The 56,665-nt window shown below is 38.0% G+C and carries 69 protein-coding genes and 4 pseudogenes; 41 read left to right on the top strand and 32 right to left on the bottom strand.

The genetic code is table 11. The features are described 5' to 3' along the window. Positions 1-116: 116 nt before the first annotated feature. From LU293_RS00360 to LU293_RS00350, 3 genes are all read left to right on the top strand, one after another. On the top strand, positions 117-809 hold the full coding sequence (locus tag LU293_RS00360) for an NAD-dependent epimerase/dehydratase family protein (protein WP_242747851.1): 693 nt from the start codon (positions 117-119) through the stop codon (positions 807-809). Between the two features lie 135 nt (positions 810-944). After that, on the top strand, positions 945-3,656 hold the full coding sequence (gene gyrA, locus LU293_RS00355) for a DNA gyrase subunit A (RefSeq protein ID WP_242747849.1): 2,712 nt from the start codon (positions 945-947) through the stop codon (positions 3,654-3,656). A gap of 45 nt (positions 3,657-3,701) precedes the next feature. Then, positions 3,702-4,349 carry a glutathione S-transferase gene (locus tag LU293_RS00350; protein ID WP_242747847.1) on the top strand — a complete coding sequence of 216 codons (648 nt, stop codon included), beginning with the start codon at positions 3,702-3,704 and terminating at the stop codon, positions 4,347-4,349. Here LU293_RS00350 and dnaG read toward each other — a convergent pair. Next, positions 4,346-6,409 carry a DNA primase gene (dnaG, locus tag LU293_RS00345; RefSeq protein ID WP_242747845.1) on the bottom strand — a complete coding sequence of 688 codons (2,064 nt, stop codon included), beginning with the start codon at positions 6,407-6,409 and terminating at the stop codon, positions 4,346-4,348. The two genes, LU293_RS00350 and dnaG, sit on opposite strands and share 4 nt — an antisense overlap. A 50-nt stretch (positions 6,410-6,459) precedes the next feature. Continuing rightward, entirely contained in the window at positions 6,460-7,518 is a 1,059-nt protein-coding gene (locus LU293_RS00340) for an outer membrane protein assembly factor BamD (RefSeq protein WP_242747843.1), read from the bottom strand. Between the two features lie 195 nt (positions 7,519-7,713). On the opposite strand from LU293_RS00340, the gene LU293_RS00335 reads away from it, so the two are divergent. From LU293_RS00335 to LU293_RS00305, 7 genes are all read left to right on the top strand, one after another. Beyond that, complete coding sequence (locus LU293_RS00335; RefSeq protein WP_242747841.1) at positions 7,714-8,736, top strand: RluA family pseudouridine synthase; 1,023 nt, start codon at positions 7,714-7,716, stop codon at positions 8,734-8,736. A 43-nt stretch (positions 8,737-8,779) separates the two neighbouring features. Further along, complete coding sequence (locus tag LU293_RS00330) at positions 8,780-9,595, top strand: purine nucleoside phosphorylase YfiH/LACC1 family protein (RefSeq protein ID WP_242747839.1); 816 nt, start codon at positions 8,780-8,782, stop codon at positions 9,593-9,595. A 37-nt stretch (positions 9,596-9,632) separates the two neighbouring features. After that, a complete protein-coding gene (ubiA, locus tag LU293_RS00325) occupies positions 9,633-10,544 on the top strand; it encodes a 4-hydroxybenzoate octaprenyltransferase (protein WP_242747838.1) in 912 nt (303 codons plus the stop codon). Between the two features lie 289 nt (positions 10,545-10,833). Further along, positions 10,834-11,448, top strand: a complete 615-nt coding sequence (gene sodA / locus LU293_RS00320) for a superoxide dismutase [Mn] (protein WP_242747835.1) — start codon at positions 10,834-10,836, stop codon at positions 11,446-11,448. Positions 11,449-11,606: 158 nt separating this feature from the next. After that, entirely contained in the window at positions 11,607-12,452 is an 846-nt protein-coding gene (prmC, locus tag LU293_RS00315; protein WP_242747833.1) for a peptide chain release factor N(5)-glutamine methyltransferase, read from the top strand. Next, positions 12,449-13,222 (top strand): HesA/MoeB/ThiF family protein, encoded by a 774-nt coding sequence (locus LU293_RS00310; protein ID WP_242747831.1) that lies wholly within the window; start codon positions 12,449-12,451, stop codon positions 13,220-13,222. Before prmC ends, LU293_RS00310 begins: the two co-directional genes overlap by 4 nt. A 13-nt stretch (positions 13,223-13,235) precedes the next feature. After that, the gene (locus LU293_RS00305) at positions 13,236-14,507 is read left to right on the top strand and encodes an ABC1 kinase family protein (RefSeq protein ID WP_242747829.1); all 1,272 of its coding nucleotides are present in this window, start codon (positions 13,236-13,238) and stop codon (positions 14,505-14,507) included. Between the two features lie 396 nt (positions 14,508-14,903). Here LU293_RS00305 and LU293_RS00300 read toward each other — a convergent pair whose 3' ends face one another. The 10 genes and pseudogenes from LU293_RS00300 to LU293_RS00255 all read right to left on the bottom strand — a co-directional run bounded on the left by LU293_RS00300 (position 14,904) and on the right by LU293_RS00255 (position 21,964). Beyond that, positions 14,904-15,782, bottom strand: coding sequence for a LysR family transcriptional regulator (locus tag LU293_RS00300; protein WP_242747827.1), 879 nt, complete (start codon positions 15,780-15,782; stop codon positions 14,904-14,906). Positions 15,783-15,942: 160 nt separating this feature from the next. Then, positions 15,943-16,035: pseudogene (locus tag LU293_RS00295) on the bottom strand (zinc ribbon domain-containing protein); the annotation flags it as partial. A 294-nt stretch (positions 16,036-16,329) separates the two neighbouring features. Continuing rightward, positions 16,330-16,995, bottom strand: coding sequence for a hypothetical protein (locus LU293_RS00290; RefSeq protein WP_242747825.1), 666 nt, complete (start codon positions 16,993-16,995; stop codon positions 16,330-16,332). A 98-nt stretch (positions 16,996-17,093) separates the two neighbouring features. After that, a pseudogene (locus tag LU293_RS00285) lies at positions 17,094-17,263 on the bottom strand (zinc ribbon domain-containing protein); the annotation flags it as partial. A gap of 61 nt (positions 17,264-17,324) precedes the next feature. Continuing rightward, positions 17,325-17,708 carry a hypothetical protein gene (locus LU293_RS00280; protein WP_242747823.1) on the bottom strand — a complete coding sequence of 128 codons (384 nt, stop codon included), beginning with the start codon at positions 17,706-17,708 and terminating at the stop codon, positions 17,325-17,327. 16 nt (positions 17,709-17,724) lie between these two features. Continuing rightward, entirely contained in the window at positions 17,725-18,027 is a 303-nt protein-coding gene (locus LU293_RS00275) for a hypothetical protein (protein WP_242747821.1), read from the bottom strand. Positions 18,028-18,146: 119 nt separating this feature from the next. Next, on the bottom strand, positions 18,147-19,106 hold the full coding sequence (locus tag LU293_RS00270) for a hypothetical protein (RefSeq protein ID WP_242747819.1): 960 nt from the start codon (positions 19,104-19,106) through the stop codon (positions 18,147-18,149). A 212-nt stretch (positions 19,107-19,318) separates the two neighbouring features. Then, positions 19,319-19,735 carry a hypothetical protein gene (locus tag LU293_RS00265; protein WP_242747817.1) on the bottom strand — a complete coding sequence of 139 codons (417 nt, stop codon included), beginning with the start codon at positions 19,733-19,735 and terminating at the stop codon, positions 19,319-19,321. A 292-nt stretch (positions 19,736-20,027) separates the two neighbouring features. Then, complete coding sequence (locus LU293_RS00260) at positions 20,028-21,257, bottom strand: replication initiation protein (protein WP_242747815.1); 1,230 nt, start codon at positions 21,255-21,257, stop codon at positions 20,028-20,030. Between the two features lie 377 nt (positions 21,258-21,634). Beyond that, the gene (locus LU293_RS00255; protein ID WP_242747814.1) at positions 21,635-21,964 is read right to left on the bottom strand and encodes a hypothetical protein; all 330 of its coding nucleotides are present in this window, start codon (positions 21,962-21,964) and stop codon (positions 21,635-21,637) included. A gap of 485 nt (positions 21,965-22,449) precedes the next feature. On the opposite strand from LU293_RS00255, the gene LU293_RS00250 reads away from it, so the two are divergent. The 8 genes from LU293_RS00250 to LU293_RS00215 all read left to right on the top strand — a co-directional run bounded on the left by LU293_RS00250 (position 22,450) and on the right by LU293_RS00215 (position 32,101). After that, a complete protein-coding gene (locus LU293_RS00250) occupies positions 22,450-25,014 on the top strand; it encodes a DNA polymerase family A protein (protein ID WP_242747812.1) in 2,565 nt (854 codons plus the stop codon). A gap of 32 nt (positions 25,015-25,046) precedes the next feature. Next, complete coding sequence (locus tag LU293_RS00245; RefSeq protein ID WP_242747810.1) at positions 25,047-26,732, top strand: hypothetical protein; 1,686 nt, start codon at positions 25,047-25,049, stop codon at positions 26,730-26,732. A 32-nt stretch (positions 26,733-26,764) separates the two neighbouring features. Beyond that, positions 26,765-27,451, top strand: coding sequence for a hypothetical protein (locus tag LU293_RS00240; RefSeq protein WP_242747808.1), 687 nt, complete (start codon positions 26,765-26,767; stop codon positions 27,449-27,451). Next, positions 27,448-27,993, top strand: coding sequence for a hypothetical protein (locus LU293_RS00235; protein ID WP_242747806.1), 546 nt, complete (start codon positions 27,448-27,450; stop codon positions 27,991-27,993). The genes LU293_RS00240 and LU293_RS00235 overlap by 4 nt, the downstream gene beginning before the upstream one ends. A gap of 210 nt (positions 27,994-28,203) precedes the next feature. Further along, complete coding sequence (locus LU293_RS00230) at positions 28,204-29,673, top strand: hypothetical protein (protein ID WP_242747804.1); 1,470 nt, start codon at positions 28,204-28,206, stop codon at positions 29,671-29,673. Positions 29,674-29,685: 12 nt separating this feature from the next. Then, positions 29,686-31,059, top strand: coding sequence for a lysozyme family protein (locus tag LU293_RS00225; RefSeq protein WP_242747802.1), 1,374 nt, complete (start codon positions 29,686-29,688; stop codon positions 31,057-31,059). Between the two features lie 36 nt (positions 31,060-31,095). After that, positions 31,096-31,650, top strand: coding sequence for a hypothetical protein (locus LU293_RS00220; RefSeq protein ID WP_242747800.1), 555 nt, complete (start codon positions 31,096-31,098; stop codon positions 31,648-31,650). 139 nt (positions 31,651-31,789) lie between these two features. Further along, positions 31,790-32,101: a hypothetical protein gene (locus tag LU293_RS00215; protein ID WP_242747798.1), complete on the top strand. Its 312-nt coding sequence runs from the start codon at positions 31,790-31,792 to the stop codon at positions 32,099-32,101. Here LU293_RS00215 and LU293_RS00210 read toward each other — a convergent pair. From LU293_RS00210 to LU293_RS00195, 4 genes are read right to left on the bottom strand one after another with little or no spacing between them, the layout of a single operon-like run. Further along, positions 32,041-32,478 (bottom strand): relaxase/mobilization nuclease domain-containing protein, encoded by a 438-nt coding sequence (locus tag LU293_RS00210; RefSeq protein WP_242747797.1) that lies wholly within the window; start codon positions 32,476-32,478, stop codon positions 32,041-32,043. The genes LU293_RS00215 and LU293_RS00210 overlap by 61 nt on opposite strands. Next, positions 32,468-32,716 carry a hypothetical protein gene (locus tag LU293_RS00205; RefSeq protein ID WP_242747795.1) on the bottom strand — a complete coding sequence of 83 codons (249 nt, stop codon included), beginning with the start codon at positions 32,714-32,716 and terminating at the stop codon, positions 32,468-32,470. The genes LU293_RS00210 and LU293_RS00205 overlap by 11 nt, the downstream gene beginning before the upstream one ends. Before the next feature lie 37 nt (positions 32,717-32,753). Continuing rightward, positions 32,754-33,599: a Fic family protein gene (locus LU293_RS00200; RefSeq protein ID WP_242747793.1), complete on the bottom strand. Its 846-nt coding sequence runs from the start codon at positions 33,597-33,599 to the stop codon at positions 32,754-32,756. Between the two features lie 2 nt (positions 33,600-33,601). Further along, on the bottom strand, positions 33,602-34,249 hold the full coding sequence (locus LU293_RS00195; RefSeq protein WP_242747791.1) for a recombinase family protein: 648 nt from the start codon (positions 34,247-34,249) through the stop codon (positions 33,602-33,604). A gap of 236 nt (positions 34,250-34,485) precedes the next feature. Between LU293_RS00195 and LU293_RS00190 the strand changes: the two genes are divergently transcribed. The 22 genes and pseudogenes from LU293_RS00190 to LU293_RS00090 all read left to right on the top strand — a co-directional run. Continuing rightward, a complete protein-coding gene (locus LU293_RS00190) occupies positions 34,486-34,827 on the top strand; it encodes a hypothetical protein (RefSeq protein ID WP_242747789.1) in 342 nt (113 codons plus the stop codon). A gap of 1,133 nt (positions 34,828-35,960) precedes the next feature. Further along, the gene (locus LU293_RS00185) at positions 35,961-36,332 is read left to right on the top strand and encodes a hypothetical protein (RefSeq protein WP_242747787.1); all 372 of its coding nucleotides are present in this window, start codon (positions 35,961-35,963) and stop codon (positions 36,330-36,332) included. A gap of 37 nt (positions 36,333-36,369) precedes the next feature. Next, positions 36,370-36,624 (top strand): hypothetical protein, encoded by a 255-nt coding sequence (locus LU293_RS00180; RefSeq protein WP_242747785.1) that lies wholly within the window; start codon positions 36,370-36,372, stop codon positions 36,622-36,624. Between the two features lie 130 nt (positions 36,625-36,754). Next, the gene (locus tag LU293_RS00175; RefSeq protein WP_242747783.1) at positions 36,755-37,177 is read left to right on the top strand and encodes an ImmA/IrrE family metallo-endopeptidase; all 423 of its coding nucleotides are present in this window, start codon (positions 36,755-36,757) and stop codon (positions 37,175-37,177) included. A 343-nt stretch (positions 37,178-37,520) separates the two neighbouring features. Next, a complete protein-coding gene (locus LU293_RS00170) occupies positions 37,521-37,916 on the top strand; it encodes a hypothetical protein (protein ID WP_242747781.1) in 396 nt (131 codons plus the stop codon). 188 nt (positions 37,917-38,104) lie between these two features. Further along, entirely contained in the window at positions 38,105-38,338 is a 234-nt protein-coding gene (locus LU293_RS00165; protein ID WP_242747779.1) for an antitoxin, read from the top strand. Then, the gene (locus LU293_RS00160; protein WP_242747777.1) at positions 38,335-38,727 is read left to right on the top strand and encodes a type II toxin-antitoxin system VapC family toxin; all 393 of its coding nucleotides are present in this window, start codon (positions 38,335-38,337) and stop codon (positions 38,725-38,727) included. Before LU293_RS00165 ends, LU293_RS00160 begins: the two co-directional genes overlap by 4 nt. Before the next feature lie 332 nt (positions 38,728-39,059). Continuing rightward, positions 39,060-39,239: a type II toxin-antitoxin system RelE/ParE family toxin gene (locus LU293_RS00155; RefSeq protein WP_242747775.1), complete on the top strand. Its 180-nt coding sequence runs from the start codon at positions 39,060-39,062 to the stop codon at positions 39,237-39,239. Between the two features lie 3 nt (positions 39,240-39,242). Beyond that, positions 39,243-39,377, top strand: coding sequence for a type II toxin-antitoxin system RelE/ParE family toxin (locus LU293_RS00150; protein WP_311195324.1), 135 nt, complete (start codon positions 39,243-39,245; stop codon positions 39,375-39,377). A gap of 5 nt (positions 39,378-39,382) precedes the next feature. Next, positions 39,383-39,646: a helix-turn-helix domain-containing protein gene (locus tag LU293_RS00145; protein ID WP_242747771.1), complete on the top strand. Its 264-nt coding sequence runs from the start codon at positions 39,383-39,385 to the stop codon at positions 39,644-39,646. A 47-nt stretch (positions 39,647-39,693) separates the two neighbouring features. After that, positions 39,694-39,990, top strand: a complete 297-nt coding sequence (locus LU293_RS00140; RefSeq protein ID WP_242747769.1) for a helix-turn-helix domain-containing protein — start codon at positions 39,694-39,696, stop codon at positions 39,988-39,990. 241 nt (positions 39,991-40,231) lie between these two features. Next, on the top strand, positions 40,232-40,468 hold the full coding sequence (locus LU293_RS00135) for a hypothetical protein (RefSeq protein ID WP_242747767.1): 237 nt from the start codon (positions 40,232-40,234) through the stop codon (positions 40,466-40,468). A 193-nt stretch (positions 40,469-40,661) separates the two neighbouring features. Then, complete coding sequence (locus LU293_RS00130) at positions 40,662-40,931, top strand: hypothetical protein (protein WP_242747765.1); 270 nt, start codon at positions 40,662-40,664, stop codon at positions 40,929-40,931. A 49-nt stretch (positions 40,932-40,980) separates the two neighbouring features. Then, on the top strand, positions 40,981-41,136 hold the full coding sequence (locus tag LU293_RS00125; RefSeq protein ID WP_242747763.1) for a hypothetical protein: 156 nt from the start codon (positions 40,981-40,983) through the stop codon (positions 41,134-41,136). 393 nt (positions 41,137-41,529) lie between these two features. After that, positions 41,530-41,748, top strand: coding sequence for an antitoxin (locus LU293_RS00120; protein ID WP_242747761.1), 219 nt, complete (start codon positions 41,530-41,532; stop codon positions 41,746-41,748). Further along, on the top strand, positions 41,742-42,140 hold the full coding sequence (locus LU293_RS00115) for a type II toxin-antitoxin system VapC family toxin (protein ID WP_256462112.1): 399 nt from the start codon (positions 41,742-41,744) through the stop codon (positions 42,138-42,140). Before LU293_RS00120 ends, LU293_RS00115 begins: the two co-directional genes overlap by 7 nt. 259 nt (positions 42,141-42,399) lie before the next feature. Next, positions 42,400-43,038: a hypothetical protein gene (locus LU293_RS00110; protein ID WP_242747757.1), complete on the top strand. Its 639-nt coding sequence runs from the start codon at positions 42,400-42,402 to the stop codon at positions 43,036-43,038. Beyond that, the gene (locus LU293_RS00105) at positions 43,004-43,354 is read left to right on the top strand and encodes a hypothetical protein (protein ID WP_242747755.1); all 351 of its coding nucleotides are present in this window, start codon (positions 43,004-43,006) and stop codon (positions 43,352-43,354) included. Before LU293_RS00110 ends, LU293_RS00105 begins: the two co-directional genes overlap by 35 nt. Before the next feature lie 56 nt (positions 43,355-43,410). Then, on the top strand, positions 43,411-43,635 hold the full coding sequence (locus LU293_RS00100; protein WP_242747752.1) for a hypothetical protein: 225 nt from the start codon (positions 43,411-43,413) through the stop codon (positions 43,633-43,635). Position 43,636: 1 nt separating this feature from the next. Continuing rightward, on the top strand, positions 43,637-43,789 hold the full coding sequence (locus LU293_RS00095) for a hypothetical protein (RefSeq protein WP_242747751.1): 153 nt from the start codon (positions 43,637-43,639) through the stop codon (positions 43,787-43,789). Positions 43,790-44,008: 219 nt separating this feature from the next. After that, positions 44,009-44,374 (top strand): GNAT family N-acetyltransferase, encoded by a 366-nt coding sequence (locus LU293_RS09885; protein WP_375540341.1) that lies wholly within the window; start codon positions 44,009-44,011, stop codon positions 44,372-44,374. Positions 44,375-44,628: 254 nt separating this feature from the next. Next, positions 44,629-44,730, top strand: a pseudogene (locus LU293_RS00090) (transposase); the annotation flags it as partial. Here the strand turns inward: LU293_RS00090 and LU293_RS00085 are convergent. The 9 genes from LU293_RS00085 to LU293_RS00045 form a co-directional block, all read right to left on the bottom strand. After that, complete coding sequence (locus LU293_RS00085; RefSeq protein ID WP_242747749.1) at positions 44,704-45,045, bottom strand: hypothetical protein; 342 nt, start codon at positions 45,043-45,045, stop codon at positions 44,704-44,706. The pseudogene LU293_RS00090 and the gene LU293_RS00085 sit on opposite strands and share 27 nt — an antisense overlap. Before the next feature lie 477 nt (positions 45,046-45,522). Further along, a complete protein-coding gene (locus LU293_RS00080) occupies positions 45,523-46,152 on the bottom strand; it encodes a hypothetical protein (RefSeq protein ID WP_242747747.1) in 630 nt (209 codons plus the stop codon). Between the two features lie 10 nt (positions 46,153-46,162). Next, positions 46,163-48,469: a hypothetical protein gene (locus LU293_RS00075; protein ID WP_242747745.1), complete on the bottom strand. Its 2,307-nt coding sequence runs from the start codon at positions 48,467-48,469 to the stop codon at positions 46,163-46,165. Positions 48,470-48,633: 164 nt separating this feature from the next. Beyond that, entirely contained in the window at positions 48,634-49,026 is a 393-nt protein-coding gene (locus tag LU293_RS00070; protein WP_242747743.1) for an immunity protein YezG family protein, read from the bottom strand. 19 nt (positions 49,027-49,045) lie between these two features. Further along, positions 49,046-49,369: a DNA/RNA non-specific endonuclease gene (locus LU293_RS00065; protein WP_242747741.1), complete on the bottom strand. Its 324-nt coding sequence runs from the start codon at positions 49,367-49,369 to the stop codon at positions 49,046-49,048. 434 nt (positions 49,370-49,803) lie between these two features. Then, positions 49,804-50,283 (bottom strand): hypothetical protein, encoded by a 480-nt coding sequence (locus tag LU293_RS00060; RefSeq protein ID WP_242747739.1) that lies wholly within the window; start codon positions 50,281-50,283, stop codon positions 49,804-49,806. Next, a complete protein-coding gene (locus LU293_RS00055) occupies positions 50,280-50,795 on the bottom strand; it encodes an ankyrin repeat domain-containing protein (RefSeq protein ID WP_242747737.1) in 516 nt (171 codons plus the stop codon). Before LU293_RS00055 ends, LU293_RS00060 begins: the two co-directional genes overlap by 4 nt. An 11-nt stretch (positions 50,796-50,806) precedes the next feature. After that, positions 50,807-51,001: a GH-E family nuclease gene (locus LU293_RS00050; protein WP_242747735.1), complete on the bottom strand. Its 195-nt coding sequence runs from the start codon at positions 50,999-51,001 to the stop codon at positions 50,807-50,809. A gap of 34 nt (positions 51,002-51,035) precedes the next feature. Next, positions 51,036-51,551 (bottom strand): hypothetical protein, encoded by a 516-nt coding sequence (locus tag LU293_RS00045; protein WP_242747734.1) that lies wholly within the window; start codon positions 51,549-51,551, stop codon positions 51,036-51,038. 65 nt (positions 51,552-51,616) lie between these two features. Between LU293_RS00045 and LU293_RS00040 the strand changes: the two genes are divergently transcribed. Then, on the top strand, positions 51,617-51,850 hold the full coding sequence (locus LU293_RS00040; protein WP_242747732.1) for a hypothetical protein: 234 nt from the start codon (positions 51,617-51,619) through the stop codon (positions 51,848-51,850). 408 nt (positions 51,851-52,258) lie between these two features. Here LU293_RS00040 and LU293_RS00035 read toward each other — a convergent pair whose 3' ends face one another. The 7 genes and pseudogenes from LU293_RS00035 to LU293_RS00005 all read right to left on the bottom strand — a co-directional run bounded on the left by LU293_RS00035 (position 52,259) and on the right by LU293_RS00005 (position 56,665). After that, positions 52,259-52,615: a hypothetical protein gene (locus tag LU293_RS00035; RefSeq protein ID WP_242747731.1), complete on the bottom strand. Its 357-nt coding sequence runs from the start codon at positions 52,613-52,615 to the stop codon at positions 52,259-52,261. A gap of 644 nt (positions 52,616-53,259) precedes the next feature. Further along, the gene (locus LU293_RS00030) at positions 53,260-53,454 is read right to left on the bottom strand and encodes a hypothetical protein (protein ID WP_242747729.1); all 195 of its coding nucleotides are present in this window, start codon (positions 53,452-53,454) and stop codon (positions 53,260-53,262) included. A gap of 250 nt (positions 53,455-53,704) precedes the next feature. After that, positions 53,705-53,977 carry a hypothetical protein gene (locus tag LU293_RS00025; protein ID WP_242747728.1) on the bottom strand — a complete coding sequence of 91 codons (273 nt, stop codon included), beginning with the start codon at positions 53,975-53,977 and terminating at the stop codon, positions 53,705-53,707. Further along, positions 53,955-54,161 carry a hypothetical protein gene (locus LU293_RS00020; RefSeq protein WP_242747726.1) on the bottom strand — a complete coding sequence of 69 codons (207 nt, stop codon included), beginning with the start codon at positions 54,159-54,161 and terminating at the stop codon, positions 53,955-53,957. Before LU293_RS00020 ends, LU293_RS00025 begins: the two co-directional genes overlap by 23 nt. Positions 54,162-54,272: 111 nt before the next feature. Beyond that, positions 54,273-54,592: pseudogene (locus LU293_RS09950) on the bottom strand (PM0498 family protein). Between the two features lie 541 nt (positions 54,593-55,133). Next, the gene (locus LU293_RS00010) at positions 55,134-55,766 is read right to left on the bottom strand and encodes a C39 family peptidase (protein WP_242747722.1); all 633 of its coding nucleotides are present in this window, start codon (positions 55,764-55,766) and stop codon (positions 55,134-55,136) included. Next, a complete protein-coding gene (locus tag LU293_RS00005; RefSeq protein WP_242747720.1) occupies positions 55,763-56,665 on the bottom strand; it encodes a transporter family protein in 903 nt (300 codons plus the stop codon). The genes LU293_RS00010 and LU293_RS00005 overlap by 4 nt, the downstream gene beginning before the upstream one ends.

Raw genomic sequence — 56,665 nt, 5'->3', positions numbered from 1 at the left:
GATGCGTTCTTGAGGATAGGCTATTTTACGCATTTTTAAGGTATTTGACAAGTAGGGCGTTAAATTTTTCTCTTAGGTATGCTAAAATAAGTCAGTTTTATTAATCAAGGGTGTTCATGAAGCGAAAAGCCATTGTTATCGGTGCGTCTGGGCGTGTAGGGCAGGCATTGGTGCATGAACTGTCGGCACTGTATGAGACGGTCATCGTTATCACACGCACTCAGCCGCGCTTGATGAGTGAAAATATGCACATCTATTCTGTGAAGGATTTTGGTGTGCTTGCTGATACTGTACAAGCCATAGCCATCGGCAACGATACCGATGCCTTTAGCTGCCTTGGATTAACCAAAGCTAATGCAGCAAGCTTAGATGAGTTTCGTCAAGTAAATGTGGGCTATAATGTCGCTTTTGCCAAAGCGTGCAAAGACAAAGGCGTGCAGCGGTTTTTTTATCTATCAAAAAAAGGGGCGGATAAATCCACACGTCATGATGATATCGCCATAAAATCTGTGGTGGAAAACGAGCTTAAACGACTTGGGTTTGACAATTTATACTTATTTCGTCTAAGTCAATTAACGCTTGATAAGATTGGTTTTTCTATCAAAAATATCAGCGATACATCAATTAATATAGTAAAAAACGTTTTACGTTTAGCTTTAAGGGTGCAACATCAACCACTCACACCACGCCATGTCGCTGTCGCCATTTCTTTAATCGCTTACCAAAGTCACACCCAAAAGCACAAAAAAGCAGTGCAGATTATCACACATGAGCGCATGGTGGCGATGACTGAGAATCTATCACAGTAGCTTAGACTGTTTTGGATTTTAGGTGTTTTATTGACGTTAATAGCTCTGTATTTTTAAGCTTTATTTCTCCAAAAATTTCACCATCTATGCTATAATATTTAACGTTTACACAACAAAAAATAAAAAGGATATCTCATGTCTACCACCGATAGCGTCACCCCCGTTGGTATTGTTGATGAGCTAAAGCAGTCCTATCTTGACTATGCTATGAGCGTAATCGTCTCTCGTGCCTTACCTGATGTGCGAGACGGTCTAAAGCCAGTACACCGCCGTGTCATGTATGCAATGTACGAGTTATCAAATGACTATAACAAACCTTACAAAAAGTCTGCTCGTGTTGTAGGCGATGTCATCGGTAAATACCACCCACATGGCGATACTGCGGTGTATGATGCGATTGTGCGTTTGGCACAGCCTTTTAGTATGCGTTATATGATGATCGATGGGCAGGGTAATTTTGGTTCGGTGGATGGTGATCCACCAGCTGCCATGCGTTATACCGAAGTGCGTATGCAAAAGCTTACTCATCAAATGCTTGGCGATCTTGATAAAGATACCGTAGATTGGGAAGATAACTATGATGGCTCAGAGCGTATGCCATCTGTATTACCTGCTCGTGTGCCTAATCTTTTGATTAATGGAGCGACAGGGATTGCGGTGGGTATGGCAACAAACATGGCACCGCATAACCTAACTGAAGTGGTGAATGCTTGTCTTGCTTATGCTGATAACCCACATCTAACGGGCGATGAGCTAATGGGCTATATCTTGGGACCTGATTTTCCAACAGGCGGTACGATTTATGGACGCAGTGGCATCATCGATGCTTATCGCACAGGAAAAGGACGACTGCACATCCGTGGTAAATACCACATTGAATCTATGGATGGAAATAATAAAGATCGTGAACGCATTGTATTTACTGAAATTCCCTATCAGGTCAATAAAGCCAAATTAATCGAGCAAATCGCTGCACTTGTAAACGATAAAAAGCTAGAAGGCATCAGTGCTATCCGTGATGAATCGGACAAAGAAGGAATGCGTGTCGTTATTGACCTTAAGCGTGGAGAAAACAGTGAGGTCATTGCTAATAATTTGTTCATTAACACGCCGCTTGAGTCTAGCTTTAGCATTAACATGGTTGCTCTTGATAATGGACAGCCACGCTTAATGACTCTAAGAGATCTTATCTCAACATTTATCCGACATCGCCAAGAAGTGGTAACTCGTCGTACTATTTTTGAGCTTAATAAAGCTAAAGCACGTGGACATCTGTTAGAGGGTCTAACGATTGCTCTTGCAAATATCGATGAGATTATCACCACCATTAAGCAGTCAGAGAACCGAGCGGTGGCTCGTGAGAATTTGCTTGGGCGAGTATGGCAGTCTGGCGGTGTGGTGGCAATGCTTGAGGCGGCAGGGGCTGTATCTATTCGTCCAGAAATTATTGAAGGCGAAGACCTAAATGCTCCGTTTGGTTTGATTGAAAATAACACCAAATACCGCCTATCTTTTGATCAAGTTAATGCCATCTTAGATATGCAGTTGCACCGCTTGACAGGACTTGAGCAAGACAAGCTATCTAAGGAATATCAAGAAATCTTAGCGGAAATTGTGCGTCTGCAATTAATCTTAAATGACTTTGATCGTCTGATGGCAGTCATTAAAGATGAACTTACCGAAATCCGAGATCAGTTTGGCGATGAACGTAAGACTGATATCGTAGACAGTCGCAGCGATTTTAGTCGTGAAGATCTCATTCCTGAGCAGACTGTCGTTTTGACAGTATCTGCCACAGGCTATGCCAAAACTCAGCCAATCAGTGAATACCATGCCCAAAAGCGTGGCGGTAAAGGTCGTAACGCCACAGCCATGAAAGCTGACGATGTTATCGAGCATTTGCTTGTCACCAGTACGCATGCCACCATCATGTGCTTTACCAATACAGGTCGTGTTTTTGGGCTGCGTGGCTTTGAGGTGCCAATCGCATCTCGTGGCTCTAAAGGCAGACCGCTTGTCAATCTGATTAACCTAGAGCATGATGAAAGTGTGACGGCAATCTTGCCAGTGGAGACTCTACAAGATGATGATAAGTTTGTATTTTTTGCGACGGCAAGCGGTACGGTAAAGCGTGTGGCATTAAGTCAGTTTGCGAACTTACGCTCAAATGGCTTAAAAGCAATCAATCTAGCAGAAGGTGATAGCCTTGTAGGTGTGGCAATTACTGATGGCTCCCAAGAAATCATGCTGTTTAGCAATGAAGGTAAGGCGATTCGCTTTAAAGAATCTGTCGTAAGAGCAATGGGACGTGTGTCTGCTGGTGTGCGTGGCATGAGAGTTAATCTACTGGCTAACACCCATCTTGAAGAAGACGATGTGACAGACGAAGTAGACGGCGATGATGAGGGTAGTACATTTGCAGTCAGTCGGGTGGTATCACTGGTGGTATGTACAGCCGACAGCGATAAGCAGATATTATGTGCTTGCGAGAATGGTTTTGGTAAACGTACGCCGATTAGTGAATTTACATTGCGTAGCAATCGTGGCTCACAAGGCAATATCGCCATTAAGACATCTGAACGTAATGGTCAGCTGGTTAAAGCGATTGCAGTTACCGATGAAGAAGATGTTATCTTAATCTCAGATAAAGGTACATTGGTGCGTACACCAGTTGCCCAAATTGCAAGCACAGGGCGTACTGCCCAAGGTGTGCGTCTGATTCGTATCGCTGATGATGAGGTGTTAGTCGGTGTGGCGTGCGTGGAGCATGAAGATGATGAGGAGACTGCCGATATCATCGATGAAAGTGGCGATAGCTTAGACACCACAGTCAGCGATGATACATAAACTCACTTAACCTAAGTGTATGCTTGGTTTTAATGGCGATAAATAATGATTACTTTACACCACTTAAATAACTCACGATCTTTTCGGATTCTTTGGTTGCTAGAAGAGTTAGGTTTACCATATACGTTGGTCAAGCATACTCGTACCAAGTCTTATCTTGCACCAAAAGCGATGCAAAAAACCCACTTTATGGGTAAAGCTCCCATTTTAACCGATGGTGAAAAGACGCTGATAGAATCTGGATTTATCATAGAATATTTACTTCGCCATTATGATAAAACTCACAAACTAAAACCTAGCGATGATCAGACGTGGGAGCAATTTTGCTTTTGGTTGCATTTTACCGAAGGGTCGCTTATGCCAAACCTTGTCATGCGACTTGTGTTTGATAAAATTACCACGCAATCGCCATTTTTTGTGCGTCCTATCACCAAGCAAATTCAGCAAAAAATAGAAAAGCTTTATCTAAACGATAATATCACAAATAGCCTATCACTGCTTGATCAGACCTTACAAAATCAAGACTATGTCTCAGGTGATGTGTTTAGTGCGGCAGATATCCAAGTGCATTTTGCCATCAGTGCCATGCAAAACTCAAGCAGCCTACCTATGCAGTCACAAAGCATCAAAGAATGGCAAGAACGCTGTGAAAGCCGAGAAGCCTATCAGCGAGCGGTCTTAAAAGATAGCTAAGTATCCAACAGTTTTGCAAGCTTAGATTTATTATGCTTATCCCAATGAATTACCGCTTGCAATCGGCGTTTATGAATTTCTGATAAAATGAGATTTTTGCTATTTTTGTGTTGTTTTTGCAAGGTTTCTTGCAGTGCTTGACTAAGAAGCTCTTGGAATAAAAATTGGATATTGACGCTTTGCTGACTGATTTGCTGATAAAAATCTTGCCACTGACTGGCGAGCATGTCTTGTAAAGATGGGTTTGGCAAGCTTGCAATAATAAAGTAAGCTCGATTCTTTGGGTCTGTATCGGTTAAATCAAACCCTGCCAAGTCCATGCTTTGACTTAGTGTTATCAACTCTTTAATGGTAGAAACAAACAAAGATAAGGCTTCATCGCCGATACTCTTCCAAGTCGGTAACTCTGGTAGATGTAGTTCCTGCTGTTCTAACTTATCAATAAAATCAGCATGTACATCGACTGCACCTGATTGCGTTAAAATATCGCTTAGTGGGTCTGTCAGTAAAATTTGTGGAGCGTATAATAAGCACAAATACAGCTGAATATTATGATTGACATTCGTGTCGTAGTTTGCTTGATCAAGCAGCTGCGTTTTTTGGAGATTTTTGCCGCTTAATTTTTGGTAAATGTCGTTATTAAGCCACCATCTAAAGCTAGAACCTTTGGGCAGTTTAGCAGCAAGCTCCTTAAGCTCTGCCATAGCGGCAGCTTTATTTTCAGGCAGCTTTAAATCATAACGACGTGCTAGGACACCAAAGACGTAATCTGATAGATTAGACGCATGAGCAATCTGCTCTACCATCGCAGCAGCACCATGTTGCTTAATAAAAGTGTCTGGATCATGCTGATTAGGCAGGGTGAGAAATTTTAACTGCTTGCCATCAGGCAGTACTGGAGCTGCTACTTCGAGTGTTCGCCAAGCTGCTCTTTGACCTGCGTTATCACCATCAAAACATAAGGTCAGCACGTCGTTATATTTAAGAAGCTGGGCGATTTGGCGTTCATTAGCTGCTGTACCCATCGGTGCGACCGCTCCATAAATTCCTGCTTGGTGCAATGCGATTACATCCATGTAGCCTTCGACCATCAAAAAATCATTTGCCTTGGCTTGGCGAGCTTCATAAAGCCCATATAAGATATGCTGTTTTTGAAAGACGGGTGACTCAGATGAATTGATGTATTTTGGCATGTCGTCACCCAATGAACGCCCCGCAAAGCCGACTACTCGTCCTTGTCTATCCTTAATAGGAAATATCACTCGTTCACGAAAAAAATCGTAATATTCTCCCGTCTTTTGAGATTGGCGAACCAGTCCTAAAATTTTTAGACCTTCTAGATCTTGGGCGAATGCTTGGGTTAGCACTTGCCAACCATGCGGTGCAAAACCAAGCTCAAAGGTATGGATAGTTTCTTGTGTTAGCCCACGATTTTGAAAATAGGATAACGCAAATGGTGTATTCCACAGCTGAGATTGATAATAACGACAGACATTTGCCAGTAGGGTGTATAAGTCGCCTTGTTCATCTTCGACTTGATTAATGATAAAAGCACCATCAGATATTTTATCTTCGTCAGTAAAAATAGTATCAAATGGTTCATTTGTAATGACGTTGTTATTATTTTGTATATTATTTGACTGTGCAGTTGTTGATTGTGAGTTTAAATGCTGATTTGGTGGATTAATAGATGGCTTAGCAGATGATTGAAATACAGGTTTAGATTTGGCAGACTTTTTGTAGCTGATTTTTTTGGCAAACTCATCATCCTTTGGAAGTTCGATGCCTGTTTGGTCGGATAAATGCTTAACCGCTTCGATAAAAGTCATGCGTTCCAATTCTCTTAAAAAGGTAATTGGATTGCCTTTAGCACCGCACCCAAAGCAGTAATACAGATTGGTTTGGGGATTTACAAAAAAAGAAGGGGTTTTTTCGCCATGAAAAGGGCAGCAGCCTTTAAGCTCTCTACCAGCTGGCTTTAAGGCGGTGTGCTTTCTAATCATGCCGACAAGATCGGCATGACTGTTGAGCTGCTCAATGACGGATTCAGAAATCTGCATAGCGATACATTCAATAAAAAGACCGACCAACGATCGGTCTTTTTATGGCATTATTGCTGATCTGGCAGACTTAGACCAATATGCCTACGCTTTTCTTGGATAGGCATACTCATATGCTCTTTGCTATCATCCATTTCTGCTGGCTGACTTGGTAGTGGTGGTAGTCCACCTGCTTGATGAATAACCTGATTGCGAGTTTGACCATTATATGAGCTAACTACGCCTTGTGTGTCTGCTTTTTTGTCAAACTTGTGTAAAGTCACGGTATTAAGGAGACGCTTGGTAAATGATGTTGATTTTTGGTTTGGTAATTTGACAGAGCCATCGGCATTTAGATAGCTTGGGTAGTTGATTTGTAATAGCGTCTTATACTGTTCTGCGGTTGTAGTCATGCCAAGTTTATCATAGCTATAAGCCAACACAGCGATTGCTTCAGGGGTGCTTTCAGATTGGGGATAATACTGAAAAACCCATTTAGCACGGTTTACTGCTGCCACATAAGCATCACGTTTCACATACCAACGTGCCGCCACCATTTCATGCTCGGCAAGATCATTATAGATTGCTATCATACGCTGAGCAGCATCAGGAGCATAGTTGCTGTTTGGAAAGTTATTAACCAATACTTGAAAATTATTAAAAGCAAGTTGTAGCCATGATACATCACGCTGCGACTGATCAAGCTTAAATAAGCGAGATGCTTTTGGTGAACCGCCCATATGAGTGACACCTTGGACGTACAGCACATAATCTAAGTGTCGGCTGGTCGGATATAGACGAAGAAATTCTGCCGTACTGTTACTGACCGCTTCATAGTCACCAGCTTGATATTGTGCATAGATTAGATCAAGCAGTGCTTGCTGAGCGTGCGTGCCTGTGGGATAAAAAGTGCGAGCATCGCCAAGCGTCTTAATTGCTTCGTGGTAATTGCCTTTTTCTAGGGCGGCTTGGGCTTGCTCATAATAGCTAAGTTCAGATTGTTCGGCACTGATGGTGATTTTATTGTCTTTTTTGCCAACGATACTTTTTAGGGTTGAACAGCCAGATAAAGCCAAAGTACCAGCTAACATGGCGACAGATAAAACTTTTAAAGAGTGATTGGTTTTCATATATTTTACTCTTGATGATTTAAAGATTTGGCATTTACAAGTCGGTAAATCCAAAAGCTAAACGCCATTTAGTTTACCACAATTTATAGTTAAAAAACCATCAATTTATACGAACCCTAACTTTTGGATAAAATTTTAGGAAAACTGCCAATAAATATGATAAAGTAGCCCAATTTTAGTACAAATTTTAAAGTTATGATAACACAAGACGATAACACCGTAGCTGAGCCAAACGGGTCAGAATATGACAAAGCAGAAGTGGATTCACCAACAAAGCATATTGAGCTTAGTTACCAAGTCTTAGATAAGGACGTCGGTACACGCCTAGATAAGATGGCAAGCCTTGCCTTTGATGGTTTTTCACGAGTGCAATTACAAGGCTATATTAATGATGGCTCATTACTTGTAAATCAAGCCACACAAAAGCCAAAGTATGCTGTCAGGCAAGGCGATGTGTTAAGTTTATTGGCAGCGTTTGAAGATCACTCAAACGATCTGCCAGAGAATATCACACTTGATATAGTATATGAAGATGATCATGTCATTATCATTAATAAGCCTGCGGGTATGGTCGTCCATCCTGGAGCGGGTAATCGCACAGGAACACTGGTCAATGCCTTGTTATACCACTACCCTGATAATGCCCATCTGCCACGAGCAGGGCTTGTGCATCGCATTGATAAAGACACCACAGGGCTTTTAGTGGTGGCAAAAACCAAATCAGCACAGCTTGAGTTAACCAACCAACTAAAAGATAAGTCCGTATATCGTCATTATCAGTGTATTGTGTCAGGCACGCCTGCTGACATCTTACGCCATGCGTTAATTGATGCACCGATTGGCAGGCACAGCACTCAGCGGACGAAGATGGCTGTAAAAGACAGCGGCAAGCCTGCTGTAACGCACATCGTTCGGGCGACTGCTCTTAGCGATACGCACAGCTTGCTTGATGTTCGCCTTGAGACAGGGCGAACACATCAGATTCGTGTGCATTTATCACATAAAGGCTTTCCCTTAGTGGGTGATAAAGTCTATGGCTCACCAACCAAAAAAGGCACACTCACCACAGAGCAACGCCAAGCCATTCAAGACTTCCCACGTCAGGCATTACACGCTCATACGCTAGGATTTATCCATCCAGCAACAGGCGATGCGGTGGAGTTTTTTGCTCCTTTGCCAAGTGATATTGTCGCCTTAATCCATGTGTTTAATAACTAAACTGGCACACCAAGCCCAACCTAATTTTGATAAAATAATTGCCATGACATCTGCTAAGAATCCTATCGTATTATACCAAGATCAGTATGTGCTTATCGTGCAGACGACTGCACAAAAGTTTGATAAGACAAGTCCAAGCGATCTATATGGCAGCTATAATCTTGCACTTCATGTAAAAGATAGCCCAAGCCATGTACTACAAAACCGCATGGATTTACTAATAAATCTTAATCAGCTTGGCGGTGGTGGGATTGATGAGATTGTCTGGCTTAATCAGATTCATAGCGATATGGTCATCGATGTAGATACAGCCGACCTAAGGCTTTTGCCCGATAACGCCGATGCGATGATCACACGAACAGCGGGCAAGGCTCTTGCCATCATGACGGCAGATTGCGTGCCCATCACGCTTTTTACCCCTAAAGCAGAACAGGTGGCATGTATCCATGCTGGCTGGCAAGGGCTAGCATCAGGTATTATTGCCAAAACTGCCAAACAGTTTGATCAGACTGCCAAATTGCATGCTATCATCGGTGCGTGCATTCACCAATCAAGTTATGAAGTAGACCAAGTGCTGGCAAATAAAATCATCACTGACTGCACCGATCAAAACTTGACCAAGCTGTCAGCAGTGCAACTAAAAAAAGTGATTATCAAAGACAGCCGTAACGATAAATGCCTGATTGATCTTGTGACATTAACCAAATTACAGCTGGCTGCACTAGATGTTAATATCATGGGTGCAGCGACGCCATGCACCTACCAAGATGAGCGGTTTTATTCTTATCGTCATCAGACACATCACCAAAAAAAAGCGACAGGGCGTATGGCAACTGTCATCGTCCGCCTGCATGAATAAATAAGCCTAATGACCACACAACTTATTAATAATCCATATGATACACACCCAATTTCAAGATAAACTCATTGCATGGATACAGCTTACTCGGTTTGATAAACCTGTTGGGACAGAGCTGTTATTATATCCGACATTATGGGCGGTATTTCTTGCACAGTTTGGGGCGACAGGTCAGCTGCCAAGTATCCAGCTTGTGCTGATTTTTACGCTTGGGGCGGTGCTGATGAGAGCAGCAGGCTGTGCGATTAATGATTTTGCTGATCGTAAAGTTGATGGGCATGTCAAACGCACCAAAAATCGCCCACTTGCTGATGGTAGACTACGGCCACGCACAGCGGTTTTGACCTTTTTGGGTTTATCGCTATTATCTGCGTGCTTGCTGTTTTTTTTGCCGATTGCCGTGTTTTATTGGTCGCTTGGGGCGGTGTTCTTGGCGTTCATTTACCCCTTTATGAAGCGTTATACGCACTTACCCCAAGTGGTGTTAGCAGCAGCATTTGGCTGGGCGATTCCGATGGCGTTCGTGGCAGTACAAGGATATGTGGGATTATGGGGGTGGGTGCTGTTCATCGCCTATATGTGCTGGACAGTAGCGTATGATACCGCTTATGCGATGTGCGATAAAGACGATGATTTGCAAATAGGCGTAAAATCCACCGCCATTTTATTTGGTAAGTATGATGTGGCAGTAATTATGCTGTTAAATACCGTGTTTAGCTTACTGATGGCGTTGGCTATTTGGCATTATTTCACCGATTATGCTTTAGTGGGGGTAGGCTTACTGTCTGCTTTACTTGGTATTTTATTTTATCGGCAGTATCAGCTTATTAAGACTCGTGAGCGTATGGCGTGCTTTAGTGCCTTTAGGCAAAACGTCTTAGTAGGGCGTTTGGTGTTTTTAATTGTACTATTGCTAAGCGTAATTAAGCACCTATTAGCATTAAACTAACATCGTGGTATTGTCAAGCCGTCAAAATATGATGGCTTGACATTTTGTAACAAGCCTAAGGACGAACCAAAAACTATAAAAAGCACGCCATTTAACTTTCATTTAATCGCTGACTGATTTTAAAATACATCAAATAAGTTAAGCAATACCACCTAAGAATTAATATTAAAAACAATCACTTGGCATTAAAATAGCTGTAATCACTAAAATTTCCCCTTGAAAATTCGATATTTTACCCACATAATAGATGATGAGTATCACTCAATTCATTAATTTTAAGGAAGTCATTATGGCATATACATTACCAGAATTAGGCTATGCATACGACGCATTAGAGCCACATTTTGATAAAGAAACGATGGAAATTCACCACTCACGTCATCACCAAGCTTATGTAAATAATGCGAATGCCGCCCTAGAAGGCACAGAGTGGGCAGATAAGCCAGTTGAAGAAGTTATCGCAAACCTTGACAAGCTGCCAAAAGACAAGCAAGGTGCGTTACGCAATAACGCAGGTGGTCATGCCAACCACAGCTTATTTTGGACTATCCTAAAAACTGGCACAGAACTAAAAGGCTCGCTAAAACAAGCTATTGAGCGTGATTTTGGATCAGTTGAAGCATTTAAAGAAGAGTTTGAGAAAGCTGCACAAACTCGCTTTGGTTCAGGTTGGGCGTGGCTAGTTAAGCAAGGCGATAAGCTTGCTGTTGTATCTACCGCTAATCAAGACAGCCCACTGATGGGTAAGGATGTAGCAGGCTGCGAAGGCACGCCAATCATCGGTCTTGATGTATGGGAACACGCTTACTACCTAAAATACCAAAACAAACGTCCAGACTACATCAAGGCGTTTTGGAACGTGGTAAACTGGGACGAAGCCCAAAGACGTTTTGATGCTGCTTAATCAGTCATTACGCACCAAAGACTAGCTAATGCACACAGTGTTATCTAGTCAATTGGTTGATAAAACCGAATAGCGTATGTTATTCGGTTTTTTGTATGGTTAATGAATACTGATTTTTTTGCTATAATATGAAGTAATACCAAGCCATCTGAGTAATTATGCCAAAATCTATCGCTTCTATTAAGCACTACTACCGATCCATCGCCACAGAAAGCTTGCCGTATCACTGGCTACAATCATGGCTACTCACTGTGATTAATCAGCCGAGTAGCTTTCTTATCACAGATGGCGATTATGTGCTAAACGATGACGAATGGCGACGGTTTAACGATGGCGTTGACCAGATGCTAAGCGGCATACCCTTAGCTTATTTGACGGGCGTTCAGGCGTTTTTTGGGCGAGACTTCTTGGTTAATCAGCACACTCTAATCCCAAGACCAGATACCGAGATCTTAGTCCAAAGCGTGCTTGATTTTATCAAAGACAATAAAAGGGCTAATAGTGCCAAAATCCTAGACTTAGGCACAGGCTCAGGCTGCATCGCCATCACGATTGCCAAAGAGCTACCAAATGCCGACTTGCTTGGCGTGGATTTTTGTGAAAATGCTTTAATGGTGGCTAAAATGAATGCCAAAACGCTTGGGGTAGATAACTGTCGGTTTATGCAATCAGATTGGTTTGGGGCGATTTTACCATCATCACAGTTTGATGTCATCGTCTCAAACCCGCCTTATATCAGTAAAACAGATACGCATCTACATACTTTGACCGCTGAACCTGTCACCGCCTTAGTTGCTGATGATGATGGGCTTGCTGATATTTGCCTAATTGCTCAGCAGTCAGCACAGCATCTTTTTACAGGTGGGCTTTTAGCGATTGAACATGGCTATAATCAAGGGGCGTGTGTGCGTGAAATTTTTGAAAATAATGGCTATCAGCAAGTGCGAACAATACAAGATTATGGCAGCAATGACCGTGTAACTTTAGGGGTTTTGCATCCATGATGACACTCACCGATGATGAACTATTGCGGTATGCTCGCCAAATCCTGTTAGATGATTGGGATATTGACGCCCAAACTTGCCTAAAAAACAGTCGCATTCTTATCATAGGCTTGGGCGGCTTAGGCTGTTTTGTCGCCCAAACATTGGTCAGAGCGGGCGTTGGATCGGTGCATTTGGTGGATTATGACATGATTGATGAAAGTAATCTGCAGCGTCAAATTCTCTTTACCAAAGCAGATATTGGTCAATCAAAAGCCAAAACCGCCTACGAGCAGTTATGCACCCAAAATGAACTTATAACCATCACCTATCAGGATATCAAGCTTACCTATGATAATATTATGGCAGTATTAGCGGCGTGTCGGGCAGACTTAGTACTAGACTGTACAGATAACTTCATGGTGCGTGATCTAATTAACCGAACTTGCGTGGCACTAAGCACACCATTATTATCTGCCTCAGCGATTGGACAAGTCGGACAACTGTTGTTTTTTAATGACTTTAGCAAGCAAGGCTGTTATCACTGCATATTTGGCGACGATACAGATGATAACGCACAAAACTGCACCAACTCTGGCGTACTAGCCAGTACTGTCGCAGTTATGGCAAGCCTACAAGCTCAAGTCGCATTAAGTTTTTTGGGAAAGGGCAAAAACCCCATTGCTAATACGCTTATCTTATGGCAAGGTGAAACGCTCACCCAAAGACGCACAACTTTTGCCAAAAATCCCACTTGCACTGTATGTAAAAGCATAACTAACACTTACTAATAAAGACATTCTTATGAAATTAAATCCCTTAAAACTTGCCAAAACAGGCGTAACTTCTGCCCTAAGACTCCAAAAAACTGTCAGCGTAGCAGGGCTATCCATGCTGCGTGTGGCAAAGGGCGAAAAGGCAGATGCCGAGCTGCTTAAACAGACCTTTGAAAAGCTTGGCGTTACTTACATTAAGCTTGGGCAATTTATCGCAAGTACGCCTTCTATATTCCCTCGTGAATATGTGATGGCATTTGCCGACTGTCTAGATCAGACCACGCCTGTCAGCTTTAGCGTTATCCAAGATGTCCTAACAGATGAGCTTGGTGATACGAGTGCGATTTTTGAGAGTATTAATCCTAAGCCTTTAGCATCGGCAAGTATCGCACAGGTGCATCAGGCAGTATTACGCACAGGCGAGAAGGTCGCTATTAAAATTCAAAAGCCCAATGTTGGCACGGTTATCGCCACCGATCTTGGCGTGCTTCATGGTGCATTTTGGGCAGCAGAGAAGCTTGTGCCATCAATGAAGCTTGCCAATCTTGCTCCTATCATTGATGAGATTCGTACACGCATGATGGCAGAGACTGACTTTATCGCAGAAAGCGAAAACCTAAGGCGGTTTGCTAACTTTTTACATCAGACGCAAAATAACACTGTCATTACACCCAAAGTCTATGAACAATTTAGCACCAAAAGGGTGTTAACCATGTCTTTGCTAGAAGGTATCTCTCTTATAGATGATGGTTTGCATGGGCTTGCCGATCCAAAGACAGTGATGTCTACTGTACTAGATACATGGTTTTTATCGCTAATGATGACAGGTGAATTTCATGCCGATTTACATGCTGGTAACGTCATGCTCACTCATGATGGGCGTGTGGGATTTTTAGATTTTGGGCTTGTAGGGAAAATTGACCCAAAAAGCCTAAACGCTTGTTTTATCCTTGTTCAAGCCATGCAAGCAAATAACTACCATCAGATGGCACAGGCAATGATTGACATTGGCATGACACATGGTAGTGCTCAGGTGGATGTACATCGCTTATCGACTGACCTTAGTAGCCTGCTGGGCAAGGTATATACAGGATCAGCCGATAAAGCCACTCATACCGACAGTCTAAATAAGCTTATGCTAGAGCTTAGCGAGATTGGTAAACGCCACGGCATACATTTCCCACGAGATTTTGCCTTACTGCTAAAGCAGCTGCTGTATTTTGATCGCTTTATGACGGTACTTGCTCCCCAGATGGATCTGTTTGAAGATAGGCGGCTAGATTTACTTAAGCTTGTCTAACGAGCAGGTATTTGATGTGGGTGGCTTTGTTGGTGCTGGCTTATTTTGGTAAGTTGTCATTTAGTGAAATAAAAAACCAAGGTGAACGCCTTGGTTTTTTTATTATGTAAAATATAGCAAAATCGTTAAAGTCGTTATGTCTTTATAAGTTTATCATGAACAGCGATACAAACTTATAAAAAAAAATCAAATTTATCAAGGCTAAATCATGCAACCATAAATAACAAACCAAAATCCATACTTAGCCAAATCTATCTATAATAAAAGCTTTATTTATTTGAAATAATCATCAAAAATCAGATTTGAAATTATCCGCCCAAACTGGTTAGTTATACTTCGCATAATGTATATTATGTTAAATAATGTTTACCGCACCTAATCTTCAAAAAAAATAAACTAAGATTTTTCACTAAAGAATTCTCTCAAAAGCTCAATGCATCTTTCTACTCGAATAGACGATTTGTCTTGGTTACTAGCTAATGCACCAAGTGTGAGATTTGGTAATTGATAATCAGGCAATACATGGATCAGCTCTCCAGATTCTATAAATGCTTTAGCATCAATTTCATTTGTCTTAATAATACCATGTCCTGCCACCGCTAAATTAAGTACAATAGATTGGTCGTTGCTTGCAAGACGAGGTGGTATACGAATACTAAATTTATTATTATTTTTTTGAAATTCTAGACGTTCTTTTTGTTTATCTCCATGAGCAATAAAAGCATGTGATGCTAAATCCTGCGGTTCTTTAATGACGTCATGACCATCAATATAGCCTGGAGACGCTAAAAGCAGTTGTTTTACAGTCGTCAAAGGCTTACCCAAAGGCTCTTCTTCTAAAGTTAAAGCCAAGTCAATACGGTCTTCAATCATATCAAGATGATCATCATGAAATATGAAAGTTAAAGACAAATCTTCATATTCTCTTAGCCACGCATCCAATGCAGGAATAAGATAGGTTTTGGCGATTTCAGGAGATGTGGCAATACGTAAATTTCCTGAAAGACCGCCTTTGAGCTGGCTTATGCTATCTCGACCTTGTTCGGCAATTTTAATAATTTGCAAGGCAGTTTCATAAAGGATCTCTCCTGCTTCACTCATGCTAAGTTTGCGGGTTGAACGATGCAATAATGATACACCAAAATATGATTCTAAAAGAGTAATTTGCTGGCTAACCGCACTTGTCGAGGTACCTAATTCTTTAGCTGTTGCACCAAAAGAACCATTGTTTACCACCTTAACAAAGATCATCATGCGGCGTAAATTATCTAACATATCTTACACTGTCCCTTAAAACCTATCTAAACCGACCTATAAGGTAGGTTTAGCGTTTAATTCCTACTTCAATGCTCGTTGCCTTATTCATTTAAACTTGGACTTAGCAACTCCATAGGCGTTTTTAATTGAGGATAAAACTTACCCACCAAGATTTTTATTAAGATAAAGTTAAAACCTTATCTGCTTGATTTAAAATATTTATACTGGCATTCACATCACGGTCATGGTGTGTTTGACAGTTGGGGCAAGTCGGATAACATGACCTCTAATCATTGGGTTTCTTTTACCATTTGCATTATTTTAAATAGTTTTAGACAGGTTTACAAGTATTAGTTTTTAGCTCCGACCATTCAAATGCGTGCTAAAGAACAGTGTAGCATAGCTGCCATTTGCTCTAAAACTGATCACCAGCTTATCGCTAGTGATAATCTCATCAACCATCTATACAGCATTGGTGTAGTACACGAACAAAAAGATCCACTGTGATACCATCTACATAGGAGTAAAAGGATCTTAGCGGGCTAGAGAAATGACAAATTATTTATTAATGAGCGCACTCGATGCTACGGGTTTTCTCGTCAAAGGTGAAATAAGCACCACCCCCAAAATCAGCATAGCTCACATCATAACTGTTTTTATCAATAACATAGACAACACCCGCGCCATAGGCATCATAAAACATAGCTTGCTTTTCCCAAGCGTCATCACCACCACCTACAAACCCATATTTTTTAGCATAAGAATATGGAAACTTTTGCGGTGTATAATAACTTCCATCACCAGTTTCTTTCACCAACCACATCCCTTCTTCTCCGATGTGTTTGATATTATCACCAACTAATACCCCAAATTTATTTTTTAATTTTTTCATAGAATCATTGGCAAAATAAACTCGTACATAGTTTGCTTCATGATGGTCTGACTTTTCAATTTTTGTAATAGGAATACCAAAAGCAGTGGCATTTTTTAAATGATATATATAAACATCAGCATGATAATCAGCATTGGATTTTTTAGTTCTTTTTATAATACTTGATTTGACAGCTTTATACTGGCGTGGATTCTCAAATACTTCAAAAAGAGGCCTCTGGTTACAGCTGTCTGTCATACCCAAAAGATATGGTGTCCAATCCACCGCAGCTAATGCAGGCGTGCTAACAGCACCAAGCACAAAAGCCACCAAAGATAATTTTGCAAAACCCTGCTTCATAACATCCCTCCGATGATACTTTAAATATATTAAATAGTATGTTAAGATTAATTGACGTACTCCCCTGCCTAAAGCAAGGAGCTTCCTCCAGCGAGCGTCTAACGTCCCAGACGGAGTATGTTCTTGGCTGCATTGACATCTCTGTCATGCGTGGTGTTACAAGTACCACAAGTCCATACTCCTATTCTAAGACCTGTTCTACCTTTGGGGCTGCTGTTGCTGATGTGCTACAGCACGAACAAGTTTGGGTTGTAAATTTTTCATCAACTCGATACCCCCTCACTTTAGGGGGTGCGGCAGATATATATCATATATTTTTCCTAGTGAAGTCAAGCTGACTTGTAACATATATGCTGACTACCCGATATATCACAAAATAGTAGATTATCGGCTTGTTCTGCAGTCATATTCTGCGGGTTTTTGATGATTTTCAGGATTTTGCTGTCCCGTATATAAGACGTTTGTTCTTGATTATTTGGCGATTCTATTTCATCAATATATTCAAAATGGTATTTTTTACCACGAAAGGAAATTGTTGTCCAAGACCCACCAGCTCCAGCACCACTATCTACGGTACAACGACCCTTGCTGAGCACTTTGTCTTTTTTAAACAGATAGCATTCACTTGTTTTTCGTGGATCATCATGTGCTTGTGCAGATGTAGACATCCCCACCATGGTTGCTAAAGCCAATGTCAATGCTAAAACTTTCATAAAAGACCTCTTTTTTTTAAAAATATTTTTTCTGATGTGCTCTAAAGGCAGCGTTTCTTACCATCTCACCTTTAGCTATATAGTCATCACGGTTACTATCCCATACTTTATTTTTTTCATAAGCTTTGAAGCCACGTTTGTAACCATACCCAGTGACCGTTGTGTAAAGGTTTGCGACGTTCTGTGGTTTATTGGCTCTAAAACCTCTTTCTTTAAAATATTTTTCTACATAGATCATTTGAGTATTAAAACTCAAAGACGCAAATTGATTTCTTGTCATGCCATAATAAAGCCCTTTAGTTCCTCCAGATCCTTTCATAAATTGGATTAAACCTGTAGCTGACGACCCTGGGTTTCTTATAGAAGGAGAAAATGTGCCTCCAGTCTCAAAGGAAATCACAGCTGCTAAATCGTTAGGATTAGCCCCAATATTAGCGGCTACTTTTTAATAACCTCAGCTTTATCAGGCGTAAAGCCTTTGGGTGCCGCTCCTGATGTGTACGGAGCACTCTCATGCGAAACATTTTCACAAGATGTAGTGGATACACCCGTGTTAGAACTCGCCCTAACAAACTGACTTTCTGTTAAATTTTTCGGGTGAGCTTTATAAGCTTCATCACCGCGCTGCCAATTTCCCACCCTTTGGAAGCCAAAACCATACTTTGACGCTTGTTGTGATAAAAATGCATTGGTTTTGCTTGCAAGCTGTATGTCATTTTTAAAATTATCAACAATCCCAAGTACAACCACATTTGCACCAGATTGACTTAAATATTGCATTTGTTTTTCAACAGATGCAATGTCTTTAATATTATTACTTAATCCGGTAGAAATTACAACTGTTTTTCCTTTTAGATCTCCTGCGTTTTTAAGATAACTCAATACTTGGCTTGGATTTCTTCCTCGCTTTGCGTATCTTGCATCGGCACGATAAGCTTCTGCTAGGCTATCACCCATAAATATCGCTTCCGACATTTTAACAGCAACTGAAGTCGATTTACCGTCATTTGCAGTTGGTGTGCATTCAGCACCATCTCCAGCTCCACCTTGCGACCAATAACCTGAGTCAACATACTCATCACCACCTGCCTCCAGCTGTAAATCAATAACAGTCGGCACTTTTCCAGCTTCCGCCGTTACCTGCATAGCCTGAATTTTTTTACCAAACTCAACTAAATTAGCGTTACCAATGACTGCCAATACTGCCTCTATTCTTTGTCGTACGATAGCTGTTTGTTGGCGGATGAAGTTTTCTTGAGCATCCATCATGAGATATTCGCTCATCAAACCTTTTGAATTTAAACTCATTCTTGCCTGATCCCATGTAGGATTGCCGTATCTAGAATTGGCAATTGTCTCAATGATGTGTTTTGGTGACTGTTCTGTCAATTTTAACATCGGAGAACCTGCCTTAAATTCAGAAAAATCTATACCATCATCAACAGCTAGTAAGTTTTATCCCCAATTAAAAACGCCTATGGAGTTGCTAAGTCCAAGTTTAAATAAATAAGGCAAACAACATTGAAGTAAATTAAACGCTAAACCTACCTTATAGGTAGGTTTAGCTAGGTTTTAAGGAACAGCTTTTGAACTTGGTGTTAGTTTGAAACTTAGCCACCTGATGCTGCTTTGCTAACAAAGTTAACATAGACAAGATATACCATACCTATAGCACCTAATAATCTCCACCAATAAGGACCGGTAGGCTGACCATTTTTGCCTTTTGTGATGATATTAACAAGGCTAATAATGGCAAAGAGAATCCCGCCTAATAGAGCAGCGATTGCTGCAATTTCAAAAAAGGATGTACCAAATGTCTTAAAGTCATTCAGAGAATTAGTAATAGAGCCATTTTTATTTAAATTGACGCCATTTGCATCTGCAAGTTGATCCAGATAATTTTTTTTATTTGAAGATTGGGCACGTGCAACTAAAGTCATAGGCAATAATGCCGCTAGTACCCATAGCTTTGTAACGGTATGATTGGTAACATGTGTCATACGCTCTAATTTATTTTTTACATTCATAATCTACACCTTGAAATAGGCCTTATTTAAGGATTGGTTGAGTTGAGTATAGCCCACTACCTTATTTTGAAAGTTGTGTAAACAATACTTACAACACAAACTAACAATAAAATATAATTAAGTTTTTGTCAATAGTGTAATTAGAAAAAACTAAACAATAGTAAACGATTATCAGCAGTCATAGCGAAGAATCGTTCATTAAAAATATTTGTAAACTTTTGTAATTTTTTTTAAAAATAAAAAAAAACCCACTATTTTTTTTCTATTAGTGGGTTTTTAACGCTTAGATGATTTAGAATTTATATCCCAGTAGTTTTAAAAAAGGAATATGCTGTTTTTGTTGAAGGGGGTCTAATAGTTCTAATCTTACTTGTTGAGCTGTTTTATCTAAAGCTGCTGCAATTTTTTGAGAATATAGATAAAGATCATCTTCAGTCATAGAAAACCCAACCTCAGGCGTTTTTAACACCCCAATTGATGTATTTTGATTGGGATGCTGGGTTGTGGCATTTCTATCTTGAAAGGTAAATAGTAAATCCGTCACCACTCGAGATGTTCTTTCTTGTGTGTAAGTAATACTAAGTGATGTTTTTTGGCTTATTTCACTAATGGATTTATCAATCACATAAGCTTTAAAATCTGAGACATTAGAGTAGCTATGTGTGCAATCGAAAAACTCTCTTAAATAATCAATACTCATCTTAACTCGTGTGTGTCCTTGTATTAAGTTTCTTATAACAAGCTCAAACAACAACACCGAGTGCCCGGTTAAATCAAATAATATATTTTTATGATCATTGTTAAAAAATGAATAGTTATTAAAAGTGTCTAGTAGCTGTGCCACTTCATGAGAAATTGTAATAACTATAGAATGATCTTGTTTTGAAAAACAGGCGCTGACAATCCATGAAGTGCTTACTGTGACTGGTCGATCTTCAAGCAAACACTCTTTATGATGAAAATATCTTTGAAGAAGAGATTCGGTTATTTCAGATAACTCTTGGTAAGTCCGCTCAACATTTCTTTCGTTTATATTTTCTTGACAAGAAAATATAAATTGCTCTGCTTTAATATTAAAAGAATATAATAATTCTTTTTTGTTATTAAAAAATTCTTTATTAACTGAAACGAAAAAAGTTATATATTTTCTTTGAATACTGGATAAACCAGTCAAAGCATGTAAAAATCTATTTATCAGAATAATCTCATATTTTTCTTTTTTAAAGGATGTTGGTGATTGAAATATGGGATTATTGTTGTTTTCTTCTTTGATTTGTTCTTTTGGGGGGAGTGGTGATGGGCTGTTTTCTTTTTTTGAAAACAAAGAATTGTAAAGTATGTCTACGGGGTCTGAAGGTTTAGCAGCTACTTTTTGTTCTTCTTCTTCCATAATTTGTTGTATAGCAAGTTCAAAGTAAGATCTTCTATCTATTTGCTGTTCAGAAGAAGAATCATAAGCTGCCATCTTTTCTTCTAGCTTGGATAGTCTTTCTGGGGTTGGTTGGAAGTCTTGGATAGTCATGATCTTTCGGTTGTTAGAAATAGGAAGAGCGTGATATTGTCGCACCGCCTATCTTGACTTGTCAAGGAAAACAAAGGCCCTTAATTAAAGAATAATAATTGTTTTAAATTATTTTTTTAAAATAAAAAAAAAGAATATTTTATTATTTTTATTTAAATAAAGATTGACGCTAAAATATGACGGATTGACGCAAATTTTACTATCAAATATGACAAATAATTTTAGTAAGCTCGTCTCGTGAGTTAGCCGATGTTTGCCCAAACCCTTCCTAAAACCCCCCCCGCTTTTTGTAAATTTGTCAAACATTGCTATGGTTTTCGCACTCATAGCTTATCGACCACCGCTAGGTGGATTTTTTTTTACAATTATTAGTCCACTCAATCTTGTGAGGCTAAAATTCTATTTTCACCCGATTCCTCAGTTTCAACCTTGGTTTCGGAGATGCTGGTAGACTCACCTGTCATACTCAGTATCGATTTTCTCGTTTCAGGATCTAAAACTCGTCCTGTATCAAAACTTTGCAGATCATTTAAATCAACTAGCCCGCCCTTTTGTTGAATTTGACTTTCGTGTTCAGCAACAACACTACTTGCGTGCTTTGCCTCGTTGATAGCCGACCCAAACGTTTGCTGCTGGGTTTTGTAAAATTCACTTTCAGGACTGACAGGAATTCCTAATACCAATGCTTCATAAGCTTCGGTTCCCATTTGATGTTCGAGACCTGAATATGCGCCAGATATTTTTGTGGCTGACTCCTCAATCAGAATAACCTCATCAGCTGTTTCAAAATAGTCGCTATAAGTTCGAGGTTTTGGTTCGGATAGCAGTTGGTAAGCTATAAAAATTACACATATTATTAACAATATTAACAATATTAACAATATTAAAAATATTATTTTTCTATATTGATGAAAAAAAATGAGTGATTTTTAAAGCCGGGGAATTAGACATGAATCCAATACCTTAATCTGGTTATTCAGAATTGACACTAACTTAAAATAGTGTTAAGTTATATTTAATAGTATAAACTGAATTTAGGTAATTGGCAAGCTGATTGGCAAGCCGTGTTGTACACTAGCCCCTATATGGTGCTGCACGGGTTTGCTTTTTGCAATCTAGACGGCTTGTTAGTGCTATCAACCCCTCCACTCCACATTTGTAATATAAACTAAAATCAACAACTGGTATCATCATGACAAATGTAGTTACTATATCTTGGCCAAAAAACACACAGGATTTAAAAGATGAAAGTCCTGAGTTTTGGGTTGTGGACTCCAAAACAAATACCGTTCGTAGGGCGGATCCAGACATAGAAGTTTTAAAGTCTTTTTTAACTGCTGATATTACCAACAAACCACTTGATGCAACCCATTTAGTGCACAGTGATGATGTAACCCCAGGTGATATCGCAGATTATTTGGGTGTCAGACCCGATGACATGACAGTTAGATTTGTAAATATCCAGGATTTATATAAGGCAACCCACCTACCCACCCTCGCAGCAAGAGATGGCTCTAGGTTGTCTGCTGAACATAGTTTGTTTAAAAGAAAACTCATTGAGGCAAAAAACAGAAGTGTTCAAACAAAACATGAATTGTCTATTATAAATGATATGGATGTCAAGCAACTACTTAATGATGAACAGACACAGGGTAAAAAGATTGTTGTTGATTTTTTAAATGAAAGGACTAAAAAAGATAATGAGTTTTTAAAGTCTGTATCCCCTGGCGAATTTCAAAAAAATTATACTGATGGCAAAATCTTAGCAATGGGTTATTTGTCTTTGAAGGAACATTTTGAGGCACCTTTTGCTTATGGCAATCAAAACGATAACCCTGGAACCAAGGCTTTTCATCGTGCTTGTCTTATTTCTGACCAAATAGCTAGAATGCAACACAATGAACCCTGCTTGCACTTGGATCAAGATAAGGTTATAGACTTAGAATTGTCTTTAAAACAAGATTTTAGGCAGAAACATTTAAATTTTCAAAAAATATCAAGTTCTGATCCCCTGGTTGAAAATCACACCAAAAATCATCATCACAAGTTAATTAATGCAAACGTTCAATTTATCCTAGATAACCCTGATTTAATCAGTATTAGCTACCCTATAGCTTTTAAGGATAGTTTGCTTGCTGCTTATGGCAGTCAAGGGGAGTCCTTGGTTAATCCTAGGTGGTTTGATGATTTAACTCAAAAAACAGGTCAAGCGGCTAATATTGAGAAACTAACCTCTCATAAATCAAAAGAAACGCTCTTTTTAAAGCAATATACTTTAGCTGATGATGCCAGTGAATATGAAAAGAACAGACTGTCTTATGTTCAAAGCTTACTTGAATTAAGAAGTGCGTACAATGCTTATACATACCCCATGCAAAACTTGGTAAAGCTTAAAGCATTGGCTCAAGAACATGAAGGTGGAATACCGATACCTATCAATGCTTATGGAGCAATTACTGGCAGACACACTCCTTTAGATACCTTTAAGATAAATTTTCAGGGTTTAACGGCTAATGCAAAAGAATGTATTGTTCCTAAAGATGGCTATGTTGCAATGGATTTTGATGGTCAGCAGCTTGAAGTAAGAACTGCTGCTGATGTTTTGGGTATAAAAACCATTCAACAAATGGTACAGAAAAACGTAGATATTTATTCTGGTATGGTAGCTAAAAAAGAATTATCTGCTCGGCACGCTAGTGATGAACAAAAAGCAAAAGAAATACGGTATATTCTTGACGACCCCCATACCCACGACCCCACCCTTGTGCAAGATATTGAGGAAAAAAGAAAGCAATCTAAGGTGCTTATTATTTCTTCTTTATACGGTCAAGGGGCAGGTGGGTTGTCCGCTAAGACGGGCTGGAGTGTGGAGGAGTCTCGCGCTTATATCAATGAGTTTAAAAAAGACTTTCCTGAGATTGCTCAAACACATGAGCGGGTTGATGATTTTTTAAAACAAGGTTTGGAGAATAAAGAAGCACAGATGAGTTTAGGCACTCCAGGCAATGTCATACAGATTTTGATAAGACCAACTGATAAACCAAGTATCAAGCCTGTTGATTTACTGCAAGACAGTAAAGAAGCGAATTTTGCATTGGAATTTCACGAAAACTTTGTTAAGCCAAATTTGGCACCCCCATCAGGACCACTTGAATTAGTGGTTGTCTATGATACGGGGGACCAGATGATTTACCCGGATATACAGCTTAAAGAAGGAGGGTTTGGCAATTCAACAACCATCACCTATGACAAAGATGGTGAGCGTGTAGATTTATTTGCCTCTAGACTTGTTCAGAATATTATTCAAAGTCGAGCAGATCAAGAAATGAAGATTGTGCATGAGCAGTTGGCCTTAAAATCCCACGAGAATAACCTTGAAGTGCAGATTACACTTCCTACCCATGATTCTTTAAGAGCGGTACTACCAGACCCTAAGAGTGATAAACAAAATGCTAATAATTTTGAACAATTTGAGCAATTTGTTAAAAATCCTCAAGAATCACTGGGTACAAAGCCATTTTTGAGCTTTGATATTGAAATTATTGAGTACGAAAGAAAAAAAGAGCAAGATTTAGCCCTTTCTTATAAAGAGCAAGATTTATCCCTTTTTTATATAGGTACAGAAGACTTGTCTGGTATGTCTTTTGGTGATTTAACTGTAGACAATGTAGATTTGGGTATGAAGTTGGGGGAGGACTTAGCCATCTCAAAAAAGCCCCATCATGAGACAAGTTTGGATATGGGTGTGGGTTTTTAGTCTTTTTGAAAAATTGATTGATTGGGGGGTATATGGTAGACAGTTTAAATGAGTTTAAAAACGGTGATGAGCGTGCCGATATTTTTGGTGATTTGTTATTTGATATAAAAGATAGGAAAAAGCAAGAGTATCTTGATAAATATCAAGATAAGTATGACCTTATTCAAAAAAATATAGAATTTGCTAATTGGATTGCCTTAGGCAAAAAAGGCGAAGGTATTCAGGGTATTGATTATCAATACGTTCAAGATAATGGTTATGTAAAGCATGAAGATGTCAAAAAAATCACAAATACAATCTTAAAGCATAATCTGTATGAATCTAATAGGAGTATAGAGGATCCTGAACAAAAGTTAACGTTTTTAGATGATTTGCGCGATGAGTTTAAAAGAGAAGTGGCAAAGAATCCTTTGATAAATGATTTTAAACAGCATGGCAAGCATTGGCTTGAGGCTTCACACACAAACCATATCAACTCTTTTATCATATGTGATTCAAATGGTAAATTACACATTAGTGAAAAAGGGATTAAATGGGAAGACTTTAATCATTTTCGAGGGTTTGGTTTTGCTGATCAAAATGAAGATAAACAAGAAGCGGATAAGTTTTATAAAAATCTTGAAGTGTATATAAGGGATAATCAAGAGAGTGGGATTCGGCTAGCTCATTTCATGGAAGATTACGGATATGGGTTTGAAGATGATTCTCTTGCAGGCGTGATGGAGGAGGCAATCAGACAGGGGGAAGGACGCAATATGCTTGAGGTCCCCATGTCCTTTAGCAAGACCTTTAATAAAGAAAAAAATATTGAGCAACAAGCCAATATGAGGGAATATGACAATAAGGCAGAGCAGTCCTTACAGGGAGATGAAAGAGATGCTATTGCTGATAAAGATTTGGGTGTTGCAAACAATCCTCTTACTGACCATATATCTGAGCGAAAAAATGAATTGTATGAGAAGTTGAATAATAAGAGGCAGGGTGAAGGTTCTGTGTATTTAATGTCCCCTGCCCCCAAAACAAGACCCATCATGCAAGGTGAGCATAAAGAGAAAAAAGAAGTGCTCCCACTCGGTGTTTATTTGCTTTATGGTGTAGGGCATTTGGTAAAAAAAGCTGCCTCAAAGTTAGGTCAAAAATCATCTAAAAAAGAGAATTTGAGTGCAAAACTTAGCACCAAAGCCTACCAAGATATCAGTAAAAATCAAGATGTTGAGGGTCTGGCTAATATTAGGGAGTCTGTCGATGTATCGCAAAGCCAAGATATGGTTAAAGATGAGGTAACTCACAAATTGTTTGGTGCAGATATTGGCGAGCATTCAAGAGTCAATAGAGTTACTGTCCATAATTGTAATATTGAAGATGTAGATGCTTTATACCAATTTTCATATAAGCCAAAACATGCAGTGGAGGTAGATAGTGTTAATGAAAACGGTATGATCAATGCTGTTGCTGCTGAAATTGATGAGAGATCAAACATCGCTGAAAACGTGTTGGAGGGGTCAGCTAATGAGCTTGTCACTCAAGATGAACTTGATAAATTAAACAAAAGAAAAGGGTCCTTAGAGGATGGTATAAACGATCTTAAGGTGAAATCTGAAGAAAAATCGTCTTTGCTTGATAAGATAGGTGGCTCCTCTCTTGCTAGTTTCTTATCAAAAATATTGGCAAAAGTCACAGGTCGGAAAAATGATGATGGTCCTAGCATGGATATGTGATGGCTTGAATGTTTGGTTTTGGGTGAAAATAAATGAATGTTGATCAGTTTTTTAAAAAAAATAAAATAGCAGATGATACTAATGATGTAAAGGATGTAGGTATACTACCCCCTTATGCCAGCTCTATGACTGCAAGATTTATAAATAGCTACATGGTTTATGAAAAAGGTATTGGTCAGTTATCTAATTATGATGATGCATTGTTTTTGGATCCACAAAGTCGTCTTGATAGATCACTGGCTATTGATATAGAACGCAAGAATAAGTTGAGTAATAAATTTGGTTTTGCAGGCGTGGTGGGCTCTGCTTCGGGTCAAGCTAAAATGTTAGGCTTGGCTGTTGATGACGTTGTTATGTTGGACATGGCAAGAGAAAATCCTACTACTGTATTGCAGTTATTCCCTTTGACTCAAATTACTGATACCACATATATAAAAGAAGCTTTAGAAAATTTAAATAAAAGTGGCTCGCCAAACCCTGTTTGTACATTAGATGCGTTAAAAAGAGTAGGAAGAATGGAGAGTTTATCTAAAAGCCCCTTGTCTTATGTTATACAAGAACAGCAAAGACAATTAAAAGCACAACAACAAGAAATGGAAAAAGAAGATATCCCAACTTCTTTAAGTGAATATGGTTTTACCAATAGTGAAGTACAAAAAGAGAAAAACTCCCTTACGCACACCCCTACCGTGAATAACAAGCTAAGCCATGAAAGATGAATTTGAAAAAAAACGAAAGTTATCAAAATCAAGGTAAGAAAATTGAAAAAGTGTTTAACTCCACCCTTTTACACTTTGCTGATTTGATTGTGACACAATTACAGTCTTATCCAATGACTAGGGTTAAGTATAACGGTCAGATAGATATTGATGCTGTTAAAAGCTGGGCTCTAAAATCTAAAAATATACACATAAGATTATCTGAATATATGGATATAGAGCGATTTAATGCTTGTGCTGAAGAACAGCAGGCGTGTGCAGAAAAGGTTTCACTAACTTTGCGGTTAGAACAGGTTAAAAATATTGGCGATAAAAATTCAAGCCAGTGGTATGAAGAATTTATTATGTTGATGTCTTCATTAGATCCTGTTTATCAACTTTGGGTATTTTGTGATTTTTGTCAAAGGGCTCAAACTTTTCAAGATCACTTATTCTTAAGGGGATTTTTTGTGCATCTTATGTCTGTTTTGATGGCATCTCCAAATCCAAATCTACAAAGTCAAGTGGATATCATTCCAATTAGACTGATCCAAGAATTCTAGACGCAACTGTTTGGCGTTGTGGCTTGCCATTTGATTGAATTGGGTTATAATAAGTTAAATTTAACTTAATAATATTTTAAGTTTTTCATATTTGGTACTTGTCCGTTTCAGATGCCGAATGCAAAAATAAATCAATAGCGGGTAAAAATTGGTAGTGCGGGTGAAAACTTACCTTTGAGACCAAACCCCTACCCTTATTTAGTACTTGCGATGCAGGTTGAACAAAACGCCATCAACATCAACTTAGGTTTATCTTTTATACGTAAATTTAAACAGACCAAACTTGCACTCTCTGTGGCAGCACTTTCCATCCTATCCACTGTTTCGATGGCGGATAATGGGCACAATCATGTTTCTAATGCGACAGCTGAGCAAGCCAAAAATAATTCCATTGCCAAGGTAGCGGGAGGCACAGGTATTTCTGTAACCTCTAAACCAGCAACCACGGTTACCAGTGGGCATAACCACACCTCCACACCTGCAAAAGGTGATGAAATACATGACGTGGTAGAAGGCTCCAAAGGGTGTGCTGCTGAATTGGATAAAGAACAGGCATCTGTGATTGAAAGAAGAATAGAGATGGTCGATGCTACCAGTGGTGTCGCCGCCACTATTTTTGATAATATTGGCAAGAATGAATCAACAAAAGGGTGCTTTACTGCCGCCCAAGAGATTATGGATCTAACCATTGCCCTGCCTAGAATCCCAACATCATGGGGTGATGTGGCAAGTATCACAAGAAAAGCTGCTAACAAAGCCTTGCAGAATATGAAAAAACATCTAAAAGATAGGGTTTGTGATATTGCCAACCAAGCAACAAGAGACGCTCTTTTACCTGTGGTTGAATTAAGCAGACGTTGGAATGAAGGTGCTAACAAGATTAATAACTTAGACTCTCTTGTGGGCGCTAGTATACATAATCAAATTAATATATATTCTGAATCTTTGCAAGGTCGTTTGGAAAAACAGTTATCTAATGCTGAAAATAAACTACATGAAGCTAATAGTCGAGCTAATGAAAAAGCAAGACAATTATTAGATAGTGCAGAAGAAGCTGTCGGTGACATCCCTATTGTTGATTTTGTTCTTGAAGATGGTTCGACTACCAACCAACAACTACAATCACAAGTAACAAAACAGATGGCGGATGAGATAAGGGCTAAAATTCCAGCTGCTCCTACCTCGGTTGCTAGGGTGGTAGGTACAAACTCTAATCAAGGAGTTCAGTATCAGCAATGTACGCTAGATTACAAGCAATGTACGGCAATCAGCCAGGGTCAATACAACGCCATTAATGAAGCTTGGAGACAACATAACGCAGCTAAAAAAACGTATGAAGAACAGCTTAGACGTGCAGACTTGTTGTCTAAGGGCGGTAGTGAAATAAGTAATATTACCCCTCATACAACAGTTGGCAACATAGCCAAGAACATACCACAGCCAAATACGACGACAACAGATATGGATAGAAAAACCACGCCTATCGTAAGTGGTACAACAGCTCAAAGTCAAAATAATGAAGCTAAAACTGCAGTTAACAGTAACGTGGTAAACAACAATACAAAGATAGAGGTTAAGCCGACACCATCAACCAACCAATCTAATGGCAGCACTTCTAATGGCAGCACTTCTTATTACAACAGATTTTCTGGTCAGACCAATTATGTTGGCAATCAATAAGCTGAGGTAATCATGTTTAGTGTAAAGAAGCTTCCGTTGATATTGTCTGTCATCATTGGTGGGGGTGGGCTTGCCCTCCCCTTCTCGTCCTATGCTGAGTTAGTGACGAATGCAGCTTCTATTGCTGAATTTAAAAAAAATCCAGCAGCTATTGCAGCAATACAACAGGCAGATCAGGTAGGTGCTGCTTTAGATATTAACGTCAAACAAACCGCATTAGCTGCACAAGAAATTAGTAAGCGTAGTTTGCATAATATGACCTTACAATCAGCAGTTGAAAGCGGCATAAAAAGAGCATATTATAAAATGGATGGTGTAAAGCGTGCTTTACGAGCGAAAGACCATTATACCAATTATTGTGACATTAGTGAGGTGGCAGCAGGTGTTTGCTTGCAAAAACCTGGCACAAAAAGTGGCATAAACACTGATTACGGAAACATCGCTAACAATCTTACGCTAAATGAAGAGCAGATTAATGCAGGCTATAGTTATGTAAGAAATATCATTGATCCTGCTAAATCCGATGATTCATTTTGTACTAATGTGACTTGTAAAGAACTTGCTAATAGCCAAGGTCAATATCATGCATTAGGTTCGATGATTCAAAACTCTTTTTATGAGCAAATAGAGTCAGGCACACCCTGGGATGCACCCCCTACTGGCATCGAACCCATCAAGGTTGAGCAGTTAGGGGCATTATCCGAAGCTTGGGACGGTAGGATTGCACACCCTGACAGTGGTGTGACAGCGGTAGGTGGTTCTAGTGGTCATGCGGATCTTTCTAATTTGCCAAATGATATTAAGGCTTTAAGGGAACAACTGATATCGGTGGTGGCAGAAGGAGAAAGTTCTGGTGGCGCAGCAGGTTGGAATGCCAGTAACAATGGTACAATAGGTAAGAGAATAGCTTGTAGTCGACCTAGCGGTGGCGTTTTTAATTTGACCAATATGACACTTGGTCAAATGAGACAGATTTATCGAGAAATAGGTCAGTATTCTCCTAAAAGCGTGAACGATTGTAGCCGTCTTTTTGCGGCAGGTAAATACCAAATAATAGCAAGCACATTTAAAAACGCTCAAACAAGTTTAGGTCTTTCTAATAGTGTTAAATTCACCCCTGAAGTACAAAAGCAGATGGCAGGTTATTTGGTTGACTATCGCATTGGCGGGTTATTAAAGAACCGGGGTTTATCTAAAAAGGCAGCTAAATTAAAATTGGCTAAAGAGTGGGCACCGCTTGGTGTTCCAGGTGCTACTTGTAATGGAAAAACCATTCGTGGATTTTATGATGGTGGTGCTAACAGTGCTGCATGCGATGTAACCATGAAAGTTTGGGCTATTGTCGATAAAATAGATCAAGTCAACAAACAACAAAGCGGAAAATAAAACCACTTTGTCATTTTTTTAATCAAGGATTTAATTATGCAAAAAATTATCGCTTTTGCAATTTCAATGATGATTTCAACTGCCACATTCGCCAATTTGTCTGTAGCAGAAAAAAACAAGATTATGGCAGACAGAGCCAAGACTCTTGCCAGTGTAACCAATAGAATCATGCTTATTGACAGCTTTGATTATAAATCTGGCAAACATAAAGGTTACCATATAACAACTTGCCAATACCCACTGGGTATCAACTACTGCAAGAAAAATGTTGCAGACACTATTTTAGCAAGTGCTGCCAAAACCAAGCATGATGTTAGGTTTATGGGTAAATATGTCGTTGTCACTGCAGGTAGTAATGTATCTGTTAGTGATGAAGAAAGTGAGGTGACAGGCATTGTCCTTGTTGATAACAAAAACAAAGAAATTAAAACCACAAGTATACAAGTTAAGAAAGGTACCACAGTCACTTACACGCCAAAATATATAACAGTTGGTGGCGATATTGAAAATTTGGTAGGTGTTGGTGATTGGGGTGATGAGCAAGACCCGGTAGTATTAGAATTGGACGCTGATTCAGATGAGTTAAGGTGACGCACTCCCCTCCTAAAAACAAAAAACTGTCCATGCGTGGACAGTTTTTTTTAACCCTTGTTTTTCGACAAGATATTCACTACTGTGCTTTTTATGATATACTAAATTAATAATTAAGACAAACTTAATAGATGGTATCATGAACAAGTCTTTTAAACTCTTAGCGGTGACAATCGCGTTGTCTTTCGTACAGCAGGGTCATGCCGCTTACGGCTTATCGCCACATGCTGTTGCTACAGCTTCAATACAAGAAGGTACAAAACTATCTTCCACGATTGGGCAAAGAGTCGCTAAGTCACAAAATGCCTTGACAACAGCAATCAGAGATAATACTGCTTTAATCCAAGAAGGTATCGCCTTAAATATTAAACAAGAAGCAGCGGCAGCAGCTCAAGTATCAAAGGCTGAAATACCTTGCTCAGCTAGCTTGTTGACAAATGCTACACGGTAATTGTGTAAATCTTGCTTTCGTGGATTTAGACGTGCACCACGATCATCTGTGGCACAGATCAACACGTGGCAGTGTGGTTTATCTGTGTCTAGGTGCTGCGCCATAAAATATTTATGTCCTGTGAATTCTTCTTGCACTAGATTGCGTACAGCATCTTTTAATCCCTTTGGGTCAGTGCCTTCGGGCATTGAAAATACAAAATGAAAGGCCTCTCTCTTGTTGCCAGTATCATGCTTATCATGAAATCCTGCCGCTTCCCAGCTTTTCATTAACTCTTTTTGCTCATCACCTAAATATTTATTTCCCTGCTCATCTTCTAGCTCAACTTTGCCTTTGCGTCCCGTATAATTAAGGTGACTTTGTGCCTTATTCAGCACCCTTGCTGCTACCACTAATTTTAACAACCACCTGTGGCAATTTCTTGCCACCCTTATTGGCTACACCTTTCTTGGCAGACTTGGCACCGTTAATGATGTTTTTGATAGCTTGTGGTTTTGGTGTGGGCTTTCTAATTTTTGGTAACGTAACACTGCCACCACTACCAGCTGACTTTGATGTAGTTTTACGGTTGCCGTTGAACCACTCATCAATATCATCAAATAACTTTTTACCCATAAACACTTTATCCTTGTAGAGTGTCCGAATTCGGACACTAGAGATTGATGTCTTGATTGGTGGAAAATACTAGTGCATGAGCCTGCTCAACAGCAAAGGCATTCATTCGTGAACAAACACGCTCATAAGATGCAATAAAATAGTCTTTGAACGCACTATAATCTGCTGGTTCACTTTCATAATAAGATATGACAGCGCGTGCGTATTCTTCAGTGCTGCGTTCAGTAAACATAACCGGCATCTTGTTGTCAGCTAGTAGTGTGTATGCACACATATTGCGTGCTGTGCGTTTGTTATGATCATAGAAATATTGCAAATATGATAGGTTTTGATGAATATAAACTGCTTTTTCAAAGGTATTTTTAATACTATCATATTCTGTTTCAATTATTTGTAAACCATCTTCAAGCTGCTGAGGAATGTCAGAGGGGATATAATCTGTTGCTGTGATAAGCACTGGCTCATTGCGTGCTGTACCGCAATATTGTTGATTTAGTATACCTTCAGACACCATTGCATGTGCATTTTTAACTATATATGATAGTGGGCGACGTGCATCTGTTTTACTATGTTGAGATTCTTCTACAATATAGTTAAAAGAGCTTTGCATTGTTTTTAGCATGAGTGCTTCACTTAGCTGTCTATGTGCGCCTGTTTGACCTAATGTTAAAAGCAGCTCAGCTTCAACAGCACTATAGGTGTTACCTTCTAGCACAGCTGAGGTATGTGCAAAGCTGATAGAAAAGGATTGAATATTTCTAGGTGATAGCAAATATTCACTTTTTGATACGCTGTTTAAAGCCTCTAAATATGCCAACTCATCTTTGGTGAAAATGGGCTTGTATAACAATTTCTCTGGGTTGTAAGCAATGGGTTTTTTCATTTTTATCCCTTCGTTTTTTTTTCTTTAATCTTTTTGATGTAGCGATTGATAGTCGGTAGTGAAACACCAAATTGATCAGCAATTTTTGGTAAAGTGAGTTCTTTGTAGTTTTCAATAGAGTTGTTTTTAGATTCAATGATGTCTTTAAGCTCTTTTACCTGCGTTTTGTTTAAAGCAGGTTTTCTTCCTTTGTACGCACCACGCTGCTTGGCTTTGGCTATTCCCTCTTTTTGAGCTTCTCGTATGAGTGATCGATTAAACTCAGCAATGGCTCCAAAAATATGCAATATTAGTTTATCCATAGCACTAGGGCTTGAACCATCAAATTTTACATTCTCTTTTAAGGACTGAAAAATCACACCCTTATCATTGAGCTGTTTGATGATGTCTAACAAATCTTCAAGATTGCGTGCTAATCTATCAAGACTATGCACAATAACGGTATCACCAAATCGCACATAATCAAGCATCGCATTTAGCTGTGGACGGTTTTTAGTTGATCCTGTTATCTTGTCAATAAATACTCTATCAAGGGTAACACCATCTAGCTGACGCTCTGTATTTTGATCTAAGCTTGATACTCTGATATATCCAACAATTTGATGTTTACCCAGTTTATCTATTTTATTTATATTGTTTTTATCAGCCATACAATAATACAATATCACCTAATAATATTTTTAATACTATCATATCAAAATTATTAAATAAAATCTATTGATATTGTTTTTTGTGGGTGTTATAATACTATTATTAGGGTGTACCCTATTGATATATAAATAACTGGGAGCTTTATTAGGCGGTGGCGAGTATGAAGTTCGCTTAGACGACAAACCGTGATTTATGATGGCGACATTTGCCATCTAACAACAAGGAATTATTAAAAATGAACCAATTACCCAGCTATAATGAAGCCGTAGCAGAAAGAAAAAGACTTGCTGATGAACGCACTCGCATTAACAATCAGCTTCAACACAAGAAATTGCTTTCAGAATTGCAAGATTATCAAGCAGACCTAGAAAGATTGAACTATCTGTTATCTACTAAGATTGAGCAAGGTTTTGTGGCGGTCTCTCACAGTGATTACAGAAAATTTATTCATAATTGTAGTATATCTGATGATTTTAAAACGAACAGCATGTTTATTAGTCTTATATTTGCAGGTTATAGTTTTATAAATATAATAGTTGGTTCTATTTTAAATTTAGAAAAAAAAATAAAATCGTAATTATTTCTGCATTTTTAGCTATTTCAAGTTTAATTTTATGTTTTGCTCCAATTATATATTCCTTACTAAATACAAAAAATAAATGTAAAATTATTAAAATTGAAAATAAATTGCATTACTTCATTAAAGAAAAACATTTAAAAAAGCTAAAAATAAAATATAAGCGTAAAATAAGCGATTTGGATATTTCTATTAAGAAGTTAGATAGTTTACTTGTTTAAATTTTAAGGAAATATAAGATATGTTAAAAAACAAATATGATACTTCTTTATTCAACAATAATAATTATTGTCATATTTATGGCTAAAAATCCAATGTCAGAAATTTCTTACTTGATTAAAGAAAGAAAAAGACTGACAGAAATTATTGTTGAAGAAGCAAAGAAAAGGTAAAATTAACAAGACAGAAATAGCAAGTATTGATATTTTTAATAATTAGAAATAAAGCAACCAAAGTAATCATTATTATGGCTAATGCTCAACGTTTTTTTATTATTTGAATTATTATCCATACAATTCATTAAAAATCCAATGACGTACTCCCCTGCCTAAAAGCAGGAGCTTCCTTCTATAAGCGTCTGACGTCCCAGACGAAAAAAATGTTTTTTTGTTGTATGACACCAAGATACAAGACATCTTTCTTATTCCTAGTAAGTCGTCCTACTTGTTAATGATTGCTAAAAAAATTAGCACGAACTTATTAGGGCTGGTGTTAAATTACAAACTCATTTCACTTAACTTAAAAGAACAAGTTGCATACTTGCAAAATTATCCGCTCATTCTTGTACTTTGGGTGAAGTTAAGATGATTATAGCACACCCATTGCCTTATATCCACCCCATGAATAGGGTGGTTTTACGGCGGTGTGGGCTAATCATTAATAAAAATAAAAAACTTCTTTATTTTTATTGATGACATGACTATTATATAAAAACTAAATAAATAATTCAATAATATTAATAAATAAAATTAAAAAAAAAGAAATACATAAAAAACACTCATTAGCCTAACGGCGACTTGGGTCTTTTAGGATGGTTGCGTATCCTTCTCTGCCTTTTTTCTTTTAATCTATATACATCCCTAAACAAATTATCAAATTATTTTTAATTCATCTTATGAATCAGGAGTATATCCATGACAACAAATACATCTACTTATAATCAACAAGATTTAATTAATCAAAAAATATTTGAACTTGCCAAGGATATGGGCTTGCGTATAGCCATCTATGAGGAAGATGGCGGTTACTCAGCCAATATTACAGATGTTAGTTCAGACATGATATTAGAAAGCTTTAGCCGTGACACCTTTCCCTCATTAAAAGAGGATTTACTGGCAGGGCTACAACACCTCTACAACCCTACATTGTGTCAATCTGCCTATTTTCGTGGCGTTGGTTGTGAAGAGGGGCAATGGTTTGATGATTTTGACAAAGCTTTGGATAAGTTTATTCACTCTTTATCAAAAGACCCAGAATCCAGCTATATCTTTTGCTGTCCTTTTTAGTTTTTATTCTAACTTTTGTCTTCGATAGGAGTATGTTATGACTGTATTGTTAACCACTAAAACCAAAAATACCATTAAAAAAGCAACAAAAAAAGCACAGCCTTCAATGGATTTGGAATTTCATATCAATCAAAAAACTGCAAATGGCAAAAAACTAGGTTGCCTAGGCTTTATAAAAAATCGTAAGAACAATAAAACAGTTTTTATCAGCACAACCTTTACCAACAAAGTGCTTTACAAGTGTGCCAGGTGGCTGCAAGATTACCAAGGTTGTGCTAGATGGGCAGATTAAGATAATTTTGCTGATAAAATCATCACCCTACTTAAGTAAATTTAAGTAAACAACCACCCCCACTATCAATCAACTTGTGGTGGGGTTTTGTAAATCATGGCGGTATCATCTTAGTTAAAAGGAGAAACAAATGACAAGAGCCGTAAATTATGCCCAAAGTATTTTAGATAGTTACTGGGATAGGAAACTTCCGGTCATACCTGAGCAAATTATCGATAAAATGCGTGCAAAAATGGATAATCCTGATTTATTGGTTAAAATTGAACCAATGCCCAGCGATAGTTCTGGAAAAATTGAGTACGATCGTAAAAATAGCACTTATGTGATTACAATCAACAGTAATCAGCACCCTCATCGTCAGCGTTTTATGCTTGCTCACGAGCTAGGGCGGTATGTTTTATCTAATTTTAATGAATTAGAAGCTTCTAAAGAAGCCAGTGCTTTTGCTGCCGAACTTTTGATGCCAAAAGCAATTCTTAGGCATCTAATTTTTGAAAAAGATATGACAGATGTCTCAGTGCTTGCAAACGCTTTTTTGGGTATCTACTCCTAGTATTCTGTTGCGGTTGAGCAATCTAGGATTTATCAAGTAGAATACCTACCCAAAGACAAATTTAGCAATTCCATAGGCGTTGTATATCTTAATTATGGCATTTTGCGCCAAGTTTCATTATTTTTTTTGGAACGAAGTGCATCACCCTCACGACAATAGCCACACCCCGCCAAATCTTTGATGGGCTTGGCGGTGTTTTTCGTTGGTTGTTTGGTTTGCAGGCGTGATGCAAATTGAATTAGCCTAACGGCTGTTGTGCGCTTCGTAGGTGTTGTTTGCTTCCTTCCCTTTCCTGCCTCCTTTATTATATATCTAATTAACCCAAATCATAAGGAGTGCCGCCATGGCTTTAGAACTAAACACTAATACAAGTGAATATATATCCAAACAAGAAAGTAACTTGATGCTACTTCTTGATGAAGTATCTGACGAATGTATTATATCATTATTAGACACCCACAATGACCCAAAAGAAGCATTAGACGCTTTTATGGATAATTCAGAAGTCTTAAGTAATATCTTATGCACTCACAATTGGCAACATGCTTACCACCAAACCTTTTTAGCCTTATCAAACCGTATCGGATTTTTGCAAGAAATACAAAAAAACGACCCTAATTATGATTTGATTGACGATGTATTTTGGGGTGTTTTTGATATGGCAAACCACATGGTAATCAAAAAGTTGTTGGTTAAAATCCAAAACAACAAATATGCTGATTTTAAGCTGGGTTTTTAAAATTTAAGCGTTGTGGTAAAAAACAGATAAAAGTGGTTCTGAGCTGGCTAAACGCGTCACCATATACCAAGCAGTTAACCTGTCTATTTCTCCTTACGGTTTTGCTCCTGCATTTGAGTGTAAAAATTGACAAATGACATAAAGTTTAATAATATATACCAATCATATATACATCAATGAGAAAAAATATGATTACCGCACGCCTTTTTTATAGTGGCAATTCACAAGCCATTCGCTTACCCAAAGAATTTCGCTTTGATGGCGATAAAGTACAGTTAAAAAAACACGGCAACCAACTCATCATCACGCCCATCATAGATGATTGGGGCTGGCTGGATGATGTTTCGTCCTTTGATGATGACATGGAGCAAGCAGTCGCAATGCTAAAAGACGACCCCATCAGCAAGCGAGATTTTGCATGAAATACCTGCTTGACACCAACATCATCATTGCCCTACAAAAGCAAAATCCTGTGCTTATCGCACGACTAAAACAACGTAAAGTGAGCGATTTTGCGTTGTCGGATATTGTGCTGTTCGAGCTGTATTATGGGGCATATCATAGTCAAAAACAGCGTGAAAATTTGGCAAAAATTGACAAATTACCCTTTGTAAGATTGCCTTTTGATGATAAAGATGCTCTATGTGCTGGCAAGGTGCGAGCAGACCTACAAAGACAGGGGCAAGTGATCGGGGCGTATGACATGCTAATAGCAGGACAAGCGTTATCTAAAAATCTAACCTTGATTACGCATAATGTCAAAGAGTTTAGCCGAGTTGACGGCTTAAAATGGCAAAACTGGTTAGAATAATTAACAATCACTACTAATAATGGCAAGCGATTACTCCTTGTGGCTTGGGCGGTTGATTAGATAAAACCTAAGCCGCCCACACCACCAAATCTTGCACAAATAAAGTAGTAAAAGCCTTTATTTATAGGGGGTAAAGGCTTTTTAAGATGATAAAAAAGCGGTGTTTTGGCGTTCACACCTGCTATTTTTACATTTCAAATGCGGAATTAAGATTTAAGGTTGTTTGAGCATAAGGCAGTTATCATGTTTATAAATTGCGACATAAGAAAAACCCTTGTGTTATTATATTAAAACTGATATAATTTAAGAAAACAAGGCAAATTAAAATAACAATGAAAGATATTGAATTTTTGGGAACGTCCTTAGATGATATTAGAGCTTTTCCAAATGACATAAAGCAAGATACGGGCTATCAATTGCATTTGGTGCAAAATGGCGAAATGCCAAGTGATTTTAAATATATGCCTAGTATTGGTGTTGGCGTGGTAGAAATACGATTAAAAGACGCATAAGGCATTTATAGGGTAATTTATACCGCCAAATTTGCTGATACTGTGTATGTATTACACGCCTTTACCAAGAAAACCCAAAAGACCCCAAAAGCTGATATAGAGCTTGCCAAAGACCGCCTAAAACTAATACAAGGATAATCAAGATGAAATTTAACAGCGTATTTGACGCACTAAGCGACACACCCGGCCAAAGTGCAAATTTAAAGTTAAGGGCCCAGCTGATGAGCCATATTCAAAAGCTAATTAGCGAAATGGACGGCACACAAGCCCAAATCGCAAAAGAATGCGGTATCACACAACCACGCCTAAATGACCTATTACAGGGCAAGATTAGCAAATTTAGCCTTGACGCATTAGTAAATATTAACGCTAATTTAGGGGAAGAAGTGGGCTTGGCGTTTGCCTAAAATCGCAGAGCGTTAAGTCATGGCATAAGATAATAAGGGCTGACAAAATGAGCTTTACCAATCATCAAACCTTTTTGGCAAGCCTACCCAAAGATGAGCAAGCCAAAATACACACCAAAGCCCGCACCCTAAAACAAAGCTATGAATTATCACAGCTTAGACAAACCGCCCATTTATCACAAAAGGAGCTGGCGGACAAAATGGGCGTATCACAAGCTAATATCAGCAAAATTGAAAATGGTGTTGATGTGCATTTATCCACGCTTGCCAAATACGTTGAAGCGTTAGGCGGTAAATTGACCGTTACCTCTACCATCAATGATAAGCAAATTTTGATTGCATAAATGCCCATTTACGCCCGTTATTCCCCCTTGTGGTGCTTTTATGTGTCTGTTTCATAGGCGTAAACACCCTGGTATTACCCTAAGATTTAAAAATCCGACACCCAAAAAACTTTACAGAACCAACCCAAAACCAAAATCACAAAAAACCGACACACCCTAGACATGGCAAGGCTTATAGCGAAAAACAAACATTTAAAATATGACAACTTTTAAAGATTGATTATTAATGGAGATTAAATAGATGATTTTAGATTTACCACCTGCAACCGCCATAGCGATTATTGAGACCGCCAAAGCACAAGGCATTACCACCGATGAATTGTTGCAAAGTGTGGCCAATAGCGATGATATTTGGCTAGAACTGGATAAGCACGGTTTAAATTCAGACGGTGCAAATTTAGTATTGACCGAAAAACAAGCCTTACAAATCATTGAGCTACTAGAAAACCCACCATCTCCAACCCCCCCTTATGCGTGAGTTATTGGAATTAGGCGAACGCATGATGAAAGGGGAGAAAATCAATGTTTGAGCTATTGGGCAAGCACCATGACAAGGCGGATTTTGATTGTGGCAATGAAGTCATTAACCGCTATTTGCACACAATGGCAAGCCAACACGCCAAAAAAGGCATTGCTAGAACTCATGTTTTAGTCGATGACAATCATAAAATTTGGCCTTTTATACTTTATCAAATATAACCATTTTTAATGAATTTGGAAAAGTTAAAGGCTATCCCAAGCAAATTCCAGCAATCTTAATTGGTCGTATTGGCGTAGATATTCATCATCAAGGTAAAGGATTAAGTAAACAAGCCTTGTCAGATGCCCTAAAAGGCATCAAAAAATTTTCTCTGTTTAGCGGTATGGCATTTGTAGTAATCGATGCGAAAAATGAAAGCCTGGAAATATTATCAAACCTTTGGTTTTGTGCCAACCGATGAACCTTATCGTCTCGTAATAGGCATCAATAAATCCATTTCATGAAACACTGTGCCAAATGGTTTTGATTATGAACAACGTATGATGAGCGATGTTGCTTTTGCTATTTTTGCGGAATTGGTTAATGATTATGGTGTCGGCAATGGCACACAAACTCCAACAGACCCTAAAACCAAAACGCCTACCCCTCGTGGCTTGGGTGGTTGATTAGATAAAAAACCCAAGCCACACCCCACCACATAAGTTTTAATGGCTTATGTAGTGGTTTTTTGAGTTATCAAGTAAAAGTTTGATAACTCAACTATTAGTAAACAACGAAAAACAATAATCAAAAGTTATTAAAAAATATAACATAGATTAGAAATGCAAGCTGATTATTTGTATAGTGGTAAGCCTAACGGTCATTGCAATTGAAGCCATCTGCGGTTGTGCATTTGACTACATGGCTTTTTTCTGAGATTGAGAGTGCATTTACCTCCGCCATGAATAATTACCGTTCTTCACAAAGCTAGTCTGGTTTTTGTGGTGAAATTGCAAAATCATTGACTTTGTATATCTTTATGTATATACTTAAAGATATACATAGTTTGGAGCTTAACAATGATTGTTACCATCCCTTTTGTCTCTGGCAACAGCCAAGCGGTACGTTTACCAAAAGCACTGGCTTTTGGAGCAAACACCCCTGTCTCTCTACGCAAAGAGAATGGCTGTGTCATCATTGAACCGGTTAAAACTTTGGGCGAAGTGCCCCACTTACTCCGTCAAATCGGTGCAGATATTGAGCGTGCCGAACTTGTGGAGAATGAGTGCCAATGGTAATACAACCTAAGTATTTGCTTGACACCAACATATGCATTTATTTAATGAAACATACCCCGCCATCAGTGGTTGAGCATTTTAGCCGTTGTTTTGTTGGTGAAGTCGCCATAAGTGCAATCACATGGGCAGAGTTGCAACGTGGACTAAATATCCATCAATCACAATCCATCTTTGACCGCTTACAAAGCATGATAACTATTTTGCCCTTTGATGACAAGGCGGCGGTTATTTTTGGTAAAATAATGCAAAGCAAAAAACACAAGGCTAGTTTTGATACGCTCATTGCCAGCCATGCTATCAGCCAAAATCTTACGCTGGTTACTAATAACGAACGAGATTTTGAAGGTTTTGATTTGGCTGTGGAGAACTGGGTATCTGGAACAGAAAACTGATTACTCCTTGTGGCTTGGGCGGTTGATTAGATAAGAAGCAAGCCACACCCACCGCCTAGACTGTCAGCGAAGGCTTGGCAGCACAGATATTAAAATCGTTACTAAGTAACGATGATTTTAACAAAGCTGAATGCGGGCGTGAATGATAATTTACTTAGCCTAACGGCTGTTAGGTTATGTTAGATATTATTGCTTTTTGTTTATTCTTCTCTTGTTTTATTCTATATATATCTAATCAACGTTAAACAGGAGATAACAAATGGCTAATATCAGCGACGCTTATGGTTCTTTAATCATAACCACACAAAACCCCCAAATTCTTGAAACTCTAACCAAAGTTTTTACTTGGTTAGATGAAAACCAACATTCTTTCATTTATGGTTTTTGGGTTGAAAAATCACAGTTCAAAGACGGTCTCCAAGACGGAATAAGCTATCCTTTTGTCGGCTTTGGTCGGTGGTGTATGAGTGCCACATTACGAGACTTTCTTACTGGTGGTCTTGATGATGAGTTTACCGATGAGCTTAAAAAATATGATTGGGACATGGAACTTGCTTATCATGACTATGAGCCAGGCTTGCAATTTCTTGTTAGACAGACGGTTAAACTTGGTTACAAAAAACAAGAGCCTTTCTTTGAACTATACATAAATGCAGAATTACCTTACACCGCCAAAAATTTAAATGAATTGGGTTTTGTTGAAATGGCAGTAGATGCGGCAAAAGAGTCACACCCCCTACTAAAACAGTTGATTGTGGATACTTTGGAATTACAAAGTGATGATTTTGACATTGCAGTTCTTATTAAAGACCTAAATTGGCAGAACTGCGTATGGCTTGATGATGATTTTTGCAATATTGTTCATGACAATGCTGAAAAAAATCAAGCATTTTGTTGATACATATGAGCTCAACACCAAGCAACGTGTTGCAAAATATGTACTTGATAATTCCCAGCAAATTTATGACTTGATTGCCATAGCAGCGGTGCAGTTTGTCAATGATTTAAAACCAGGCGATAATGTCAGAGAGCTATTAGATGAACATCGCTCACACATAATAGCAGAATACCGCCCTAATTGGGACGTATTGCCCAATATATCAAAACTTGAAGATTGGTTTAATTTAGATGAATTCCATCAAGCATTATCTGACCATCTAGATGACCTTTTTGTCTCAAAACTATCGCAAATTAGCGAATGTTTTGAGATTTAAAGACTCAAACAACAACCCCTATACTTAATAGCATGTAAAAACATCAGAGACCAAGAATGGCACACAAACCCCTTAAAATACTTTCTACCAATATCGTAGACACCTTAGCAGAAGTCGTAGAAATCTATGGCCAAGGCTGTAACTATCCCACAAAGATAGGAGTGGACGGCTTTTGTGTCTATTTTGATGTCGCAATCAATGATGGTAGCAAAACCAAGCAATTCTATATTGAACTGCAAAATGATGACCGCGAAAATAACATAAGCATACAATGGTTTTGATATGACTTTTGCCAGTCGCTTTGGTGCAGAAGAACAAAGTGGTAAAGCCTGGGGGTTTTTGGATGAAGCGGGACTCGATGCTAATGGCATTCTACAGGAGTTGGTGGATCAAGCCGAAGAGCTATGCGAGCAATGGTATGTTGAAAATTGTTGATAATAAATGAGCTTAACTACTCGGAATTTCCGAATAGTTCGCCAAGAAGGCGCAAGACAAAAAACATCAAACCGATTAGTCCAACGACACTTTCTTATGCTAGATTTTTTTTGTTGAATCCTTCGTCAATTTACTATTACAAGCAGTTTTACTTTTAAACAATCATTGGACTTTGTTTGTCGTATTTCTTATAATTGTACACAATTAGGGGTTTTGTGCGTGTTGATAACTAAGCTCACCCGAAACCACGATAAGACAACTTTTGATTGCGGTGTCCTACCATTAAATCGTTTTATCAAACAGCAGGCGAGCCAACTTTTAAAACGTCATGAAACGGTTATTTATGGCGCAATAGACAATAACCGCCTGACAGGTTTTTACACCTTATCAGCGTGCCATATCATACAACGCGATGATAGTGAGAGATTGAAACGTCAAAGCCCCCACAGCCCTATTCTGTGCGTACTACTTGGAAGGCTTGCAGTTGATAAAGCATGCAAAGGGCAAGGATTGGGTGCTGATTTACTTTTACATGCTATGCAAACCGCCAAACGACTATCAGAAATGATGAGGCGCAAAAGATGAAAACGCTCAACGCTTTTATGAAAAATACGGCTTCACAGAGCTATCAAACTACCCCAAGCGCTTGTGTTACGCCATTAAAGACATCCCAAGCACTTGATTTAATAAACCTGTTATCAAATCCCAAAGAGCCACTAAATTATCAAAAATTTAGCGGTTCTTAATTTTTAGTGCAATGTGTAAGCCTAACACACCACCCAGCATCACAGAGAGCTTCAGTTTACTGCCTGTAAGCTTAGTTGATGTTAGTAGCTATTTACACCAAAGGCAGTGGTGAATTACTTGGTTTACATTCTCAAACCATTCAAGCCATCAATAAAACTCATGCTAAATCACGCAAACAATTTAAAAAAGCAAAGGACTTTGCTGACAGCACTTAGAGCGGCCATGGCACGAGCCCTGTCTGATTGCACCTCCTTGCCAGCTTCTACCATGTTTTGTACGCCTTTGGCACCATCTACCAAGCTATTAGAAGCACTGACAGTAAGCCCTTTTTGTTTAAAGTAAGTGCTTTCGGTGGTGTCTTTTGTCGTTATATTGTTGATGACATCAATATTTTTGGCATCAATGATGACATTGCCACGCTTTTTATCTTTTATCCCTTTGCCTGTATCAGACCCCATATAAGCACTGACATGACTGCCTATTTGCCGATAATCACCCCCTGCACTCAAAACCACATTGCCATCATTGGTGCCAATGGTGCTGTTTTGGTTGTCGGTTGTTTGAGAACCGATGGTAATACTTACCCCACTGCCTTTGATGAAGCCTGATTTTGTTTGGTGGTGGTTTTTAAATCACAATTATAATAGGTGTCATAATCTTCTTCTGATAAGAAGTAGAGTAAATCATCTTCTTGCACTGTACCAAATCAGGAAGAAAATCTCTTAATGTGTACATATTTGGTCATTACTATCTCCAATTTTTTTTTTTGATACATTTTAATAAATTACCGTCTTGTTTTTTTTGCCTTGATTTATGTTGGAAAAGGCGGTGTAGGATATTAATAATGTAAAGTATATTTATCTTTGATACTCAAACTGGTTTATGGAGATAAAGCCCTACTATCTGTGGATACATCAAAGAGTTCTAAAAAATGAATAACTACTAGTGCCACCATATTTATTTACTTTGCCTTGTTTTAAATATACTTATAAACCATAATCAGATAGCCCCTTATTATTTTGGTAAAAAATTTTATTAATAAATTCAGAAAATCCTAAATCCAATAAAAATTTTGATAAGTCATGTATTTCCCAATACATATTCATGTGGTATCTTAACAATTTTGTTAAATGTTGCTTTAATAAAGGAATATATTCATAAAATCCTTCTTTCTTAATCACCCAAAATAAAGAATTTATTTGAAATGGCTGAATGTTAGCCTTGTCAATAATAATCTTTATTGGTTGATATATTTTTTTTCTCGCTTTTTCACCATTTCCATGATCGGAATTTACTGCCCAATAACTAATATAAGACGATAAAGCATGCTTATATGTATCATCTAATGATTTTAAATTATTTATTATCAAATAAGAAATTTTATCACTAAATAAAAGCTCCGTCATTTTATTAAAACCCTCATCAATACCCCAAGAGTTTAAAAGGAAAGATGCTCTGAATAATAAATAAATATCCATCTCTTTATTTATTATATTTAATAAACCATCGATTCTTTCTGATGGAATGTCCTCTTCATCTAACTCCTCTGGCAGATCAGTGTAGTCCACTGTGGTTGGTATGCCATATAATAAATCATCAATTTCTTTTGAGCTCATAAAAAAAACCTTACTTTTTTTTAATATAATTACAAGGGACGATACCTTTAATTAGACACTCTCCATCTCTCATCGCATTTTTTAAATCAGATTTTGCCCTATCTAGGCTATTGCGATTCTTATTAGATGGGTTCTTATCATATCTATTTTGTGCCTTATTTATTTTATCTTGCAACTCAGAAATAATTTGCTTTGGGGTAACAATTTCAATATCTTTAACAACACCATTATCTATATCCTTTTGTAAATTTTGAGTATCAATTATAATTTGTTGTTTAGCATATTTTTTAGGTGAAACTACAATGCTTGGATCAATTGTAGATATATAAGGTGTTTCACTAGGGTTACTACCTCTAATATGTGTTTGTATAGTTCCCCTACCATTTACATTTGCTGGAACGAGATTTCCATTTTTGTCAAGATAAGCTTTAGGATTTCCTCTTTCATTAATTTCAGAATAAAAATTATTATCTTGTCTTATAGTATATGGTGGCACATCCAATACACTACCCAAATCCCCATCACCATACACATCAGGCAATCTTTGGTTATTAGAAACATCTACTTTGCTTACTGTACTTTTGCCAACTGTCTTAGTAACAGCTTTACCCGCTCCAACTCCCGAAGCCAAATCCACCCCTAATTTAACATTAGCAGCAGTATTTTCAGACAGCCCTACCCCTTTGGTAAGTGCTACTGAGTTTGTTTGTTGGCTAAATGATTTGCCATAATTATAACCACCTGTTGCTACGTTGTCTACACCATTAGTAATTAAGGCAACGCCAGCTGTACAGCCTAATGCAGTAGTACACATTGCACTACCTGCAACCACTTCGGTAGCACCAATTCCAACTTGCACAACAGGCATGACTTTTTCATTCATTATCTTATCAGACTTTGCCTGTATGTTAGCAGAACTACTTAAATCAACCCCACTTCTCTTAATAGTCGCATTTTTTCTATCCATAGCACTCTGCGGATAAATTGGTGCCTTAACTACTTTTCTGGGCGTTGTGATTTTCGGTGGTGCTTGATAACCTTTGATGTGTTCTTTGTTCCAAGTGTACTGATAACTTGGGGTTTGTTTTTGGATAAGGTTGATAAGTTCTGTGTCAGGTTTTTTAATATTATTAAAGTTCTGACGCATGACAGTTACACCATCTTGAGAGTAACTTTTCCACAATCTTTTCCCATCTTTTTTATAATCATCACCTATGGCATTGTCATAAAGTAATTTGTTGGCATTTGCCACATTGTATTTGTTTATAGCTACATTTGAATTACTGTCATAACGCTCTTTATACTTACCGCTATTTGCCCAGCGTAAGGCATCTTCAATGTCTTGAAGTGTATAAGACTGACCATCAGATCTTTTTAACCCTTTTTGTTTGGCTTTTTGAACTAAAACTCTGGCGAGTTGCTTTTCTTGCCCATGCAACTGCCGATTATTCATCTCCACATTCGTTGCCATCATGGTACTAGATGGGTCAAGTCCTGCTGTTTGACCTGTGGCAAGCATGACAAAAGAAATTAAGCCTTTGGCGGTTTGTCTGGCTTTGTCTGCTTGTTCTTTTGAGCTGTCTTTGGTCAGTTGTTTTGTTAAATAATCTTCTAATTTTTGGATGTTAGGAGCGATTGTTGCTACAGTTCCTGTTGCTAATGCTCCCTCAGTAGAGCCTGTACCCAATGCACCCATAGCAGTATGCAGTGCCACACTATAAATCCCACCCTCATCCCATTTTTTGGCTTCATCAAGAATTTGTTCTGCTTGATCTTGACTTAAATTAGGGTCATTAAGTTGCTCTAGGATATTATTGATTTGGTTTTGACTAAACTGTGCCACCACCCTCGGAGCTTGCCTACCAAACTCTGTACTGATTTGAGTTTGTAGCCCAAGCTCCCTATTAAATGCTTGTTCATCAAAGCTGTTTTGTAGCGTTTGATTAAGACTGTCTTTGTCTTTGATGGTGGCATGAGCCTGCCCTGCTTGTCCTGTTACAGCAGAGTAGGTAGTGCTGGTTTGATGAGTGGGGTCTATTATACCATAGCCTAGGCTTGTTGGTGAGATGCCTTTGCCACTGACTGCGATGCCGATGCTATTTGCACTGCCGTCATAGGTAAGGTGGTTTTGCATATCTTGGGTGATAATGCCACCTTTAAAGTTAGTTTGGTTGCCTTGTTCATCTGTGGTAAGCAGATAACCACCTGTAAAGATACCTTTGCCGTCTACGGTGAGTGTTGATGTATTGGCTTGGATGCCTGATTGATGGGTGACTTGCAGGTGGTTGGCGTTTGGAGTGGTGCCACCAACAATCAAAGACCCATTCGCCCATGCAGCACCGCAGCTTAACAGTAAAGCTGTAGTGAGTGCTGTGGTAAGGGGGGTTTGGGTGGGGCATGGTGGTTATCCTATCGTTAACCAAGCCCATACAATTGTATTTTAAAAATAAATTTTACCTTTAGACTTGGTTGATTTTATAGCTATTTAAATAGATTTTGCAGACTGTCACTTATTTCTTCAGCCGTGATAATGCCATCTGTTTCTTCATAATCTTCAGGCTTATTGTAATCGTATTCTATTTCAAATTTTCCATCGGGATATAGAGTAAAAACAAGCCCCCATATGCGATGACCGAGTCCATCTAGCAAAACATCTCTTAACTCAACAAGCGAATCATTAATAGAAAAAATTGTATCAAATTCAATATCCACATCGCTTGCTATATTTTTGTGGTATTCGCAAAATGTGATAGAGCTGGCATTATGTTTTAAAATATCTGATGTTAAAACCAACTTGTCCCACTTTTGATTAACATTGCAATTCAATAAATCACTAGCTATTTTTTGATAAATTGCACCTAGTGTACTTTCCATAGATAACTCCTCCAAAAGTTTATTGTGAAAAAGGGAATCTTCTCACTTCTGTTTCTCCATTATGACTGATGGTTGCGGTAACGTAAAACCTATTTGGTCTTGTAGATGTCGCTGGATAGCTCACATCTATCTTGATAGTCACTTTTTTACCTGCTTTTAGCTCTCTTACGAGTTCATTTTCCATCTTCTTCCAGTCGCTTCTATTAAGTGTTTGTGCTTGGGGTACTAGGTTGATTCTATCACCTGAACCGCCGAGTGCGCTAGCAATTAGATGCCCACCCTCATCACCTGCGGCATTAACAGACTTTCCAACACTGCTTTGTTGACCTGTATTTCTAGGCATTGTTTGGATGGACAATTGACCTTATCAGATCAAAGATACAAATATAATGCTGGACAACAAAATAAAAATACAGCTAATAATGTAAAAAAACATTTCAAGTTTATGAGATTTTTTCCCATAATATTGGTAGCACATCCAAATAATAACAAATGGTAGAGTTGAACCCCAGACTCCCAATTGAAATAATATCTCTTTTAGATCTGTATTGCTGATTGAGATTAATAGGTCAGAATGATTAATACACAGTAAGCTTAGGATTAATAAACAACAAGGACCAGTAAAATAGATAATTTTATTAAAGTTTTTTACTAAAAATAATTTTTTACTAAAAATCAAATATAAAGACAATATAAAATAAATAATACAAACAATAATTTGTCCGAAAAAAATCCATAGCATCCAAATAATGTAAGTCCAAGTAAAACCAAAAGGAATCATTTTATTTTACACTCCGCCACTTCAGGCATACCTTTGCACCCCTTATCAATTCTATGGTAGGGGTTTAATAGTTTTCCACCTGCCTCTTTGTCAGCAATTTTTTGAACGACTATATTCCATTGCTTATACCATTTCTCATGCACTGCCTGCAATTTCGGGTCTTTTTGCTCCTTAACCAATCTTCTGTAACTCCAACTATTGGTTTCATTGCGGTAATTTTGATAAATATATTGAAACTCTGATTTTGCATTTTTCATAATTACCGCACCTGCCTCATCTCTCCATTTATTTAATGGTGGACCCACTGCATCTGATATCCCATTCCCAAAGGAATACTTATACCCACTTAAACCATTCCTTGAAACTTTTTCAGCCTCTCTAAACCAAGGTTGTCCTGTATATCCGTACATCGCCCCAAAGTAATTCGCTCTATCGTCAATGGTTTTAATCGCTCCATATCCAGAACTATTTATCAAGAGTATTGTTTCATTATTTCATAAATATCTTTTTCCCATTGTTCGGCGTAATCACTGGGCAACCAACTCTCCAAAATTGTTTCATTACCATTTATGATATTAAAAACATTACCACCCTTTTTTAACATCAGCTCTAAAACATCCAATCTATCCTTGGTGTAACCAACCATTGATAAAGGTCTTAAATCGTTAATATTAGGAATATTTGGGTCTGCTCCTGCTTCAAGTAGAGTAATAGCAACTTCGGCATTACGACTACGCATGGCGTAGTGCAAGGGGGTCATACCGTAGATGTCTTGGGCGTTGATGTCGATACCTAAATCAATGAGATAATTAATTGTAATAAGTGGTGGTTCATTGGCATTCATTGAATCGGCGACTTTGTGGAGCCAATTCCTTTTCATTTCTTTAGATATGTCTAATAAAGTTCTATGGGGGTATTTTTTTAAAAGATACTCTAATTTTTTAAAATCACCTTCATGTAAAGCCTCTAAAATCTCTACACCACTCATATCATAAGCCATTATTTAATACCTCTTTGTTGCTTAAATTCATTAATGTGTTTAATTATTTCTTCTAACTCACCATTCCCAGGTTTTTCATAGCGATGACTTTGATTGTCTGCTCTGTTCTCAAGCCTAAAATAATCAGGACGAGAATTAACAAAATCATTAAATTGGGCTTGAGTTAGATTGGTTTGTTGTGCTGCTAAAACCAAACGCCTATGTTCACGACCATAGGCATGACCGTAATCAATGGGGGGGGGGTTGAACTATTTGTCGAGTGACTCTATGACGATAAGCCCCATTTGGCAGTATTTCGTAATTTGCCATCACTTGACTTTTTAAACCAACCCTTAAGTCAGGACGAGAAAGATTTGTACCTACTCTTGGATTATTAATATCACTAACATATCTTCCTCGACCATCACGTAGTCTTCCTTGTCTATCTCTAGTATATCCAATAGGCACTGCTTGTCCATTTTGCACTTGTCTTTGAGCTTGCCCACCAGTCATAGGCTGGCTAACAGTGGGTGTGTTGGGTAGTTTTTGAGCATCAGCTTCTCGTAAAGCATCAACGCCCTCTTGCATGGCTTTTTTCATGCCATTTACGTCATTTCTAGTTTTGGCTGTATCGTATGCTATCTTGGCAGCTCTACCTTTTTGTACAACATCTCCTGCCCCAGGTATAACTCCAATGGTCGCAAAAATATAATCCCTAGCCGTCTCAGCTTCGGCAAATCCCTGTATGTCTCCTATAACTGGCAATAAGCTTGTACCAATCAGTATATATTTTTTTATTTTCCTTAATGATGTCACCAAGGGTTCTTACTTTGCAAGCATTAACATCCCCATTCCTGCACGCACGAGCATTTAAGGCTCTACCTTTTTGCACAGGGTTTGCACCCCCATTATTCTCCACCCCCACTTTCCCAATCTCACTTTCCCAATCTCACTTTCCCAATCTCACTTTCCCAATCTCACTTTCCCAATCTCACTTTCCCAATCTCACTTTCCCCACTTCACTTGCATTTACTGCTTCTGCCACATCGCCTGTGGTGGTGTAAGCAGTAGCAACTGTACCTAGTCTTATGATGCTTGTGATGGTGTCTTTTTGTTCTTGGGTGAGCTTACTAGGTTGGTTTTTGTCATATAAGATTTTGGATAAGGCAGGGGCGACTTTTTCACTGGTTGCTCCATTGAATGCTCCTAGTGCTACATTATTACCTGTCGCATAGCTTGTGGTAGCTCCTAGTAGGGCATGGGATAAAATGTGTGGGGCAGTACCTTCGGTGTTATTTTGTTTAAAGTGTTGTCCGATTTGATAGGAAAGTTCTGGGTTTAATGCTCTTGTGATGTCGCCTGTGATGCCATTGCCGTTCGGTGCATATAGGGCAGATGTGATACCATCAAATAGGCGTAGGTTGTTTTCTATTTTTTGGCTTTTCTTTGTTCAAGTGCCGTCTAAATCATCTCTAAAATCTAACCCATTTGGCAAAATCATCAAGACTCATTGAAATAAAATCATCATTTTTAATGACTCCTTCGTTATCATTATCAATCAAAAAACTTATATCTAAGTTTATTTTTTTTAATAAATCATATAGTGAATGTAGATTATTCCAAACAATTGAATAAGCGATAAAATCATTAATATGGTTTTTAATATTTATAATTTCATCATAATCCAATTCATTCAAGATGTATTCATTAACATCGATATAAAAATCATTGTAATAAAAAATATTATTTATTTTCTCACAAAAAATCATTAAAAATTCCTCAAAGCAATCTTGATTATTTTTTGAGATATATAATGTCAGTATATTCATTTCTTATTCACCATTTTTATCAAATGTTCTAATGATTTTGTTGCTTTACCATTTTAGAGATTTTTTTATTAATTTCCAAAACTTCATTAATATCTCTTGTGGTGTAACAGCTTAAATTAATTGCCATAGCTATTTTCCTTTTTTGATAAGAAATATGATGTTAGAATGTTTGTCAATGACTATAACATTTTAAAGACGAAAGTTTCGTTTTGACTAGGCTTAGCTGTAATTGGCTTAAAGCACCTGGAAAATGGTACAGGATTTAAGGCTAATCTAATACAGCCCCTTTTGCTTTTATATCTTGTTTCTGACCCATCAGTTTTTTGCTAGTCTATAGCCTAATAAATTACAATTTTAAAACATGCATATAAAATAGATATATACATAATACAACACCACACCAACCCAGAAGTCCTAGTGAACTTAGAATCATTCTTTTTAATGGTTGTATATGATAAAAATTGTTTACCAAAAATAAAATCTTTTATAGGATATGAAAATACAACCAAACCAATAAAACAAATAATTATTTTTTTTGAAATTAAAAAAGTATGGTTCTTTCATATCAATAGATGCGGTTATTGATAAAATAAAATTAATAACAATCATCGACAGCGTCAATATTTTTTCATTTTTTAAATTATTCATGCTATCACTTGCGCACCATTGTTAATTTGGTCTAAAATCTGATTGTCTATAGCTTCTTTTGCACCAAAAACATCTAAGACAGCCCCAGTTTTTGAACCAACTTGACTATCAATAGCTTGATATATTGGTCTATCCTTTTGATATCCAATCATTCTATTTTGCTTCAATATACTAATGATAACAGATGACATTTGTTACATTCCTTAATTTGCGCCATCCACATTTTACCAAAATTGCTATTTGGGTATTTTAAGGTAGCTTGCTTATTTAGACTATGTCATTACTCCATGTTACACCCATCAAAAAACAGATCTAAAATTCGCATTATTATCACAAAATTTTAAAAAATCATATAAAACTTCTTTGCTATGAGTTTAATTATCCAATGAAATACAGCCATAGCCAATATCATCATGTGGATATAAAGCAATGTTAAGTTTTTTATTGATTAAAAAACACACTTGACCAATAACAGGGGGTAAAATAATAATTCATCAAAACTTCACAAAAATCCAAAATTACATCGCTATCAAAATCAAGTCTTAATAATTCTAATGGAAGTGGTATTTCCTTTTCTATGCAATCAATAAATAGCCCATCATATTTTTGTAAAAAGCTGTATTCAATTGCTTTTTTGTACACATCTCCATACATTTCAAAATTATCAAATTCCAAAATATCGGCAGAATTTTCATAAGATAAAGCACTTATCATAAAAAAAATCATCAATATTAAAATATTCTCTCATTATTTTAGATGAATTTTTTATAGCATTTTCATCCGATAAGTCAGTGACTTTAAAATAGCCAATCCAACCTTTGCTACTACTAAATCTATTAAAGTTAATCGCACTTAAATTTAAAGATTTATTTATTTTCAATTTTGATAATTTTTCCATCAATGACTCCTATGGTAATTTTCTTTGATTTAGGAATTTAAGATTAATACCTCTCTGTTGCATCTTTGTGCAGTATTTTTATGTTATTTGCCAAACAATTTTTTTTTAGCTCTACTTAAAAAGCTTTTGATTGCTTTTGCTTGAATTGGGCTTAATCATTTCTAAATAAATCGGCTGAGAATAATCTTCTAAGTTATCTATGTCATCAACATACTCATTATCTCTACATTTATGAAAGGAAAATGTTGAAAAAGCACCCACTTCATCTTCTTGAAAGCTCATACAAATAACACAAGGAGTGCTAGGAAATTCATTTATCCAATATATTTTGAAAAATATAAGAATAAAAAGGATTGTTCAAATATATTTTTATCTACATAATCATCAATATGTATTTTATTATTAGCGTTTTCAATTCCTGAAAAATCCAAAAAAATATTCTTTCATTCTCTCAATGGCATTTATATTTCTTTCAAAATTCCTAGGAAAAGACGGAAGTTTAGATTTAACTATGGACCGCCTCTCATCAGCTTAAAGTGCTTAGGGAATGGTGTGGGATTTGAACTTAATCTAGTTCAAATCCCAACTTTTTTGCAAAATGCACATTGAAAATTTGTCTCTACGCCCCAAACCATTTGATGATCTTGGTGACAAAAGCACCTGTTACTTTCTGCTTTAGTTCAAACTCTCAACAAAGAAGTTGTTAATAAATCACTATTAGTTATGATTTTATAAGGGGCAAGCCAGCTTAAGTTTAACCCCTTTTATCAAGCCAGCTTAAGTTTAACCCCTTTTATAAATAACAAATTAAATAACCAATTAAGCATGCAGATAAAGTGCCTTATCCCCCACTGTTAAGCAATGAAAATTCAATTAGTTTTAAATGAATTTTTTGCTTATTTTATAATAAGTTAGATTAATTTTGTAACATATTACAGTGCATCATCTGCCATAAGTTCCAACTTACACTCATCACAAAAACGTGCGAAATAACGAGGGGCTTGTTCTAAGTAGCGTTTGGGTGTCAGTAATGGCAGTGAATGTGTGATCACTTAATCGCCTTTGCGTGTCATGATTGGGCAAAATCAGCAATACCTTACCTTTTGTGTGGTCTTGGGCAGTGAGCCATATTTTTTCAAATTGCCTTCTTGTCAAGGTGCGATTGCCCCAACTAGAATCTGCCAAATACACGTTATTTTTATCAATGGCTCGCACCACACTAAAATGATCGCTACGCTTATGATTAACATACACCACAGCAGGGATTTTAAGCTTAGTCAGTGTGTCATAATCCATCATCACCCCACGAGTAGCAAAACCATACTTTTGACTAACCTTTGCCAAATCCAAAAATGAAGCCATCACATTGTCCAATGCCATATCGTCCAAAATCTGCCGTTCTGTTTTGGGCGTTTGATAAAAGTAAGTCAAAATGGTTGATAAAGATGATGCTCCGCAAGAATAATCCACGTCTTGCTTGGTGATTTTATGGTCTCTTTGATGTTTAAAGGTAGATTTAGTGCCGAGAGTTTGGGTGGGATAATACCAATCTGCATTGGCAGACATCATCAATAAAAACAAGCCAAGTGTTAAGGTAGTTTTCATTGTGTTTGTCGGTATTTTTGTGATAAAGGTGGTGGCAATTGACCCAATTTGGTGGACAAACCAACCGACAGCGTACTGCCACCACTGCCTGAAATGGGTGTGCGAACGTTGGCAGTCAGATTGCTTCTGGCACTTAGGGCATAGGCAAGCCCTAGATTGAGCGTGGTTTGAGTGCTATTGTTTTCAAGTTTATTATCAGTTTTATCCGCCCATTTGTGTCGTACACCCACGCCCCCAGTTAGCGTGATATCAGGATTGACCGCAAAGCCTACCGAACCGTTTAGCATAGCGGTATCACCCAACGCCACACGTCCGCCACCTGTCAATTCACGCCCACCTTGATATTGATAAGTACCAGTCAAACTTAGCACAATGGGGTCATTGATGGTATAGACTGTACCACCAATCAAAGCAGACGCTCCATGTTTGGGCTTAAAGCCTGCTGTCTTGTCATACACCGACAATTCGCCAAATAACAGACTGTTTGGCAAAGATTTGTGATTATTTGTTAATTGATACTGCGTGCTTAGGCTGATGTCTTGCAAATCAGAGTTATGTGTGTCGGCAAGCGTACTACCATTTTGAAAGCGTTGATTGCGATATAGCCCTGTGCCTTTGACACCCATCTCAAATTTATCACCCACCCCATAACGCAAACCCACTCCTGCTATCAGACTGTCTGTGTTGGTGTGGCTATCGCCCAAAACTGGCATAACGATAGAGCGACCATTGCCCAAATCTACCGTCTCAAAGCCTTGCGTACTGGCAAAAGTCTTATGATGATTATAATAGCTGATGTCGGTATCTAATTTAAAACGATTTTTATCCGCCAAAATATCATCAACAGTTAGGGGTAGGTCAGCGTGGGTGGTGTTTGTTATTGCAAAACAGCATACCAA

This window comes from Moraxella nasovis (assembly GCF_022701215.1).
Taxonomy (GTDB): Bacteria; Pseudomonadota; Gammaproteobacteria; order Pseudomonadales; family Moraxellaceae; genus Moraxella; species Moraxella nasovis.
This window is presented reverse-complemented; position numbering and strand designations above follow the sequence as displayed.

Bases quoted from the DNA above. Each gene is read 5' to 3' on its own strand.
- LU293_RS00360 (WP_242747851.1), top strand. From the start codon at position 117: ATGAAGCGAAAAGCCATTGTTATCGGTGCGTCTGGGCGTGTAGGGCAG.
- gyrA (WP_242747849.1), top strand. From the start codon at position 945: ATGTCTACCACCGATAGCGTCACCCCCGTTGGTATTGTTGATGAGCTA.
- LU293_RS00350 (WP_242747847.1), top strand. From the start codon at position 3,702: ATGATTACTTTACACCACTTAAATAACTCACGATCTTTTCGGATTCTT.
- dnaG (WP_242747845.1), bottom strand. From the start codon at position 6,409: ATGCAGATTTCTGAATCCGTCATTGAGCAGCTCAACAGTCATGCCGAT.
- LU293_RS00340 (WP_242747843.1), bottom strand. From the start codon at position 7,518: ATGAAAACCAATCACTCTTTAAAAGTTTTATCTGTCGCCATGTTAGCT.
- LU293_RS00335 (WP_242747841.1), top strand. From the start codon at position 7,714: ATGATAACACAAGACGATAACACCGTAGCTGAGCCAAACGGGTCAGAA.
- LU293_RS00330 (WP_242747839.1), top strand. From the start codon at position 8,780: ATGACATCTGCTAAGAATCCTATCGTATTATACCAAGATCAGTATGTG.
- ubiA (WP_242747838.1), top strand. From the start codon at position 9,633: ATGATACACACCCAATTTCAAGATAAACTCATTGCATGGATACAGCTT.
- sodA (WP_242747835.1), top strand. From the start codon at position 10,834: ATGGCATATACATTACCAGAATTAGGCTATGCATACGACGCATTAGAG.
- prmC (WP_242747833.1), top strand. From the start codon at position 11,607: ATGCCAAAATCTATCGCTTCTATTAAGCACTACTACCGATCCATCGCC.
- LU293_RS00310 (WP_242747831.1), top strand. From the start codon at position 12,449: ATGATGACACTCACCGATGATGAACTATTGCGGTATGCTCGCCAAATC.
- LU293_RS00305 (WP_242747829.1), top strand. From the start codon at position 13,236: ATGAAATTAAATCCCTTAAAACTTGCCAAAACAGGCGTAACTTCTGCC.
- LU293_RS00300 (WP_242747827.1), bottom strand. From the start codon at position 15,782: ATGTTAGATAATTTACGCCGCATGATGATCTTTGTTAAGGTGGTAAAC.
- LU293_RS00290 (WP_242747825.1), bottom strand. From the start codon at position 16,995: ATGAAGCAGGGTTTTGCAAAATTATCTTTGGTGGCTTTTGTGCTTGGT.
- LU293_RS00280 (WP_242747823.1), bottom strand. From the start codon at position 17,708: ATGAAAGTTTTAGCATTGACATTGGCTTTAGCAACCATGGTGGGGATG.
- LU293_RS00275 (WP_242747821.1), bottom strand. From the start codon at position 18,027: ATGAAAGGATCTGGAGGAACTAAAGGGCTTTATTATGGCATGACAAGA.
- LU293_RS00270 (WP_242747819.1), bottom strand. From the start codon at position 19,106: ATGTTAAAATTGACAGAACAGTCACCAAAACACATCATTGAGACAATT.
- LU293_RS00265 (WP_242747817.1), bottom strand. From the start codon at position 19,735: ATGAATGTAAAAAATAAATTAGAGCGTATGACACATGTTACCAATCAT.
- LU293_RS00260 (WP_242747815.1), bottom strand. From the start codon at position 21,257: ATGACTATCCAAGACTTCCAACCAACCCCAGAAAGACTATCCAAGCTA.
- LU293_RS00255 (WP_242747814.1), bottom strand. From the start codon at position 21,964: ATGGGAACCGAAGCTTATGAAGCATTGGTATTAGGAATTCCTGTCAGT.
- LU293_RS00250 (WP_242747812.1), top strand. From the start codon at position 22,450: ATGACAAATGTAGTTACTATATCTTGGCCAAAAAACACACAGGATTTA.
- LU293_RS00245 (WP_242747810.1), top strand. From the start codon at position 25,047: ATGGTAGACAGTTTAAATGAGTTTAAAAACGGTGATGAGCGTGCCGAT.
- LU293_RS00240 (WP_242747808.1), top strand. From the start codon at position 26,765: ATGAATGTTGATCAGTTTTTTAAAAAAAATAAAATAGCAGATGATACT.
- LU293_RS00235 (WP_242747806.1), top strand. From the start codon at position 27,448: ATGAATTTGAAAAAAAACGAAAGTTATCAAAATCAAGGTAAGAAAATT.
- LU293_RS00230 (WP_242747804.1), top strand. From the start codon at position 28,204: ATGCAGGTTGAACAAAACGCCATCAACATCAACTTAGGTTTATCTTTT.
- LU293_RS00225 (WP_242747802.1), top strand. From the start codon at position 29,686: ATGTTTAGTGTAAAGAAGCTTCCGTTGATATTGTCTGTCATCATTGGT.
- LU293_RS00220 (WP_242747800.1), top strand. From the start codon at position 31,096: ATGCAAAAAATTATCGCTTTTGCAATTTCAATGATGATTTCAACTGCC.
- LU293_RS00215 (WP_242747798.1), top strand. From the start codon at position 31,790: ATGAACAAGTCTTTTAAACTCTTAGCGGTGACAATCGCGTTGTCTTTC.
- LU293_RS00205 (WP_242747795.1), bottom strand. From the start codon at position 32,716: ATGGGTAAAAAGTTATTTGATGATATTGATGAGTGGTTCAACGGCAAC.
- LU293_RS00200 (WP_242747793.1), bottom strand. From the start codon at position 33,599: ATGAAAAAACCCATTGCTTACAACCCAGAGAAATTGTTATACAAGCCC.
- LU293_RS00195 (WP_242747791.1), bottom strand. From the start codon at position 34,249: ATGGCTGATAAAAACAATATAAATAAAATAGATAAACTGGGTAAACAT.
- LU293_RS00190 (WP_242747789.1), top strand. From the start codon at position 34,486: ATGAACCAATTACCCAGCTATAATGAAGCCGTAGCAGAAAGAAAAAGA.
- LU293_RS00185 (WP_242747787.1), top strand. From the start codon at position 35,961: ATGACAACAAATACATCTACTTATAATCAACAAGATTTAATTAATCAA.
- LU293_RS00180 (WP_242747785.1), top strand. From the start codon at position 36,370: ATGACTGTATTGTTAACCACTAAAACCAAAAATACCATTAAAAAAGCA.
- LU293_RS00175 (WP_242747783.1), top strand. From the start codon at position 36,755: ATGACAAGAGCCGTAAATTATGCCCAAAGTATTTTAGATAGTTACTGG.
- LU293_RS00170 (WP_242747781.1), top strand. From the start codon at position 37,521: ATGGCTTTAGAACTAAACACTAATACAAGTGAATATATATCCAAACAA.
- LU293_RS00165 (WP_242747779.1), top strand. From the start codon at position 38,105: ATGATTACCGCACGCCTTTTTTATAGTGGCAATTCACAAGCCATTCGC.
- LU293_RS00160 (WP_242747777.1), top strand. From the start codon at position 38,335: ATGAAATACCTGCTTGACACCAACATCATCATTGCCCTACAAAAGCAA.
- LU293_RS00155 (WP_242747775.1), top strand. From the start codon at position 39,060: ATGAAAGATATTGAATTTTTGGGAACGTCCTTAGATGATATTAGAGCT.
- LU293_RS00145 (WP_242747771.1), top strand. From the start codon at position 39,383: ATGAAATTTAACAGCGTATTTGACGCACTAAGCGACACACCCGGCCAA.
- LU293_RS00140 (WP_242747769.1), top strand. From the start codon at position 39,694: ATGAGCTTTACCAATCATCAAACCTTTTTGGCAAGCCTACCCAAAGAT.
- LU293_RS00135 (WP_242747767.1), top strand. From the start codon at position 40,232: ATGATTTTAGATTTACCACCTGCAACCGCCATAGCGATTATTGAGACC.
- LU293_RS00120 (WP_242747761.1), top strand. From the start codon at position 41,530: ATGATTGTTACCATCCCTTTTGTCTCTGGCAACAGCCAAGCGGTACGT.
- LU293_RS00115 (WP_256462112.1), top strand. From the start codon at position 41,742: ATGGTAATACAACCTAAGTATTTGCTTGACACCAACATATGCATTTAT.
- LU293_RS00110 (WP_242747757.1), top strand. From the start codon at position 42,400: ATGGCTAATATCAGCGACGCTTATGGTTCTTTAATCATAACCACACAA.
- LU293_RS00105 (WP_242747755.1), top strand. From the start codon at position 43,004: ATGACAATGCTGAAAAAAATCAAGCATTTTGTTGATACATATGAGCTC.
- LU293_RS00100 (WP_242747752.1), top strand. From the start codon at position 43,411: ATGGCACACAAACCCCTTAAAATACTTTCTACCAATATCGTAGACACC.
- LU293_RS00095 (WP_242747751.1), top strand. From the start codon at position 43,637: ATGACTTTTGCCAGTCGCTTTGGTGCAGAAGAACAAAGTGGTAAAGCC.
- LU293_RS00080 (WP_242747747.1), bottom strand. From the start codon at position 46,152: ATGAGCTCAAAAGAAATTGATGATTTATTATATGGCATACCAACCACA.
- LU293_RS00070 (WP_242747743.1), bottom strand. From the start codon at position 49,026: ATGGAAAGTACACTAGGTGCAATTTATCAAAAAATAGCTAGTGATTTA.
- LU293_RS00065 (WP_242747741.1), bottom strand. From the start codon at position 49,369: ATGCCTAGAAATACAGGTCAACAAAGCAGTGTTGGAAAGTCTGTTAAT.
- LU293_RS00055 (WP_242747737.1), bottom strand. From the start codon at position 50,795: ATGAGTGGTGTAGAGATTTTAGAGGCTTTACATGAAGGTGATTTTAAA.
- LU293_RS00035 (WP_242747731.1), bottom strand. From the start codon at position 52,615: ATGAATATACTGACATTATATATCTCAAAAAATAATCAAGATTGCTTT.
- LU293_RS00030 (WP_242747729.1), bottom strand. From the start codon at position 53,454: ATGTCATCTGTTATCATTAGTATATTGAAGCAAAATAGAATGATTGGA.
- LU293_RS00025 (WP_242747728.1), bottom strand. From the start codon at position 53,977: ATGATAAGTGCTTTATCTTATGAAAATTCTGCCGATATTTTGGAATTT.
- LU293_RS00020 (WP_242747726.1), bottom strand. From the start codon at position 54,161: ATGGAAAAATTATCAAAATTGAAAATAAATAAATCTTTAAATTTAAGT.
- LU293_RS00010 (WP_242747722.1), bottom strand. From the start codon at position 55,766: ATGAAAACTACCTTAACACTTGGCTTGTTTTTATTGATGATGTCTGCC.